We start from the raw sequence: 57,462 nt of genomic DNA on the forward strand, positions 1-57,462 counted from the left end.
CTTGCAAAAACGTTTTTGCAAGTGTTTAATTAAATATTTTTATCTAATAATCTGTATCGGTTATTCAGGACAAGACACAATAGCAATTAATTATTACAAAGAGTTAGTGATGTTTTTTTAAATAAAAGTCCAATGAATCGACTGTCATTGGACTTTTTGTATTTGTGTCATCTTACCGAATTTCTATTCGTTTATAAAAAAAACAACTAATTTTATTCGTAAGTAGCTCTTTCATTTTTGGTTTACGTCCACTGATGAGTAAAAGATACTAAATAATCGGCAGTACAACTCATAATGAAACAACGGAAAGTGATGCTTCTGGAAAACCAAAAAACCTCGGATTCGGGCTTTGTTTTTTTGTGGACGGTTTCTTAATTTACTATTTTCAAACTTCGTACCTTTGCACTTTAGAAATTGAAAGAAAATGATTGAAATAGGAAAATACAATACGCTTACCATATTACGCGATACCAAAGTGGGTTTGTTTCTGGGAAATCCAGAAAAAGATCCCGAAGGAATTCACGACATTCTGTTGCCTAACAAATATGTACCAAACGAATTTGAAATAGGCGAGGAGTTGATTGTTTTTGTGTATTTAGACCACGAAGAAAGACCCGTTGCCACCACATTAGAACCGTATATATTATTGAATGAATTTGCGCTTTTGCGTGTGAATTATACCAATCAGATTGGTGCTTTTATGGATTGGGGAATGGAAAAAGATATTTTGGTTCCGTTCAAAGAGCAGGCGCGTCCTATGGAAAAAGGCAAACGCTACTTGGTTTATCTTTATATGGACGAAAAAACCAATCGTTTAGTAGCCTCTAGTAAAACCAACCAATTTCTAAAAAATGAGGAGCTAACGGTTGAAAAAGGAGAAGAAGTGGATTTGATTGTTTCGCACATTACTGAAATAGGAATTAACGTAATTATCAACGAGAAACATAAAGGTTTGTTGTACAAAGATGAAGTGTATGATGATGCAATTCGAACAGGAGACCGCATGCGCGGCTACATTAAGACGATTCGCCCTGATAATAAAATTGATGTGGCATTGCAGGTTCAGGGGTACCAAAGTATCGAGCCCAATGCAGATAAAATTCTAGATGAGTTAAGAGCCAGCAGAGGTTTTTTGCGTTTGACGGACAATTCACACCCGGAAGACATTAAAACAGTTTTAAAAATGAGCAAGAAAACCTTTAAGAAAGCTATTGGTGCTTTATATCGAGAAAAATTAATCGAAATCAAGGAAGACGGAATTTACTTAATTAAGGAGTAAAATAATACCAACACTATTTTTATGTTTTATCGTTTGCAACCATTAAAAAATTTAGGAAGTTTAGTCAAGGAGCATATTCTTACTGTGGATTAGTTTCTAAATGATTTAGAAAAAATATAAAATGTTTAAACAATGTTCAATGTAAATTAAAAAAAGAAAGACTAATCGATATGGTTAGTCTTTCTCTTTTTAATATTGTTTTAGAATAATAAATTCTGACAACATTAAAATAAATTGGATGTTCAAAGTAACTTTATCCACCTCTAACACTATAGTATTCAGGATACTATTTTTAAAACAATAACGTAAGCATAAAGTACTTTAAAGAATAGTTTGTCTTTAAATGTCCAGTCAATTGCGTAGCATTTTTGAAAATAATTTCACAATAAAGCCACTGGTTTTATATATATTGGAAGATAATTTTCTAAACAATTGTTTATTAATGTCTCACTTATGCAAGAACAAGAAAAATAGCTCTTTAGTTAACCGTGGGTGTTACTTTTATTTTTACTGCTGAAGCAAATGATTTTCTCATAAACTCGTTAATCAGGGCTTTTGAAATAGTGTTATAAGTTATTACCGTAGAAAAACGAGTGACAACATTTTTAATGGTATTCAATACATTCTTTTTTTAGGTTAATAAATCAGTGAAAAATCAATAATTAAATGAGATAAATAATTCGTATTTATCTGATTAGCTGATTATAAAGCTAGAAATAATTTGGATTCCTAACTGTTAAAACGCTATTTTTCGGTCGTTTTTTAACATTACAAAGCCTTTAATGAGAGAAATATTACCATAAGCTTGTCTAAATAGAATAGATAAAATGTAAAAAATGATTTATTTTTACACTATAATAATTAAAATCAATTGTAATGAATTGGATTACTGCTAAAGAATACGAAGATATCACTTATAAGAAATGCAATGGCGTTGCCAGAATTGCTTTTAACAGGCCGGATGTGCGCAATGCATTTCGTCCAAAAACGACAGCTGAATTGTATAATGCCTTTTATGATGCGCAGGAAGATACTTCAATTGGAGTAGTTTTACTTTCTGCCGAAGGACCTTCTTCTAAGGATGGCGTATATTCTTTTTGTAGCGGAGGCGATCAAAACGCGCGCGGGCATCAAGGATATGTAGGCGATGACGGACAGCATCGCTTGAATATCTTAGAAGTACAACGCTTAATCCGATTCATGCCAAAAGTAGTTATCGCCGTAGTTCCTGGATGGGCTGTAGGCGGCGGACACAGTTTGCATGTGGTCTGCGATTTGACTTTGGCCAGTAAAGAACACGCTATTTTCAAACAAACTGATGCCGATGTAACCAGTTTTGATGGTGGATACGGTTCGGCTTATTTGGCTAAAATGGTGGGACAGAAAAAAGCACGTGAAATTTTCTTTTTGGGACGTAATTATTCGGCTCAGGATGCTATGGATATGGGAATGGTGAATGCTGTGATTCCTCACGCTGAATTAGAAGATACAGCTTACGAATGGGCGCAGGAAATCTTGCAGAAATCACCGATGGCTATTAAAATGCTGAAATTTGCGATGAATCTTACGGATGATGGAATGGTAGGGCAACAAGTTTTTGCAGGTGAAGCCACAAGACTTGCTTATATGACCGAAGAAGCTAAAGAAGGCAGGAATGCATTCTTGGAAAAAAGAAAGCCGAATTTTGAGAAAAAATGGTTGCCATAATTGAGTATTCAGTTATAAGTGTTCAGTAGTCGGTCGCCATCAAGAACGCAGCCGTAATTTGTCATTTCGACGAAGAAGAAATCTCATTAACAGTTTCAGTAATCAGACTCAAAAAACTCAAGTAAAAACGTCGCGCCTTAGTGGTCTTTGTGGCAAAAAAGAAAGCCTCTTTTTGGCAAAAAAATTAAAATTTACAAATGGAAAATTTCACAAACGAAACAATTGATACGGGCCAACTTCCAAAATTTGAGAAAGTCACTTTTATGAATTTACATCCTAAATATATTAGGGTAGTATTGATTAATTTGGCGTTATTTATTGGCATACTTATTCTTGTTCCAATATTGATTTCAACGTTTAAACCGGAACTGTTTTCAGGAAGAGTCTGGTTGATTATAGGAGCTGTTATTCCCGTATTCTCAGCTTTGTTGGTAGTGTTTTCTATTATTGGATTCCATAAAAAAGGATTTGCATTTAGGGAACACGATGTGCTTTTCAGACACGGAATAATTGCTACCAATACGGTTGTAATTCCTTATAACAGAGTGCAACATGTGGCATTGCATGAAGGACTGATTTCACGTTATTTTGGTTTGGCCAAAATTGAAATTTTTACTGCTGGCGGAAATTCCAGTGATATTGAAATTCCCGGAATTGAAAAAGAACAAGCCGAAAATATCAAACAGTTGTTGATGGGTAAAATACAAAAGCAATTGTAATGGCAGCCGATTTTAGTCAGCCACAGAGGCAATCTTCAATAGGGATTTTGGTAATGTTTTTTTATACGCTTCAGCAGGCCGCAAGAGCATTGTGGCCTATGATTGTGATTTGGATTTTCAAGTTTGATGAGGTTAATAAATTGTATTTTTTCTTTGGGATGCTTGCCCTCTTTGTGAGTGTTGGAGTTGTTTCTTATTTGAAATACCTGAATTTTACTTTCTTTTTGGATGCCGAAAATCAGGAATTTATCATTACCGACGGCGTTTTCAATAAAACCAAAACCGCGATTCAGCTGCGTAAAATCCAACAGGTAAATATCAATCAGTCTTTTATTCAAAAATTAATTGGCGTTTATGAATTGGATGTAGACACAGCCGGAAGCAATAAAAAAGAAGGTGCTATTCAAGCGATTTCGCAAGAACTGGCTTTGGAATTGAAATTTCGTTTGTTAGAAAATGAAGATATAAAGAATGAAATTGGCGCTGAAGAAATTGTATCGGAGGAAACCGAGCAAAAACTATTTGAAGCTGCGCATCCTTTTATTAAAATCAGTTTTTTGAGTTTGCTGAAAGTTGGAATTACATCTAATTATGGCAGAAGTATCGCTCTATTGGTAATTTTTTTTAGTACTATATTTGAGAATTTTCAAAATTTTGGTGATGAAAGCAATCTTTATAAGGAGAAAGTAGGGTCATATATTGATAAAAATTTAGTGTTGCAAACTATTTTAATTTCGATACTGTTGTTGTTTTTTGTGGTTCTGGTTGTAAATGTGATTCGTACCGTTTTCAAATATTATGATTATAGAATAGCAAGACAAAAAGGATCTTTGTTGTTATCTTTTGGCTTATTGAATACGAAAAGTACCATTATCAAGCCTGAAAAAGTTCAGATCACGTCCGTTACGAGAAATTATTTCCAAAAAAAAATGGGAATTTTAGAACTAAAAATCAAACAAGCTACCGGGGGTGAAAAGGAAGAACGGAAATCAATAATTGAAATTCCGGGATGCAGTGAAGCGGAGAGAGATTCCATATTGAAGTTATTATTTCATCAAATTCCTGAAAAGGGAGTAATGCTGCAACCTAATTTTCGTAAACTTGTTTTTTCTGTTATTCTTTCAATAGGATTACCTTTGTTTAGTTTTATGGCAGTTGGTCATTGGATTGAACCTATAATTTTTGAATATAATTATGTGGTGCCAATTTATGTGATTTTTATTGGAACAATCCAATATTTTAAATTCAAAAATGACCGATTGTTTATCCACGAGAATTTTATAATAAAGCAAAGTGGTGCTTGGGATGTGAGCAATGATATTATTGAACCCAGTAAAATACAAGCGATTACAACGTCGCAGCTTTTTTGGCATAAAAAGTTGGATATTGGTTCCATAACATTGCATACCGCAGGAGGTAATATCGCTTTTCAATTAGGGAATTATTCAGTATTACAACAACAGGTTAATTTTTGGTTGTACGAAATAGAAACTTCCGATAGCAATTGGATGTAGTTTAAATAGTTTATTTGGTTAATTATTTATTTGGTTAACCGAGTAAACAATTAACCAAATAAGCAATTACACTTTTAAATAAAAAAATATGAAACATTGGATTGAAGCCGCACGTTTACGAACCTTACCCTTATCGGTTTCTGGAATAATAGTTGGAAGCATGTACGCTTTGGCACACCCGACAGATAACATATTAACGCCTACGGAAGTTTTTAACTGGCGATTGTTTGGCTTTGCAATATTGACAACATTAGGATTGCAAATACTGTCCAATTTTGCCAATGATTACGGTGACGGCATGAAAGGAACGGATAATGAAGATCGGGTAGGACCAAAACGAGCCATACAAAGCGGTGTGATTACTCCGCAAGCCATGAAACGCGCCATGATCATTACATCAGCTTTGACGTTGCTTTCAGCGATGCTATTGATTTATTATGCGTTTAGAGATACAAATTTATGGTTTTCCTTGTTTTATTTGGTTTTGGGAATTTTGGCAATTGTATCAGCCATTCGATATACAGTTGGAAATACGGCGTACGGATACCGTGGATTTGGCGATGTGTTTGTCTTTGTATTTTTTGGGTTGGTGAGTACTTTAGGAGTGAATTTTTTATATTCTAAACAATTGGATGCGTTGTTGGTTTTACCTGCAATAGCCATCGGATTATTGAGTGTAGGTGTTTTAAATCTGAATAATATGCGAGACGAAGCATCAGATAAAAAATCAAATAAAAACACGATTGTCGTAAAAATTGGCGGTGCCAAAGCTAAAATATACCATTATATTCTGATTGTAACCGCGATGGTTTTAGTATTGATTTTTGCTATTACAGATGATTTTCACTTTGATCAATACTTGTTTTTATTGTCGTATATCCCTTTGGCCAAACATTTAATTACTGTCTATAAAAATCAAAATCCTAAGGAATTAGATCCTGAATTAAAAAAACTGGCATTGAGTACTTTTGCACTTTCAATTTTATTGTCATTAGGTATGATTTACTTCTTTTCGGATATAATAGTGAACACTTTTTTAGGAGGAAGATAAAATAATAATCAAATACGGAATCTTTTAACCATTCTATTTTTAAATTAAAAAAGATGAAAATAACATTTTACGGTCACGGGGCATTAGGTATAGAAGTTGGCGGCAAACACATTATTGTAGATCCGTACATTTCGGCAAATCCCAATGCAGCTCACATTGACATTGATACGTTAAAAGCCGATTATATTTTAGTGACACATGCTCACGGAGACCATATTCTGGATGTCGATGCGATAGCTAAAAGAACGAATGCGGTAATTGTTTCTAACGCTGAAATTGCCGGTTATTATGGTGCAAAAGGCTTTCAATCGCATCCTATGAATCACGGTGGAAGCTGGAATTTCGATTTTGGAAAACTGAAATATGTAAATGCCATTCATTCCAGTTCGTTTCCTGATGGCAGTTATGGAGGAAATCCTGGCGGTTTTGTCATCGAAGGGGAACATAAAAACATCTACATTGCTGGTGATACAGCGCTTACTATGGATATGAAACTCATTCCTATGCGGACCAAACTCGATTTAGCCATTCTGCCCATAGGTGATAATTTTACCATGGATGTTGAAGATGCGATTGTCGCTTCTGATTTCTTGGATTGCGATAAAATTCTGGGGTATCATTACGACACTTTCGGTTATATCGAAATTGATCATGAAGATGCTATTCGTAAATTCTTCAATAAAGGAAAAGATCTCATGTTGTTAGAGATAGGAAGTTCCATAGAGTTGTAATTTTTTTATTTGAAGCTAATCCAGCTATCCGTTGCAATCTTTTATCACCCTGTCAGGGTTTGAAACCCTGACAGGGTGATAAAAGGATTTTTACTTCTATCTGGGCTAGGGTTTGCCGGTACCAAACTTCGTAGTTAATTTTACTAAAACGTTGTTCGCTCTGGTGTTTAAATTTTATATCAATCATGCAAAAAAAGAATTTCATTTTTTTATTTCTGTTTCTAATTTCAACAAATACTATTTTTTCTCAGAAAGATGGCTATTGGGATAAAACCCGTGCTACAACCGAAGAAATTACAGTTTCCGCCAGAGATAGAATCGTTATAAAAACTCAAGATTTCCCTGAAGGAACTACCGAGGTCGTATACAGAATAACGCTTTTGGATAAAAATCAGCAAATGGTAGGCAGTTTAGTTTCGGTTTTAAAAGCTATTCCAGACCCAACAGGAATCAGTCAAGGTTCAGCAGGAGCAGTTTTTATCTTGTCGAAAATATCAGGTGACGATAAATGCAAGTATGCTGTTTTCTCTAGCGATCAATTAGCCACACAATATAAAGAAAGTGGCAAAACGGATGATGCTTGTTTGGTTCAAGACACGCCGGTGAGTAAAGATGCCAAACGACTTTCTACAGAGAAATCTACTTGTATGCGATCGAATTCGGGAAATTTATGGTTTGGTTTCGAAAGTAAAAACTGGATTATGAACCAAAAAATCATTCTCGAAGTCGTGCCGTGGGTCGATAATAAACTCAGTCGCGGATGGACTTTAGCAAACAGAAAAGCAATCATCGATCAATGCAAAACTTCTAATTTGGCTCAAAAAATGACCAATTCAGATGATTTTTGTGTTTGTATTCTCGATAAAATCCAAACCAAGTACAAGTTTAAGGAATTCCAGAAATTATTAGCTGTAGAGCGCACTAAGGCGTTCAGGGATTTTGGTAATAGTTGTTTTGGTGAAAGTAGTCTTTCAAAAAGCGTGTATGACGATTTGCGTAAGCAAGCCGCTATGTTGGCAAAACAAGGAATGCAAGGTGAGGCAATCACGAAATTGACAACGATTATCAATGATGGAAAAGCAACTGCTCTGGATTATAATGCGATAGGTAGCAGTTATGTTTTGACGAAGCAATACGGCAAAGCAATTAAATTCCTGAAAGAAGGCGAAAAACTTGATAATACCGAGTTATTGATACAATTGAATTTAGCACACGCGTATTTATTGAATGATAATTTTTCGTCTGCAAAAGTCATTTACAAAGAATATCAGTCTCAAAACGTTACGGATAGCTTGAGTTGGACTGAAAAAGTAAAACAAGATTTCGCAGCTTTTAAGAAAGTTGGGATTAAAAATGATGATTTTGAAAGAGTTTTGAAGTTAATGGATAAATAAATCGAACTTTAAAGCTTATATGCCTTATATGTTTTAAAGAAGCAACAATTCTTTTTACCATGTAAGGCATCTAAATTTTAATAAAATAATTCAGATATAAGTTTACTAGATTAAAATAACTCATAATTCATAATTTCTTGAAAGCAACCTACCACAAATACATTCTTAATTTCAAACGTCCATCTGGAACTTCTCGTGGCGTTATGACCGAAAAAGAAACTTGGTTTATTGTCTTGGAACAAGACGGTGAAAAAGGAATAGGAGAGTGCGGAATCCTTCGCGGATTAAGTATTGATGACCGACCGGATTATGAAGAAAAATTGCAGTGGACTTGCGATAATATTCACTTAGGAAAAGATCAGCTTTGGGAAGCGTTATTAGAGTTTCCTTCGATACAATTTGGAGTGGAAATGGCGTTCCGATCTTTGGAGAGTGAAAATCCTTTTTTCCTCTTTCCATCTGAATTCACAAACGGTACAAAATCCATCCTGATAAACGGTTTAGTTTGGATGGGTGAAAAGGCGTTTATGAAGCAGCAAATCGAGGAAAAATTAGCGCAAGGTTTTAGATGCATCAAACTCAAAATTGGAGCAATAGATTTTGATAAAGAACTACAGTTATTACGGTTTATTCGGGAACATTTTACTCCGGAACAAGTCGAAATTCGAGTAGATGCGAATGGTGCCTTTGATGTAACTTTAGCTTTAAATAAATTAATTCAACTATCTGAATTTAAATTACATAGTATAGAGCAACCGATACAAAAAAACCACACTGACAGGATGGCAGAGCTGTGTAAAAAAGCTCCTTTTCCTATTGCTTTGGATGAAGAGCTGATCGGTGTGTTTACTTTGGCAGAGAAAAAGCAATTACTGACGAAAATCAAGCCGCAATACATCATTTTGAAACCAAGTTTTGTAGGTGGTTTTCGAGGCACACAAGAATGGATTTCATTGGCTGAAAAGCATAAAATCGGGTGGTGGATTACCTCAGCTTTGGAGAGTAATATTGGACTAAATGCGATTGCGCAATGGACTTTTTTGCAATACAATGTAATGCCTCAGGGCTTAGGAACCGGAGCGCTTTATACGAATAATTTTGACTGTCCGCTGGAAGTTGCACAAGGACAATTGTGGTATAAAAAGGAGTTGGACTGGGCGTTTGATTTTGATTTTTTGAAATAGATTATCTCTTCTTTTTTTATTCGTCCTCTCTAACAAAACAGATAATGTCTTCAAACTAGGTGTGCGCTCCGCTATCAATTTGATAACTTCTTCTGAGAGGGTATTAAGTGCATTGACAAGGATAACTATCGTTTCTTCGATTTTTGATAATAATTCTGCTCTTGAAATATCTTTCAGTGAAAATTCTAATGGTCTGTTTCTTATATAACCCGTCTTTCCATATTGGGCCCCTATATATGTGTTGAGATTTCCTATAATATGCAAGCATAGATTTCCGGCTGAATTAGTGATTCCTTTTTGTGTTTTCCAAATATCACTTTCGTTTTCATACGATTCACTTTCAGATTTCAGAATGTTTAAATCTCTAATGAAAAGTATTTTCAAGATGTCAATCAACATGTTGAGTTTCTTTATATTTTTTTAATGATAAAAGCGCTTGCTCTTGAATTTTTTTATGAAAAAAACCAGTCCAGCCTAGTAGGTATCCGGTGATTCCAAAAGCTTGTTTGGACCATTTAAAAATATCAAAATCATCGGTATGTTTTATAATTAATCCGTCTTTAAACTGAAATTGTGCCTGAATACGATTTACTACTTTTCTATTAGTCTTACTGAAATTGTAGGTAGCTATACATTGTACGAAGCCAATATAGTCATCAGCTTTGACTGCAGAGAATTTAATTGTAATATTCCCTTTGCTTTTTTCGACGAGCATTTTCCACATTAGGCAAACATCATTTCCCTTTAATAGACCAAAAACTGGATCACGAAATTGAATACTGGAATCATAACAGTTACCCATTGTTGGTGAATCTGCATTTGCAAAAGCACTATAGAATTTGGTAAGGATTTTCTCGTTTTCGGTCATGTTTTTAAATAAAGTGAAAAGTAAAAATACTAAAATTTTTACGAAAAGTAAGTGTTTAAAATCAAAATTGGAAAGAGACTACGTCTAATTTACCTTTACTTTGTAAAATTATAAGATTCAGAACTAATAAATTAATTCAAAAAAATTGGTATTAATTTGGGACTAAAATAGTAATAAAGATCTTCATTTCTTTCCATAGATTTCACAGATTTGCATAGATTAATGCGTTTCATAGCTTTAAAATATTTTTAATCAGCCCAATCTGTTGCAAAAATTTTCTTTAATAATTGCGAGAATATATCTTTCTTGCGACTTAATTATGAAAATGAATTTCTATTCATGATATCTGAAATAAATTTCAGCACAAAAAAAGAGGATAGAACTTTGCGTTTCCATCCTCTTTGTCAATTTATAATATGTGCATTTTATTTATATAATAGCGGGTATTATATCAATTATGACGGTACGGTTGTAAAAACGTTCTTCAGGGGTTTTGTTTTCAAAAGGAGAATTATTTTCATTCTCGCCCTCTCCGGTTACTTCAAATTTTACGTCATTCCTACCGGCTTTAGATAACCCTTTTTCAAGGATCCCTTTCACATCGTTAGCACGGGCTAAAGACAAGTTTTGATTGTAGGTTTCTTCGCCAATACTATCAGTATGACCGTGAATTAGTACTGTTGCGCCAACAGGTATTTGCGGGCTTACTACTTCGATAAGGTAATTTTCATAGATACCAATTGCTTTAGATTTATTAAATTCATAAATAATACTATATCTGGTGCCTTCCTCCATTTTTGCAGGAGTCCAAAGTACCATGTGAACTGGCGTTTCTTTCTCTACAATTTTACCACTTTTAGTTTGACCAATCATTTTTACCGAAAAATCACCCTCTGGACGGCTTCCTAAAATTGCTTTTCCAGGAATTTTAACTTCGTCTTGAGTATATGGTCCAAAATTTTGAACCGTACCTTGCTCATCAGTAATTTGTAATGACCATGAAGATAAGGCTTCACCGGCTCCTTTATTGTTGAAGCTAACATAGCTTTCAATAGGAGCTTCTTGTAGTGCTATTATTTGTACAGGTTTTAATTGCGCATCAGGTCCACTTTGAAATTCCATTAGTAAATCCGGTGAATTACTTTCAATAGAAACTCTGCGATCGCCTTCACGAAGCAAGACCAATTCTTGAGTTCCGCCTGGTTGTTCAGAGGGTATAGTTGGTTTATCTTGACCTTTAGTCATTATTCTAGACGGATCAATAGCGAATATATCTACTAGATAGGTCTTGATTGATGCTGCCATGGCCAAACCTTCTTGGGAGCCTTTTTCTGACGAACCTACCAAGATAATTGTAGCTGTAGGATTTTTTTGCATTCGATCACCCAGAATGTTCTATACATTATAATACACAGTCATTTGACGTTTAGAACGATCAGACAATTTTTTTGGAACAAAAACTTCCAGTTGGTCTTCTTTGAAGTCTTTTACTTGGTCTTTCGTTAATACAACATAACGACTTGGAATTTTAGTAGATCCTTCATTAAAAAACACATAGTTTCTAAGTGGGAAAATTTCTGTCATTCTTCTTTCTCCCGGAAGATTACTAGGAGAATTTACGGAGAACTGTACTTCACGGTCCTTAGCCAGATCTGTTGCTTCCTGAATATTTTTTCCTTGTCCAAATTTAAGTGCGACGCCAGCTCTGATTGTAGTATTATTCCATGTTTCTGTAGCACGTGGATTTTGACCAAAATAGGGTTGGAAAGCGACAAAAGGAGACAATATAAATTGTGTTTTGTTGCTGTTTGAAGATAGCGGAATGTCATATCCAGCTCCAATTTGAAGTGATAAAATTGTTTTGTTAATGGCACTAAAATCACCTCTCACTTCAGGAGAAGGCTCTTGATCCGGAAATGCCGTATTAGTGCCCAATTGATAGGTAAATGATTTGTCTAAATTGAAAGCTAAACGCGGGCCTCCATACACATAGAAATTAGATTTGAACGGAGCAAAACGTACGCTGGGTTCCACGGTGATGTAACTAAGATCAATAGATAAATCTGCAGGACAGTCACATGCGGTCGTAACGGGGTCAAAAGAACCTTTACGGCTGTCATAACCTGCTTGAAACATGATGCCCCATCTGGAATCGGCAGGCCTGTATTCTACAAGCGGCGCAATGAAAAGTCCAATACCGTCTCCCTCAAGGAAAGTAGCGGGTGGTGTGAAATTACCATTCAACTGATTTGTTGAACCGCGATAAAAATTAAAATTGGCACCAGCTGCAGTTCCAAAAAGCCAAGTAGGTTTTGCATATTTTACTACTAGTGTTTCTTGTGCCTGAACTTGGGTTTGAATGCTCCACCATGTCAAAGCAACTATCGCAACACTTTTGAAATTCAGATTATTAGGGGACCATGCAGCACATGATCCCATTTTGAATTTATTTTTAGTTTTCATTTTTTACGGTTTAGAGATTATATTTGTGTGCGTCATTACTACTGCTCCATTTCGAGCAAGCATTCTGCCATTTGCAGTTGAATATGCTCCCATTGTTATAGATTGCAAGGCTAATATATTCCCTTCAAATTTTGTGTAGTCTCCAATAGTTGCAGAACTTCCCGTTTGCCAATACACATTCTTAGCAAGTGCACCACCACTAAGTTTTATATTTCCACCTGCACCACCAACAGTAGTAAAAGCAGATGCGACTTGGAAGATCCAAACGTCAGTTGCAGAACCGGTAAGAGTCAAATCTCCATTTTGTACTAAAAGTGTGGATGTTGATTTGTATATACCTGCAACAAGTGTTTTTCCGCCCTGATCACCGGATACAGTTATTGGCGCACTATAAGAAGCTCCTTCTGCAAAAAGATATGCATTAGTCAGGTCTAGTTTTGCTTGTGTTAGCAGGGCAGCAATCCCTACAGGGGCAGTATCATCAGAAGCATAAATAGCACCATTTATTATAACTGCGGGAGGAAAGCCTGTTATTGAAGAACGAACACCAGGACTGATACCCACATCCATATTATTAATTACACTGAAACCTGCATTATTACTTACACCAACACCGGATAAAATTCCAAATTTTTCTGCTGACCCAAGATTTACGGTGTTTCCAACCAAGTTTGAACTAGTACTAAAGTTCCAAACGTAATCGTTTGCCAGAGGAGTACCCGCTAAATTTTTAGCAGCTGTACTAATTGTTGCGGTATAAGTAGTCCCCGCTATAAGTGGGCTTGTAGGAATAAAGGAAAGTGTAGTCCCTGAATAGGAAATAGCTCCTGCTACCGCTGTAGTACCATTTTTTAAAGTAAAGGTGGAATTACTAATAGTAGTAGGATCCATTTCTACACTAAAACCAGCAGTAATAGTTTTATTCAGAGCAATACCAGAAGAATTATTTTCAGGATCTGTTGTGACTACTGAAGGTCCACTAGTGGTGCCTGTGGTAAATGTCCAAACAAAGTTATTTGCAAGTGATGTTCCTTGTATATTTTTGACTCCAGTTGTGATCGTACTTGTATAGACGGTATTGACAGTTAAAGCTATACTAGGTACAAAATAAGCTTTCGTTCCGTTATAAGTAACCGTACCAGCAACGGAATTAGTGCCTTGTTTTAAGGTGAAATTGGTAGCGTTTACAGTCGCTTGATTCATTGGCATATTGAACTCTGCCGCAACCACTTTATTCAGAAATACATTGGTGGCATTGTTCAACGGATCTGTTTCTATTACCATTGGAGTAACTGTAGATCCGGTACTAAATGTCCAAACATAGTCTACTTGTAATGCATTTCCCATTACATCTTTAACGGATGTTTTAATTTTACCGGTATAGGTTGTGTTTGCGGACAATGGGGATGTAGGATCAAGTGTAGCAGTTGTTCCACTGAATGAAACAGTTCCTGTAACTAAAGTGGAGCCTTGTAAAGTAAAAGAGGATTGGTTAAAAGTTGATGCGTTCATCTCCTCATTGAAAATAACGGTAATCGATTTGTCTAGTGCTACATTAATAGCTCCATTTTCAGGGCTTGTCGAGACAACTTCTGGACAAACACCATCAATTTCTTGAAAGTCATCCTTAGCGCAACCAGAAATTAATGCAATAAATAGTATTGCAAAAGTTACTAATAAATTTTTAATTTTCATTTTTTGTTTATTTAGGGGATTAAGTTATATGCAGACAAAGGTGGGTCTATTAAAGTAGGAATATGTTATGTAATTAGCGAAATTACTTGCAAGATTTACTCTTGTAAATTGTTATATTTACTTTTAGGTATTAAAAATCAATTAGTTATATTTTGTGTTTGCTTAACGCAATATTAAAAGAGAATAGTGGCCTTTTACAGGATCTCTTTACTGTTTAAAAGCTTTTTTGTAGTCTTATATTGGTATTCAATTTTAAGTTCAAAAAAATAAAAAGCGAAAAGTGAAAAAATTAATTTAAAAAAAAGATATAAAAAAAATCAAGAATGAAAATTCTTGATTTGTAAATAATACGAATATATCTTTTTATGTCTTTTTTTTCTTTTTACCTTTTTTTTCTAATGCAAAAATAAATGTTGTCAATTCGTTTGTAAAAATATCAAGCGCTATGGCAGATTGTTTTATGTACTCTGAAAATTCCTTTAACTCATTTGGGGAATTTATAGATTCCTCAAGTAAATTGGCTAATCCAATTATATTGGCAATAGGTTGCCTCACTCGATGCGAGGTCATGAACATCATTTTTTCAAGACCTTTTATATATTCTTTATGGTATTCTTCTGCTTTTTTAAGCGCTGTATTTACTATAATTAACTCGGAGGCTCTTTTTTCTTTTTCTTTGTTTTGAAAGGCAAGCTCCTGATTGGCAATTATTAATTCAGCGGCTCTTTTTTCTTTTTCTTTGTTTTGAAAAGCAAGTTCCTGATTGGCAATTATTAATTCAGCGGCTCTTTTTTCTTTTTCGATATTTTGGAAAGCTAGTTTATGGTTAGCAATAATTAATTCAGCTGCTTTTTTTTCATTTTGTCTATTTTGAAAAATAAGTTGTCGGTTATTTAGATATAACTCTTCTTTTTTTATTTTTTTGTTCATGCTTTCCAAATTAATTTTCAAGAATTATTATCATTTAAACAAATAACGTCTAAATAGTTTATTGGGTAAAAAAGGAATAAATCGTATTGCTTAGAAAGCATTTAAAACTTATTTTTAAACTGGAAATGCACTAATCAGTTAAAAATTTGAGATTTTTTTGGGAGACTATGATTTAGTGGTCTCTGAATATTTTGTACCTATACTCGTTATTGTAAATTGTAACAGTGTTCCTATTATTCTTTTGAAGGAATTGTTTGTAGCTCTCAGCATCACTTTTTTTAGTCAGAGAACCGGTCGCTATTCCAATAATAGGGTTAATTAAGTTTCCTTTTCATGCTGAAAAGGCAGTTATTTGTGAAAAAACATTATTTACTAAATTCAAAGGCTTCAAACTTTCGTAAATGTAGTAGCACAAATTCTTAAGTCATATGAACTCTAAATCTTGTTTTTTTGTACTAACCATATCATTTCTTGGAGTGTATCAGTCTTTTTTATTGGATCCATCTGTCTTTTTTTAGCATTTTGATAATAATGAAATTACTAATAGGCATTTTTAGACATTGCGTTTTATTGTAATATAAAACAATAGAAATTAAGACATAAGCGGATGATATTACAAAAAAATATAATAGTACCTACGAAATAATTCATCTAGCCACAGGCAAATACCAATGGTAATAAGAAAGATAAACAGTACAAATACAATAGAAACAGCTAGTCGAGATAGTAAAGAAGAGAGAACATCGGCAGTTTTATTTATTGCATGTAACTTTGCCAGTCCTATTGTTGTTCGGGTATAATTCGCTGCCTTTGCAAAAAGCATTTCTACTGTAGTTGCATTGTTTTACATGTTGAAATTTATTACAAATTGATATTGAGAATCATTTTGAAGCTATAATTTAAAAATTTTAAATTTTAAGTTCCTTTTTAGCTTCTACAAATTTAGCTTCTCCCTTGCCAATTAAATTTTCGCCTTCGTTCCAAATTTTCTCATACTTTTGAGTTATTGACCCTAATAAAGAGTCTAATTTGCCTTTTAATTCATCAGCATAATCATTGCTTTTGTCCATGATTTTTCTTCTTGTTTTGTCTCCTTTTTCAGGTGCAAACAAGACTCCTAATAATGCTCCCACGGCAACTCCGCCTAATACTCCTAATATAATTTTATCTGCTTTCATAATGTTTATTTTTTAATAATAATGAATTTAAATTCCTCGGCCTTTTATCAGTCTCAATATCACTGCTATTACAGCTATAACCAGAAGGATGTGAATAATTGATCCTGCGCTGTATGCGAAGAATCCAACCGCCCAAAAGACAATTAAAATTACGGCTATGGTGTATAATAGATTGCTCATGATTTCAATTTTTTATGATTAATATTTTAATTTCTAGTTAAGTCTAAGTCCCACATATACGCTCAATACGCTATTTTTTGCATCAGGATAAGTGTAATTAGTACCGGAATAATTTCTTTCTTTTCCTACTTTGGTTAAACCATAATTATATCGTACTCCAAAGTTTGCAACATCTAAATCGATACCGATACCTCCGGCGATACCTGCGTCAATCTTATTGAAATCATTGGTGTCTAATTCACTTTCGGAACTAAATAAGTTAGAATCATTTGTTGTTTTACCACTTACCATGTAAGCGGCATAGGGCCCAACATGAACATTAAAATTATCGGTAAGATTCATTACCAATAATACTGGTACTTCAATATAATTGACATTGAATTTAGCTGTTCCGTTAGCAAAAGAATTGTTGTACACTAGTTCTGCTCCTTTTGTGGTATAGTTGATCTCAGGCTGAATAGCAATAGCATTAGTAATTGGAAGCTTAGCATATAAACCGGCATTAAAACCTGTTAACACATTATTGTCATCTACATTATCCGTGTAAAGATTTGAGAAATTTAATCCCCCTTTGAAACCAAAAGAGGCTGTATTTTCTTGTGCTTCAACAGTTGTGAAGGCGATAAGGCTTACCAATAGTGAAGCTAAAAGTATTGATTTTGATTTTTTCATTTGTTTAATTTTTTAATTAAAAAATTGTTCTTTGCAAAGATGCAACTGTTTCAAAATAATTATGTTACAATACTTTTTGATAAGTTTATATTATTCACACTTTTTTCAATCTCCAAATTTTTTTTTTGATTTTTCTTTTTGTTCTTTCCAATTTCCTTTTAGATCTGATTCATTCCGCTTTATTGATAATTACCTGTGAAATAATTGTCACTATACAAAGTTCAGCTCTTTATCTACAGTTTAAACCATAATAGAGTGTTCAGTTTGCCCCGGAATATCCACTTTATAACTAAACGATTGCATAACTTCTACGATTAGTTATATTATTCACGGTTTACAGACTAATGCTCAGAGCCACATGTATTTTGCTCCATTCATTTTATATACCGGAATTGATTAATTGGCAGTTCTAGGTTGATTAATAGTGTATTCTATAAGGATATCTTCTAAAGACTTGTAGTAATTTTTAAATGTTTGGATATTTATTTCAGGATTTGAAATAATTGGAATAGTGATGAGAATCTCTGCTAGATGGCTCAGGACACTGGTGGTGTATTTTTATCGTAATTTCAAGAACAGATTCGCTAGGTTGTTTTTCTGTTATCGTACTAAAATAGTTTAGGATTACCTTAATTTTTTTTAAAAAAGCATGCAATCAAATTCGCGAATTTCATCTTTAATAATTAGAATAAGTACTTGATAAAAAAGTGACTATGAAGTAAATTCATTAAAAAAAAATGGTTGTTTGTTTCAGAGTAAGAATTGTTATTGTGGATTTCAAGTCCTAAGGTTTTTTGTACCGTTGCTATTCCAAAGATAGAAAAGGTAACTTTTTAAAAATAAAACCTACCAGGTATGGATTCATATCAGGTAGGTTTTATAAATTTAAAATTGGTTGGTAGATAAAATCATCTGCATCCCTGGATATTGAACATCCCCGTCATCTTCAGCAGTTATAAATACTTTTGATGGCTTGTAGGCTGTAACAGTTTCAAAAGTTGCTCTAAGTTTTGAGGACAAGAATCCGCTATCACTTTTTATTTGACCAATATTTCTTACATTATCGCCGTCTGTTTCCATCCAGACAACGTAAACATTTTTTGAAGGCTGTAATCTGTTTACTTCGGCTAAATCTGATATTTTTATTTTTATCAAATAATTTTTGTTACTGTCTTTGGTGACATTTACCGCGCCATTTGCTGCGGGGACCACAATAGAATTTTGAAAAGCAATGTTTTTACCACATGAAGAAATCGAAAGCAGCATCAGTATTGCTAAACCACGCACAAATTTTTTTTTTAAATCAACACTTATTTTCATTTTGGTTTTATTTTAGGAGTACATATAATACAAATTTAAGTTTATTTCTTTATTTAATTAGTTGTTCCTTAACTTTTATTTAAACTTGTAATATCACACATTAAAAAAGACATAAGTTCTTCCTCTTGTTCAATACAGGCTTGCAGACAAATTTTTTCTAGTTGTAATACTAAATCATATATTCCCTCTGATTGATCTTGCGTAATTGCAAAGTTCTGAATTTTTTTGCCATATTTTCAAAATCATTGTTAATACCCATTATGGCAAATGAAGGGATCATTTTATGAGCAGCAGCGCCTAATAATTTCCAGTTTTTGTCCTCTAAACTTTGCTTTATAGTATGCATTAAGGGCGGTGTTTGTACTAAATACAGGGATATCATTTCCATCATTAAGGTTGGATTTGATTTTGTTTTTTGATTCAAATAAATCACATCAATACATTTTATTTTTTTCTCTTTACTATTGTTTTCCTTTAAACCGTTATTAAGTTTTTCATTCCGTTTTTCCAGTTTTGGTTTTTTTAATATTCCAACAATTTTGCTGTACAGCAGTCTTTCGTCAAGTGGTTTTGCAAGGTGGTCATTCATTCCTACCGATTTGCATTTCGCTAAATCAACTTTGGCAACATCAGCAGTTAAAGCAATAATTGGGACTTTTGAATTTTTTTCTTACAGATATACTCTGTAGCTTCAAATCCGTTCATCTCTGGCATTTGTAAATCGATTAGAATAATGTCGTACTCTTTCTCTTTTAGTTTTTCGATAGCTACTATTCCATTTTTGGCAATATCGTACTCAAATCCAAAATCGTCTAACAATGTATTTATTAGCAATTGATTGAACGGAATATCTTCAACTACTAAGACTTTAACATACTTGATTTTGGTATCTAATTCGATCAACTCATTTTCTAATTCAACATCGGCATTAGTTTTCTGAAAACTTAAAGTAAAACTAAATGTAGAACCTTCATTTAAGATACTTCTTACCCTTATAGTTCCGCCTTGTGGCTCTATCAGCTGTTTGACAATGGCCAGACCTAGCCCTGTTCCTCCGTATAATTGTGAAGTTCTACTGGAAGCTTGCTGGAAATTTTCAAATATTTTGTTTATTTTTTCTTCTTGGATACCAATTCCGGTATCAGTAATTGCAGATGCAATAATGACTCGGTCTTCGTCTTTATGTATCAAATTCACGTTTACTGTAATGTTACCTTTTGATGTGAACTTTACGGCATTGCTTAGGAGGTTTAAAATAATCTGATGCAAACGCACCGCGTCTCCCACAAGTACATTTGGTATTTTACGATCGTATTGCTTTATTAATCGTAAGTTTTTTTCTTGAATTTTTGTTTCAAATAAATGTAGCATAGCTGATATGGATAATTTAATTTTGAAAGGGATTTTTTCAAATGTCATCTTTCCTGAGTCTACTTTTGCTAGATCGAGTATGTCGTTTATCAGCACAATTAGGGCATCAACGTTCATCTTAATCGCACTAATGTATTCATTTTGTTTGGGAGTCAATTCTGTTTTCAAAACCACTTTTGTAAATCCAATGATGGCATTCATTGGAGTACGTATTTCATGACTCATATTCGATAAAAATTGTTGTTTTGCTTTTACATTACGGCATTCTCTGCTATAATAGTGGCACTTTCAGCATTTTTTTGAGCTTTTTCAGCAATTTCTGTTGTCAACTCAGCAAAAACTCTAGCCTCAATCAACTCTGTCGCAATTCTTTTTTGCGCAGTAACATCTCTTGCAACAATTACGACACCAAGAATGTTTCCTTTATCATCTTTTTATACGGATCCGTTGAATAATACATGCGTTAGTTTTCCGTCTTTATTCCGTAGTGTAAGTGGTGAATCTGCAACAGAGCCTTTTTCAAATACCGTCTGATATACTTCTCTTGCGTTTTGTTGTTCCGTAAAATAATCAAAAAAATCAGAATCAGTAAGTTCCTATCGAGTGATTCCTGGGATATTTACTAAGGCTTCATTCATATCAGTAATTTTTCCTTTGGTATTAATTGTAACCAATGGATCACGACTCGCTTCAATTAAACTGAGTGAATACTGATACGTTCATTTTGCTTTGTACGTAAGTTCTGCTAGTTTTTTATTTACAATTTCTCGTTTTTCTTTTTCTATACTTTGAAATAAAAGCTCTTTATTGGTAATAACTAATTCATCCGCACGTTCTTCTTTTTCATTGTTCTGAAAAGCCAATTCTTCATTGGCAATAACTAATTCATCCGCTCGTGTTTCTTTAATTTTGTTTTGAAAAGCGAGTTCATTGTTTGCAATTTTTAAATCTAGCGCCCATTTTTGTTTTGCACTATCTCTGCCAACAATTAGCATACCTAATATTGTTCCTAAATTATCTTTGTACACAAAGGCATTAAACAATACATCCGTAAAACTGCCTTTCTTATTTTGAATTGTAAGCGGAAAATCAGATACAGCGCTTTTCTGGAGAACTTCTTGATAGATGTCTTGTGTTGTTTGTTTTTCTGTGAAATTCTTGATTTTTTATGATTTCTATTTTATTTATAAAGGTAAATAAATAGGGTATTGATTGTTCTAATTTAAATATCCGATTTCTTCAATTGGGCTTCGTCTTTTGTCTTTTAATTTTTTAAAGTGAGAAGGGGAAAGTCCAGTTACTTTTTTGAACTGACTTGATAAATGGGCAACACTGCTATAATTCATTTTCCAAGCAATCTCAGTTATGTTTAATTCGCCATAAATAATTAATTCTTTTATCCGTTCTGTCTTATGTGAAATTATAAATTGTTCAATTGTGGTTCCCTGCACTTCTGAAAACAAGTTAGATAAATAGGTATAGTCGTGATTTAAGAGTTGGCTCAAATAATCGGAAAAATTGATCTTAATATTTTCAGTTGAATGGTGCACCATTTCGATAATTATATTTTTGATTTTTTCGATAAGCATTGACTTTTTGTCATCCATCAGTTCAAGTCCATAATCTAAAAGTGCAATTTTTAATTGTTGTCGTTGCTCCAAAGTAATATTTTCCATAATTTCAACTTCTCCTAAATCGACAACCATAAAGTGAAGGTCTAGTTTTTTTAGCTCTTCTTTCACTGCGATTTTACATCGATTTCCTACCATGTATTTTATATATAGTTTCAAAAATATTTCTTTTACAGTTTAGACAAAATTAGCTTTTAGCACTATAGGTACTTTATATAATTTAACTTATAAGTTATATAATTAAAGTTATTCTATTTTAAATAGGATATTAATTAAAAATAATTAAAAAATATAATAATTTTTTGCAATTAGTAAATTTCGTTACATATTTTTTACCAGTAACATTCTGGCAATTTTAAAATAATGACCATTAAAAGGTTTTCTCTAAATATAAGTAATAACCATGGTATAATGTCGTATTTTAAAATCAGGATAAAATTATGTAACAATCTGATTTAAAGCTCTTTTACTTAAAGTTAATTCTTTTGACTTTACGACTTTTAAACTTTCGACTTACTTAGATCTGTTTTTAATTTTAATAGTTTTTAATTGTAGTTTTTAGCTTTTACTTTTCAAAAATGCTGAAATAAGCTCGTATGATATCGGGAATGATTCAATATTCAAAAAAGAGATTTGGTTATTTTAATTCGAAATAATTCTAAAACTATATATTGAATTTAGTATTTCTATCCTGTTTTGCCACAACTATTCCGGAAGCAAAAATGTACTGCTATTTATCAAAAAATTATTCCATCAAAAATGAGTTTACCCAATCTAAGGATTTAATAGAGGAAACTTTATTTTCTTCATTCATTGTAACTCGAAGTTCCTTATTGGCTACTTTTTTAGTATATGATGCCTTGTATCTGAAAAGAGTACTTCCGTCAAAATTGTTTTTATATACTTCAACTAAATGAAGATCAATAAAAGTTCCATAATATTGGCGAAAACGCGTACAGGTTTTTGTCAGTCGTTCTTCGGTGGTGTTTTTTATTACTGACGTTGTGGCTTCATTGAGGTTAAAAGGCTTGAATTTTGAAGTATTACAGGTCATCAAAACTCGCTTTCCTAATTCATATGCTTTAGCTTTTTGATCCGCATCGATTGCTGTTAAGTCCAGCTTCACAATTTTAGCGTTCTCAATTTCGGGTTCTGGGGCAATTATAACAGTTTTTGATTTGCATCCAATAAGTAAAAGAATGCTAAATACAATCATTATTTTTTTCATGATTTATTTTATTTTTAATAGGATATTGGGATCTGGACAATTTTTCAAATAGTAGCTCAAATCATTTTTGCTGCATACACCGGGATAATCACCAAGGATTTTAGCCATTTTTTTTATAATCTGAAAATGCAAATGTGGGGCATAATCACCATTGACAGCAGCGTCACCTAATGTAGCCAGCTGACTTCCTTTTTCGTATACATCACCAATATTAATGTTACCAATGCTTTCAAGCGACAAATGACCGTATAAAGTATAGAATTTTTGGTTTTCTATTTTATGTTCCAGAATAATAGTGGGGCCATAATCACCCACACCAGTATTATAATTGAAGCTGTGGATAAATCCGTCTAATGCTGCAAGAACCGGCGTTCCTGCCTTGACCCATAAGTCTATACCAATGTGAATGTTTCTTTCGTCGGTTTTCGTGTCATTAAAAATTTCACTCCGTTTGTATAAATTTCTAATTTCATTATATCCTCCAAAAGCAACTTTTGCATTATTTCGAGCTAAGTAATCCTCAATGTATTCTTCAAAGGCAATTGCGGTATGTATATTTCGTTTTGATAAGATTTCATTTGTATTGGATAAATCTAATGGCAGGTAGCTGTTGTAATCAATTGTTTTATCTATAACTTTAACATTTTGAATGTTGTATAGAATATTTTCTAGTTTTGTCATTTATTGGTTTTTAAAAAGCTTAAATTTAATTAAAAAAAGGCTGTATAAAAATTTTACCATGGTATTATAACTTTTAATTAGCAGATCGAACCTTTTAATTTGAGTGTATAAGTAACAGCCACTGTATAATGTCGTGTTTTAAAATTAGGCAAAATGACGCAACAGATTGATTTTAAACTACTGTTTGCAATAGTGTTCCTTTTGACTTTATGACGTTTAAACTTTCGACTTACTTAAGGATAGTCTTTAACTCCTAATTTTAAGATTTATTTATAAATAGGTACCGAGTTTAGCAGCTGAATTCTTACTTTAAAACGTCATCAACTTTTCATGCTCATCCGTTAAATGGGATAAACAATCTAATAAGGGATTTTCTAATGAATGTTTTGAAATGAGTAGGTGTATTTTTTCTATCAAAAAAAATCCCAATCGTTTCCAATTGGGATTCTAATTTATGAATTGGATTTTAGTATAAATTTGGATATTTTGATGGATTTACTTCATTCATTATACCATACACTTTTTCAAAAATATCTTCTATTGAAGGTTTAGAGAAATAATCACCATCTGTTCCGTACGCAGGTCGATGTGCTTTTGCGGTCAAGGTTTGCGGTTTACTGTCTAAATAATTATAGGCATCCTGTTGTTCAATAATTTGTTGTAAAACATAAGCAGAAGCTCCGCCCGGAACATCTTCATCGATTACTAAAAGACGATTTGTTTTAGCAATACTTTTTACAACATCTTGATTAATGTCAAACGGAAGCAAAGATTGTAGGTCGATAATCTCGCAATCTATACCTATTTCAAGGAGTTCCTTGGCAGCTTGCTGTACTAATCGCAAAGTGGAACCATAGGAAACGAGTGTAATGTCTGTTCCTTGTTTTAAGGTTTCAACTACTCCAATTGGGGTTTTAAATTCGCCATAGTTTAGTGGCATTTTTTCTTTCAATCGATAACCGTTCAGGCACTCAATGACTAAAGCAGGTTCGTCACATTCTAATAAACTATTATAAAAACCGGCTGCTTGGGTCATGTTTCTAGGAACTAAAACATGAATTCCTCGCACGGCGTTTATGATCATTCCCATAGGAGAGCCAGAATGCCAGATGCCTTCTAAACGATGACCGCGAGTACGTATAATTAGTGGTGCTTTTTGTTTTCCTACGGTTCTATATCGCAACGTAGCTAAATCATCACTCATGATTTGAATCGCATACAATAAATAATCTAAATATTGAATTTCGGCAATAGGGCGTAAGCCTCTTAATGCCATTCCAATGCCTTGACCTAAAATGGTTGCTTCTCGAATTCCTACATCGGCAACGCGGAGTTCTCCATATTTTTCCTGCATTCCTTCTAAACCTTGATTAACATCGCCAATGGTTCCTGCATCTTCGCCAAATATTAATGTTTCAGGATATTTAGTAAAAATAGCATCAAAATTATCGCGCAAAATCATACGTCCATCAGTATCTTCTTTTGCATTTTCTTGATATACCGGTACCACTTTTTTGACAGAGAACACATTTAAATCTGTTTCTGAAAATAAGTTGCTGCTAAAATTATTTTGTGTTTTAGCAGTGTACGTTTTTATCCAAAGCGATAGTTCAGCTTTGCCATTTTCATTTAGGATTAAACGCAATACTTTTCGTGCTGTCACCAAAATTTCCTTTTTCAAAGGAGACTTGATATTGCTTAAATCGGCGGTATATTTTAATATTACTTCTTTGTTTTTGCTACTTTCGGCTATTTTTTGCAATAGAGCAACTATTTCTTTTTGCTCTTCAATTACGGGTTCTAAAAATGCATTCCAAGCTGCTTTCTTGCCTTCTAAAACATCTTTTTTGGCTTGTGCATCAATGGCTTCAATTTCTTCAGGAGAAGCAATATTGATAGCAATCATCCATAATTTCATTTGACGGATGCAATCATAGTCTTTTTCCCAGGCCAATCGGTCGGAATTTTTGTAGCGCTCATGGGAACCAGAACTGGAATGTCCCTGCGGTTGTGTCAATTCATTTACGTGTATCAAAACAGGAGTATGATTTTGTCGGGCTATAGTGGCAGCTTTTTCATACGTGGCAATCAGGTCTGCATAATCCCACCCTTTTACTCTTAAAATTTCAAAGCCATTTGTGTTTTTGTCTTTTTGGTATCCTTTTAAAATTTCAGAAATATTTTCTTTTGTGGTTTGATGTCTTGCATGAACAGAAATCCCATATTCATCATCCCAAATACTCATTACCATTGGTACTTGTAAAACACCCGCTGCATTGATAGTTTCAAAAAATAAGCCTTCTGAAGTACTTGCGTTTCCTATGGTGCCCCAGGCAATCTCATTTCCTTGATTAGAAAAATTAGCTGCATTTGGTATTCCAGAGACTTGTCTGTAAATTTTTGATGCTTGAGCCAGTCCTAGTAAACGTGGCATTTGTCCGGCAGTTGGGGAAATGTCAGCGCTAGAGTTTTTTTGTTTTGTTAAGTTTTTCCAACTTCCATCTTCATTTAAGCTGTGGGTAGCAAAGTGACCGCCCATTTGCCTTCCTGCTGACATTGGTTCTTGTTCGATATCATTATGACCATATAATCCGGCAAAAAATTGTTGGATAGTAAGTTCACCAATAGCCATCATAAACGTTTGATCACGGTAGTATCCAGAACGGAAATCTCCATTTTGGAATGCTTTCGCCATTGCCAGTTGCGGCACTTCTTTTCCGTCACCAAAAATCCCAAATTTAGCTTTTCCAGTCAATACTTCTTTACGGCCTAAAAGGCTGCACTCTCTGCTTAATATGGCTATTTTATAGTCATTTAATACTTCGATTTTGAAATCTTCAAATGTCAATGTAGTATTGGTTTTTTCTTTTATCATAATTGAAAAGTATAACTTTGAGGTGCAAATTTACTTAAAAAGTAGCTAGATTCATAATTCATTGAAATAAATATAATTAAATTATTGTAATTTATTCTAATAAAAAGTATCTTATTTTTTTATTATATGTAATTATAAAATCAATTTGCTAAGAATAATTTAATAATTAATGAGAATCTTATTGAATTAGAACCATTTTCGATTAAAAAGATTGATTAATGTTTTAGGTGAAAAAGTAACTATAAACCGCACTTTTTCGTTATAATTCTTTTCACCTATTTCCCACCCATTGGTAGAATAAATAGGAAAATAAAGTTCAAAATAGTCTGTGACTAAATTCAGGCGAATACCACTATCATAAACAAAACGCTCTTTTATTCCTTTGTTTTTAATGATCCCTAAATCCCCATAGACTTCAATCCAGTTCCATATACTGTAACTGGCGTTCATGCTAGTTATCCATCTATTGGCAAAAGGGGTATTGATTTTGGATTTAAAACCTCCTTCGGCTACAAGGTATTGTTGACTGAAAAGACCACTGTTTTCTGATCTTCCTAAATAATTGTAATCAAAAAGGTAATCCGTTGGCCGGTCTAATGCGAAGCTGAAAAAATCGGATTGCGTTTTATTATACAAAAAACTTCCCGCATACAACCGTAAATTAATTTGCCGGTTGTTTTCAAAGAGTTTTCGGTATTCAATTTCACCTGTAATTTTTCCGAATTTACCAGAAATTTGTAGATCCGTAGTAAAATTAAAATGGTTGGTAACTTCTGTTTTGGTATTAATATATCTCGCATCAAAAACAGAATAATTTTCGGGGGAGTTGTCAAGTACCAGGATACTTTTTTCTTTATTGACAATTACTTGTCGGAATAAGAAAAGCTGTTTCCTATTGTCTCTGAAGTTGGGCTCTCGGATACGCAATTGCACCGTTGGATTTAGTCTAAGATATGCTGCATCCTGTGCATAATGAAAGTAGGAGCCACTGATTGAATATTTTGCGTTGTAAAGGGTACTGTTTCTGAAATTTTGGTTGGCTACAAAGTGAGCTGAGCCTGATAAATTATCTGATTTAGTTGAGTATGATGGGTTGATGTCAAAAATAAACGGCTTGTCTAAAATGGTTTTATTATGCAATCGTATGCCCGGTGTGATGCCGTCATAAAGATTGTACCCGATCGAGGGAACATACAACACCTGATTGTAATACGGATCTTCTAGGTCTTTCATAAATACAAATTTTACAGGGCGATTGTTGGGAAAAAAACCACTTAGTTTCTTCCAGTTATTTCTTAAATTGTATTCTGGAACTTCATTTTTTAGATTTAAAATAATTTTATCCGCATTGTTTTTAGCAATTGTAAAACTATTGTCACATTCCTTAATATCTAACCACTGTTTAAAAACGATTTCTCCTTTTTTTGTTCCATACACCGGAATAGGAATAACGGCTGCAGTTTTATTGCGCACCGAAAAAGTAATACTGTCTCTGGTTTTTGTTACGCTTGAAAATTTATAGTCAATGATGTCTCTGGAATTAATAATTGTATTAAAAAACCAACTGATATCTTTTTTGGTGTTTGCTTTCAATACACTCTCAAAATCATTCCTTGTTACCTGTTTGGTATGATTTTGATGATAGAATTGTCGAATACTAGTTATAACGGCGTTATTTTGTAAATAATTATCCAAAAAGCGAATGCTTAAACCCGCACGATATTTACTGGCAATTTGCTCGTTAAATTTAATTAAGCTGTTTTTTGAATCTCCAAGCGGTTGGTCCAGATTTTTTCGGGCCATCAACATATAAAAATAACTGTATTGGTCATTGAAACCAACATTAGTTAAATTAAAGCTTTTTAACAACCTTATATTTGAAGCACTACCCAACATTTTAGTATCGGGGTAATTCTCATCTATATATTTCATCATTGCATATACTTGAATCCCGTCATAAATCCAATTGTCTTTTCTTGGATCCAGATGCAGGCTGGTTTTCAAGTACTCATTTAAGTACGTTTTCAAAAATTTAATCTCATAAATAAAGTCATCCGGAAACGGACTAATGAAGGAAGGTAGCTGGTTCAGTCCATAAAAAGGATTTCTTTCATAATCTGTTTTTGAAATAATAATTCTATCATGAGGATATTTTCCAATTAAATTAGTAGTAAAATTTATAATTTTATCAATTACAATTGCTTTTTGGATGGGCTCTAATTTGCTGTTTTTCAAATCGGTAAGCACTTCAATAGCATTATTTTTATAACTTTCAAAACTAGATTTTGGCTCGATGATTAAGCTGAAAACAGTTCTGTTATTGCCGGATAATTGGTACTGCGTAAAATCATCTTTTGATATTGTTTTGGTACTTTTTAAATCTGACGTAAGCTCAAAATGTATGGGTATTTTAAAATCAATAGTCACATTTGATATCGCATTAGCAATATCGTCTAAATTCATATTACTATATTTTGTAAAGGCATGATTTTCATAACGGGCAGGAGTAAGGTACCAGTCTTTCAGGTTAAATGTCCCATTGCTATTGTATCCATATTTGGTAAATTTATCGCTCGGTATTTTAGAAACATAGGTGAGTTGTAGCTTAATTTTCTGATTTGGAAGCAATTTATTGCGTAACTGAACCACTATATAATCAGGGTTTTTCTCTGTTCTTTCCCAAGACAGGAAAAGTTGATTTTCATCCAGTATGGTCAAATTTAGTGTACTTCCTCGTTCTTCCTCTTTGGCTAAGTGAAAACCCCTGTAAAATTCATCCGAAAATCGTTTGGCTAAAGGCGTATTTTTGTTAGAATAAGCAGTGTTCCAATCATTCAAAACAATAGTAGTCAAAGAATCCTCAGACTGATTTATAAAAGTAATTTCTTGTTTAACATTTAAAATTTTACTTTCAGGATTCAGTTCTACGGATAAGTTATTATGATGTTGTGCATATTGTTTGACCGAAGCCAATAAAACAAAAAGATAAAATACTATTTTAAGGTTTGATCTCAATTTCCTCGTATTAATTTATTAAAAAATGAATATATCTCTTTATTAGATATGGTTGTTAATTAAAATTAAACAAAAAAAGAAGCTGTTTGGGGGGCAGCTTCTTTTTTTTAAAAATTTGGTGATAAATCATATTTCTTATAAAAAGCATTCAGAATATGAACCACTTCATCTTCAGTATCTACAATTTTGAATAAATCTAGATCTTCAGCGTTTACCGTATGTTCCCTTTCAACTAAAACCGCTTTGATCCAATCGATTAATCCCGACCAAAAACTGGTGCCAACTAATATTATTGGGAATCTTGCAATCTTTTTCGTCTGTATTAAGGTTATAGCTTCAAATAACTCGTCCATTGTTCCAAAACCACCCGGCATCACGACAAAACCCTGAGAATATTTGACAAACATCACTTTTCGAACAAAGAAATAATCAAAATTAAGATTTTTATCGCTGTCAATATACGGGTTGAAATGTTGCTCAAAGGGCAATACAATATTCAATCCTACTGATGCGCCGCCGCCCAGATGAGCTCCTTTATTTCCTGCTTCCATAATTCCCGGGCCACCACCAGTAATCACGCCATAACCCGCCTTACTGATTTTATAGGCAATTTTTTCGGCAAGCAAATAATATGCATCTTCCGGTTTCATTCGTGCCGAACCAAAAATAGTTACACACGGTCCTATGCGCCCCATGCTCTCATACCCGTTTACAAATTCAGCCATAATTTTAAAAATCGCCCAACTGTCATTGGTTCTGATTTCGTTCCAAGTCTTTCTTTTTAGGCGGTCTTGGATTACTCTATCTTCGTCGTTATCAAAATCTTCTAATCTCATTTTCAAAAATATATTTTACTTTTTCTTTATTTGGAGCTATTTCCTGCTATCCATTTCAATCTTTATTGTTTTAAAGAAAAACAATAAAGGATTTCCATTGCTATCAGGGCTAAGCAAATTTAATACGTTTGCTCTTCAATGGATTTTGTTATTTTAGATATAACTTTACCAGTATGTTCAGTAGTTTTTGATTCTATCAGCATTATTAAACAGTCGTCAGTTGACGAAACTCTGTGGTTTATACCTTTTTTAACCACAAATAAATCTCCTTTTTTCATAGTGAATTTAGGTTCGTTTTCAATTTCCATTAAAAGTTCTCCTTCAACAATGTAAAATAATTCATCTTCCTTTTCATGATTATGCCATGGTAAATCTTGGCCTTTGATTTTTGCCACTTTGATAAATTGATCATTAACTTCACCAATTATTTTCGGTGAAAAATAGTTTTCGACACTACTGAACGCTTCTTTTAAATTCATAATTTCCAAAAATTATTTTTTTATTTTTTATGTATACTAAAGTAATTCTTTTTTCAAGAATTGCGCCGTATAGCTTTTCTTATTTTTAATAATTTCTTCCGGAGTTCCTTTGGCAATGAGTTGTCCGCCGCCTTTTCCGCCTTCAGGGCCAATGTCGATGATGTAATCCGCAAGTTTAATCACGTCCATATTGTGTTCGATAATCAAAATCGTATTTCCTTTGTCAACCAGTTTATTGATCACTTCCATCAACACTCGAATGTCTTCAAAATGCAAACCAGTTGTGGGTTCGTCCAGTATATAAAACGTGTTCCCAGTATCTTTTTTAGATAATTCTCCCGCCAGCTTAATGCGTTGTGCCTCCCCGCCAGAAAGCGTCGTGCTTTGTTGTCCAAGAGTAATATATCCTAATCCAACATCCTGAATAGTTTTTACTTTTCTATAAATCTTCGGAATCATTTCAAAGAACGGAACCGCTTCATCTACCGTCATATTCAACACATCCGAAATGGATTTCCCTTTGTATCGAATCTCTAAAGTTTCTCTGTTAAAACGCTTTCCTTGGCAGGTTTCACATTCTACATATACATCAGGTAAAAAATTCATTTCAATCGTTCGCACTCCAGAACCTTGGCAGGTTTCACAACGTCCGCCTTTGACATTAAAACTAAAACGTCCGGCTTTATATCCCCGAATCAGACTTTCAGAAGTCATCGTAAACAGATTTCTGATTTCGGTAAAAACTTCGGTATAAGTTGCAGGATTAGAGCGTGGCGTTCTGCCAATCGGACTTTGGTCAATATCAATCACTTTATCAATATGTTCCAGTCCTTCAATTTTTTTATACGGTTTTGGTTTTTTGACACCATTAAAATAATACGCGTTCAAAATAGGGTAGAGCGTTTCATTAATTAACGTAGATTTACCACTTCCGGAAACTCCAGTCACGCAAATCATTTTGCCCAAAGGCAATTCTATCGAAACATTTTTCAAGTTATTTCCGGTTGCTCCGGTCAGTTTTAGGAATTTCCCATTTCCCTCCCGACGTTTTGCTGGAACCTCAATTTTCATCTTCCCATTGAGATATTGTGCCGTAATGGTATTTGAGGCCATTGTTTCTGCAGGAGTTCCAATGCTAATGATTTCTCCGCCAAATTTCCCTGCCTTTGGACCAATATCAATTACATAATCCGCACGTTCAATCATGTCTTTATCGTGTTCCACTACAATTACGGAGTTTCCAATATCTCGTAATTGTTCCAGAGAATGAATCAATTTGTCATTGTCTCTTTGATGTAAACCAATACTCGGCTCATCCAGAATATATAAAACACCCACTAATTGTGAACCAATTTGCGTGGCTAATCGTATGCGTTGTGCTTCACCACCCGAAAGTGATTTAGAGCTTCGGCTTAAAGCCAAATAATCCAAGCCTACATTCATCAAAAAGTTCAGTCGATCCTTAATCTCTTTGATTACTTCAGTTGCGATACGCTTTTGTTTATCAGACAAGTGATTATCTAAATCAAGAAACCAAGCGGTCAAATCCGAAATGTCCATATCGCACAATTCGGTACTATTCTTTTCATTGATTTTAAAGAACATCGCTTCTTTTTTCAAACGGGAACCGTCACAAACCGGACATTTTATTTCGTCCATAAATTCCTTTGCCCAGCGCTTGATTGATGTAGAGCCGCTTTCATCATGTTGGTTTTTTATGAAATGTGAAATTCCTTCAAAATCAATTTTGTATTCTCGGGCAACACCTAAATCTTTTGAGTTGATGGTGAATTTTTCCTTCCCACCATTCAAAATCATTTCCATCGCTTCCTGCGGAATGGTTTCTATGGCATCCGTCAATTTGAAATCGTATTTTTCTCCGATAATTTCCAGTTGCTTAAAAATCCAAGATGACTTGTATTCGCCTAAAGGCGCAAAACCGCCATTTTTTATGGATAATTTTGGATTTGGAATAATCTTTTTTGGGTTAATTTCATTGACTGTTCCTAAGCCATTGCAATGATCACAAGCACCTTTAGGGGAATTGAAAGAAAATAAATTGGGTTCAGGATTTTGATAGGAAATTCCAGTAGTAGGACACATCAAATTTCTGCTAAAAAATCGTACTTCATTGGAATCTTGATCTAAAACCATCAAGACGTTTTCGCCGTGATGCATGGCTGTATTAATACTTTCGGACAATCGCTTTTCGTTATCAGGAGTATCTTCAATTACCATTCGATCCACAACAATTTCGATGTCGTGTGTTTTATAACGGTCTAATTTCATTCCCAAAGTAATATCCAATACATCGCTGTTTACGCGTACTTTAAGAAAACCTTGCTTGGCAATTTGTTGAAAAAGCTCCGCATAATGTCCTTTACGAGACCGAATAACAGGCGCTAAAATATTGATTCGCTTTCCGGTAAAATCTTGAATAATCAAATCTTTGATTTGCTCATCAGAATAGGAAACCATTTTCTCGCCGGTGTTGTAACTGTATGCATCAGCTGCACGAGCATAAAGCAAACGCAGGAAATCATAAATTTCAGTGATAGTTCCCACGGTGGAACGCGGACTTTTACTGGTCGTTTTTTGTTCAATAGCAATTACTGGAGAAAGTCCGTCAATTTTATCCACATCGGGACGTTCCAAGCCACCAAGAAACTGGCGCGCATAAGCCGAAAAAGTTTCTACATAACGGCGTTGCCCTTCGGCATAAATAGTATCAAAAGCTAAGGAAGATTTTCCGGATCCCGAAAGACCGGTAATCACGACCAGTTTTTCGCGAGGAATGGAAACGTCTATATTTTTTAAGTTGTGCACGCGAGCGCCTTGAACTTCAATGGTATTGTCTTTATCTAGCATAATTTTTTGCAAATTCCGAATAGTCGAAAGCAAAGTTACTGTTTTGATTTGTTCTTTTGATGTAACAGTTTAGAAGTTTGTGTTAAAAATAATTAGGAAATTATTCTATCGTCATCGATTTTAGTTTAGTTCTGTAGGCCTCAAGCGCAATAGATTTAGAAATAAAACCATAATATTTGTCGTTTTTGAGTACTGGCAAAAAGGCTACTTTAGATTTTTCAAATTTATTCATGACGGTTTCCATACTGTCATCCGGAGTGACTGTTTCCAAAGGTTTTATCATAATATCTTTGACCAAAGTATATTTAACTCTATAGGTATTGAATATTATTTCCCGAATAGTATTAAAATGAACCATTCCTAGAAGTTGATTTTCTGGATCTACTACAGCAAAAATTACTTGATTGGAATGTGATATCAAATCTACTAATTTTTCTAAATTTTCATTTGGCGTGACCGTTAAAAAATCCGTTTGAATAATAGAATTTGTTTCTAATGTGGAAAGAACATTAGTGTCTTTATTGCTGGTAAATGCATGTCCTTTTTGAATAAGATTTTTTACATCCATAGAATGTTTTTCAAAACGCTTTGAAATAGCAAAACTGATAGAAGAAACAATCATAAGTGGAATCATTAAATTATAACCTCCTGTAATTTCAGCAATTAAGAAAATCGCAGTCAATGGTGCATGAAACAAGCCACTTAAAATTCCGGCCATGCCAACCAAAGTGAAATTGCTGATAGGAAGTTTCGTTAATCCGGTTAAATTTAAAAATTTAGCAAAGAAAAAACCAACATAAGACCCCAGAAATAGGGAAGGTGCAAAATTACCTCCATTACCACCACTACTCAAGGTTATTCCTGTAGCAAAAACCTTTATCATCATGGTGCAACCTACAAACAATAAAAGCGCCCAACTATTATTTCTAAAACTACTGAATAAAGTGTTCTCCAATAATTTTCCGGGATCATTTTCGGATAATGTTTTGATACTTTCATATCCTTCTCCAAAAAGTGTTGGAAAAATAAAAATAAGAATGGCCAAAATAGAAGAACCAAATAAGGCTTTTTTATAAGGCGATAATTTAAGTCTGGCAAAAAAATGTTCTACCCTTTGAAAGTTACGGGAATAATAAACGGAAACAAACCCGGTAAACAAGCCTAAAAGGACGTAAAAAAAAAGGTTGTGATAATCAAAACTTTGCTGTTGCTTAAAGGACAGTAAGATGGCTTCGTCCAAGGCAATAACGGATACTAATGCGCCTGTTGCCGCTGCAATCATAATGGGTGTAAATGCCGCAATACTCACATCAACTAATAACACTTCAATAGCAAATAATACACCCGCAATTGGCGCATTAAAAGCAGCGGCAATACCTGCGGCAACACCACAACCGATTAGAAGCGTTCGGTCTTTATAACTCAGTTTATATTTTTGGGCATAATTAGACCCAAAAGCAGCTCCTGTAATAACAATAGGGCTCTCCAGACCTGCAGACCCTCCTAATCCAACTGTTAGTGAGCTGGTAACAATTTGGGAATACATTTGTTTTTTTGGAATAATACTTGCTTTTTTGGCAACAGCATATAAAATTTGCGAAGTTCCTTTTTGTATGGTTCCTCCCAAAACTCTTTTGACTACAAAAACAGTAAGCAGAATACCAATTATAGGCAAGATACTATTAAGAAAACCTAATTTTAATATTCCACTGACATACGTGGCAAAAGAAAAAACCCAATGGGCAAAAGTTTTTAAAACGATTACGGCAAATGCAGAAGAGATACCAACTAAAACAGCAGATAAAAATATAAACTGTTTTGGAGTCAATAAAGACTGTGCTATGGCAATTATTACTTCTAATTTGGTGATCAACTTTTTGAACATTATATTTTTTTTAAAGGGGATGCAAAACTACTATTATTTTAATCCTAACAAATATTTTTTAAAGCTTCTTTTGTGCTTAAGGGGTTTAAATTACAATTTGCGACAAACTGCTGCACAGCTTTTGGATCTATTTTGTGTAAAAGCGTTTTCTAAGGCGTGTGTAAATTTCATAAAAAAGTAAATTTGTCATCATTCCGAGCACAATCGACGGACTAAAAACCAACCGCTGTATCGTCACCTCTAAAATCAGCACCACCCTCTAATTTTTTAGTTGGTAAAACCAAAATCGCATCTACTTTTCCTATTACAGGTGTTGTTTTTTCATTGATGATGTATCCTCGGGACTTTAAGGTTTCAAAAGTTTTAGCATCGAAAGTATTAGGCTCAAAAGTGATTAAATCCGGTAACCATTGATGATGAAAACGAGGTGCGTTTACTGCTTGTTGCATGCTGAAATTATACTCAGAAACATTTAAAATCGTTTGCAATACGGATGTAATTATTGTCGAGCCTCCGGGAGAACCCACAACCATGAATAATTTGCCGTTTCTCTCCACAATTGTTGGTGTCATGGAACTTAACATTCGTTTTTGTGGAGCAATACTATTGGCTTCATTTCCCACTAATCCAAACATATTAGGCACACCTGGTTTGGCACTGAAATCATCCATTTCGTTGTTGAGGAAAAATCCCAATTCATCACAATAGTATTTAGACCCGTAACCGTCGTTTAATGTTGTTGTTGCCGAAACAGCATTCCCAAACTGATCTACAATAGAATAATGAGTAGTTTCTGTACTCTCATTATAATTTACTTTTCCTTCTTTTATATCCGATGATAAGGTGGCTTTTTCAAAACTAAAATTCGACATTCTTTGTTTCAAATACGCATCTGCCATTAAGGCTTTTAAAGGAATTTTTACAAAATCAGGATCGCCCAGATAATAACTTCTGTCTGCGTAAGCCCTTCTTTCGGCTTCAACAATAACTTGAATGGCTTCGGTTGAGTTATGTCCCATTTTAGCCAGGTCGAAAGGCGCTATCATTTTGAATATTTCAGCGAGACATATTCCGCCACTGCTTGGTGGAGGCATCGAGATTATCTTTAAATCCTTGTAATCAAAAGTGAGTGGCGTCCTCCATTTGGCTTCGTATTGAGCCAGATCTTCTAAGGTGATGATAGCGCCTTTTTCTTGAAGGTATTTCACTAATATTTCAGCAGTTTTTCCTTTGTAAAATTCAGCTCTGCCATTTTTTGAAATCCTTTTCAACGTAGCTGCCAGCGCAGGATATTGTATTACATCATTTTCTTTGAAAGCAGTTGCAAATAACGTTTTGTTCCCATTTACTTTTATAATTCTATCTCGATAAGCAGCTAGTCGGTCTTCTTGTTTTTTGGTAACAATAACCCCTTTTTCGGCTAATGCAATTACAGGTTTCAGGATGTCTTCAATCGGTAATGAACCTAGTTTTTCATGAACTGCAAAAACACCGGCAATTGTTCCGGGAACTCCAATAGCCAGAGGAGACTCAGTACTTTTTCCTTCTATGACATTTCCTTTTTCGTCCAGAAACATATCTTTCGTGGCTGCTATCGGCGCTTTTTCACGGTAATCTAACGAACCAATTTCACCGTTCGCTTTTCGGTACACCATAAAACCGCCACCACCAAGATTTCCAGCAAACGGATAAGCCACTGCAAGAGCTAATTCGGTTGCCACCATCGCATCAAAAGCATTGCCCCCTTTTCGCATGATTTCAACTCCAATTTTGGACGCTTCTACCCGTGCCGAAACGACCATTGCTTTATCAGCAACCAATCCTGTGGGCTGAACCATTACATTTTGGGTTTTACACCCAATAGAAAGCATACATAATAGAATACTAATTTTTTTCATTTGAATGTATAAATTTAAAAACCAACGGCTTTATTATCACCTCTTTTGTCTGCGCCACCTTCTAATTTTCCATTTGGCAAAACCAAAATTGCATCAACTTCACCAATGATTTCTTTGTTTTTTTCATTGATTAAATAGCTTTTTTTCTTCAGATTATTCAATAATTCTGTATCGAATGAATTGGGTTCAAAAGTAATTTCATCGGGTAACCATTGATGGTGAAAACGTGGGGCGTTTACCGCTTCTTGCATGCTCATATCAAATTCATACACATTTAATATCGTTTGTAACACCGATGTGATAATGGTGGAGCCTCCCGGTGTACCTACAACCATAAAAAGCGTACCGTTTTTTTCGACAATCGTGGGTGTCATGGAACTTAACATTCTTTTTCCGGGAGCAATACTGTTGGCTTCACTTCCAGTGAGTCCATATAAGTTGGGAACACCCGGTTTGGCACTGAAATCATCCATTTGATTATTCAAAAAGAAACCCAATTCGTCACAATATATTTTAGAACCATAGTTATCATTTAAAGTAGTTGTTGCTGAAACTGCATTCCCAGCGGCATCAACAATAGAGTAATGTGTGGTTTGGTTGCTTTCATATCCCTTGATTGCTCCGTGGGCAATATCCGAAGATTTAGAAGCTTTATCAAATGAAAAATCAGCCATTCTTTTTTCTAAATAGGATGGACTTACTAATTCTTTTACCGGAAGTTTTACAAAATCAGGATCACCCAAGAAATAATTCCTGTCCGCGTAGGCTCTTCGTTCTGCTTCAGTAATGACTTGAATCGTTTTTAGGCTGTTGTGTCCCATTTGCGAGAGGTTGAAGGGCTCAATCATTTTCATGATTTGATTCAAACAAATTCCACCACTGCTGGGAGGCGACATCGAGGTGATTTTTAAATTTTTATATTGAAAAGTAATTGGAGTTCGCCACTTGGCTTTATAACTATTAAAATCTTCAATGGTGGTATTTCCGCCTTTTTTAGCAAGAAAAGCAACTAACTTTTGAGCAGTTTCCCCTTTGTAAAATTCATCTCGTCCGTTTTTAGCAATTCGTTTTAATGTTGCTGCCAAAGCGATGTATTTTATAGTATCATTTTCTTTATATACTTTAGAAAATAAACTGTTCTTACCATTACTTTTTATAAAGGAGGCTCTGTGATACGCCAAACTTTCGGCTTGAAATTTAGTGACAATAACACCTCTTTCTGCCAAAGCAATTACAGGTTTGAGAATTTCACTGATTGGTAAAGAGCCATATTTTTTGTGCACTTCAAATATTCCTGCAATGGTACCCGGAATTCCGGATGCCAAAGCAGTCGCAGTACTTTTTCCTTCTATTACATTTCCTTTTTTGTCTAGAAACATATCTTTAGATGCAGCCAAAGATGCTTTTTCCCTGTAATCGATAGCGCCTGTTTCACCATTGGCTTTTCTGAAAACCATGAAACCGCCACCACCAATATTTCCTGCCTGAGGATGTGAAACCGCCAAAGCCAGTTCCATGGCAACCATAGCATCAAAAGCATTACCGCCTTTTTTCATAATTTCAACTCCAATTTGCGACGCTTCTTCACGAGCAGAAACGACCATCGCTTTAGAAGTCACTAAACCTGTTGGTTGAATAGTCTTTTCGTTCAATTTGCAACCAAAAACGGCAAAGGCAAGTAGGAACATTATTTTTTTCATTGTAAAATATATTTTGGTTTTAGGTGTATTGTTTTGGTTGTTTTATATTGTAATACTTTAAATGGTTTGACCACATAGAGACATAGAATTTTAGTTTGTGTGTAAAAAAACTTCGCTTAAAAATAGATTTCATAGACGGATTTAGTTATTCTGTTGGTAAAATTTTATAAAATTCATTAACGAAAGTCTTTTGCCCCTCTTTGAAAATATTATAACAATTAAAATTTATCAAAACACCTTTCGGTGATTTTAATAATTTCATATGATTCAAAAGTTTTGCTTCAAAAGCAGGATGTATTTCTGAGACGGCTTTAAACTCAATAACAATTAAGTTTTCAACTAGCAAATCACATCTAAAATCAGATTCCATGATTTTGCCTTTGTAAATGACAGGTATTTTAAGCTCTGAAATAAAATTAATATTCCGCACCCGTAATTCCTCTTTCATACATTGGTGATAGACGCTTTCTAATAAACCTCTACCCATGATTTTATGAACTTCTATTGCTGCCCCAATAATTTGAAAGCTTAATTCATTTAGATATTTTTGTGTAATCATCCTTTTAGTCCTTTCGAATTATTAATCTTCTTAAAGCGTTGTTGATTTAAATATAATATTGTCTTTGTAATACTACTAAGTAAGTCGAAAGTTTAAAAGTCGTAAAGTCAAAAGAATTAACTTTAAGTAAAATAACTTTAAATCAGATTGTTACATGATTTTATCCTGATTTTAAAATACGACATTATACCATGGTTATTACTTATGTTTGAAAATTATTTTCTAATCTGTCTCTACAAAAAACAAACTTATGTTTCTATGTGGTAAAAAAAATCATTAATCAATTCTTTTTTGTTTTGCAAAAGCGTTCAATTCTTCAAAGAATTGGGTGAACTCCTTTTCAAATTCCGAATAAAATTCTGAAAGCTCATTGGTAGCAAACCGCATTTTAGATTCATTTTTGGTGCGATGGTCCATTTGAGTCAAAATATGCTCAATTCCTTCAACTGTTTGATAACTCACCAGCCAATTTTCTTCCATCATGATAGGCATTAGTCCTTTGGTTCGTTCTGACAAGATTTCATAATTATAATGCAAGGATTGGTAAAATCGTATCACAAAGTCCTCTAGTTTTTCATCGGAATACTTTGTCCAGTTTTTCGCCAAAAAATGATCGTAAAAAACATCAACAATTACACCTGCATAATGATGGTATTTTTCGTGCAATTTTTTGGTACTTTGTCTGAAAAGGGGATGCGCATCGGTGAAAGTGTCTATGGCACGATGCAGAATAATTCCTTTTTGAATTTCTAAAGGAAAACTTTCAAAATGTTTTCCACGAATTCCATCGGCCATGAAATTGCCAATTTTGATTAAATCATTATCACCGGAAAGATAGATGTGTGCTAAAAAATTCATTCGCCTAATTTAGGAATTTAAAAGATGAATTTTGAATTCTAAATGACTTTTATAAACTGTCAATTATTATATTTGTGAACAATCTATAATTTAAAATTCAAAATTTAAAATAATAATCAATGACTTTAATAAAATCAATATCGGGAATACGTGGGACAATAGGCGGTAAAGTAGGGGATAACCTGACACCTGTTGATGCAGTTAAATTTGCCGCGGCGTACGGAACTTGGTTAAAAAAATATATCGGAAAAGAAAAAATTACTGTTGTTGTAGGTCGTGACGCCCGTATTTCGGGACCAATGATTCACAATTTGGTGGTAAATACTTTAATTGGTTTAGGAATCGACGTGATTGATTTAGGTCTATCAACAACGCCAACGGTTGAAGTTGCTGTTCCGTTAGAAAAAGCTGAAGGTGGCATTATCCTTACCGCTTCTCACAATCCAAAACAATGGAATGCCTTGAAATTATTGAATGAAAAAGGAGAATTCCTGAATGGAGAAGAAGGCTTGAAAATTCTTGAAATTGCTGAAGAGGAAGCTTTCGATTTCTCAGATGTGGATAATTTGGGAGAAATTATGATTAACGACGCCTACATGGATATTCATATTGATGAAGTGTTGAATTTACCTTTGGTAGATGTTGATGCAGTAAAAGCAGCTAAATTTAAAGTGGTTGTGGATGGTGTAAATTCTTCTGGAGGAATTATTATTCCAAGATTATTGGAATTAATGGGCGTTGAAGTAGTCGAATTATACTGTGAACCAAATGGTCATTTTCCTCATAATCCCGAACCGTTGAAAGAGCATTTGACTGATATATCAGAATTGGTTGTCAAAGAAAAAGCAGATTTAGGAATCGTGGTAGATCCTGATGTGGATCGTTTGGCTTTCATTTGTGAAGACGGAGAGATGTTTGGTGAAGAATATACTTTGGTGGCTTGCGCCGATTATGTATTGAGTAAAACACCAGGAAATACGGTTTCGAATATGTCGTCTTCTCGTGCGTTGCGTGATGTAACTAATTTGCATAATGGAAGCTATGAAGCCAGTGCGGTGGGTGAGGTAAATGTAGTCGAGTTGATGAAAAAGAACAATGCTGTAATAGGTGGTGAAGGAAATGGCGGAATCATTTATCCGGAACTGCATTACGGTCGTGATAGTTTAGTGGGAGTAGCGCTGTTTTTAACGCATTTGGCTAACAAAAAAATGACAGTTTCGGCTTTGCGTGCTTCGTATCCGGAATATTATATGAGCAAAAACAAAATCGAATTGACGCCACAAATTGATGTAGATGCGATTCTTGTTGCCATGACGGAAAAATATAAAAATGAAGATATTACAACCATTGACGGTGTAAAAATTGACTTTGCTGACAATTGGGTTCACCTTAGAAAATCGAATACGGAGCCAATCATTCGCATTTATACTGAAGCAGCTTCACAAGAGAAAGCAGATGCTTTGGCACTTCGAATTATTGATGAAATAAAAGCAGTGGCTGGAATATCTTAGAAATCTAAAATAAATACGGACAAAAGGCCTGGTTGAATTATTAAACAGGCTTTTTTGATCTGTCCTTGGAACTAAATTAAAGCGTAACCTTTTATTTTAGTCTTCTTTGCAGATGACATTGCAGAGGAATAATTATGATTATTTATGCAATAATAGAGAAAATAATAAAGTATTATTTACTTGAATTATCACTTAATGATTTTCGTTTCATCCTCTTAGGCCCATACCAGAGCCAGAATCCTGTGATTGTAAACAGTAAAAGTGCAAATCCCATGACGGTTGTATAAAATAATTTGAAGAAACCACTACCCGTTTTGAAGTAATCGTCAACAATTGATCCATCGTGTATTTTTTCAATAATATCAGATCTTCGTCTTTCAATATGCAATAATTTTCCTGTTGCTCCGTCTAGTTGAATTCCCCAATAATTCTCAGCAAAAATAAATTTTACCATTCCTTTATCTTTTTTTATTTCAATGCGCTCTAGTTCTAAAGTACTATCTGCTGAAATAGAATCGTGTACAATTTTGCAAGCATTTTTATGCAAACTATCAATAGGAAGCCAGTCTTTAAATTGCACCGAAGTACCTTGATAAGATTTTGATTGCAGTAGTCCGCCACTATTTTTTTTCCAACCTAATAATAGTCCTGTCACGGAAACAATAAAGAAAAATAGGAATAAAAAAGCGCCAGTTGTTTTGTGTAATTTTCTAAAAATCCGGAGTAATTTAGCTTGTCGTTTTCTTGAATTATTTTCGGTCATTTTAATGCACTGTTTTTTATGGTAATTTGGATTAAATTTTTTTATCAGCACATTATAAATAAAGCTATAAAATCTACCTTAGGTGGTAATAAAATAATCCTTAAAAATTTACTCTGAAACTTATATTTGGCGTTAAGCCAAGTGACTTATTGTCTACTTGAATGGCATCATTAGTATCATTTGGATTGACTTTGTAATAGCGATTGATGACATTGTCCTGATTGGAAGCATTGATTACACCGGCTGTAAACGAAGCTTTAATTGATTCAGACAGGTTGAAATTATACTGTAAGGAAGCGTCTAAACGCATGAAATTATCTAAATTTTCATTGTTGGGGTAATCGTAGTTGACCATTGTGGCATTTCCGTCTTGTATGGTTTCATTTCCTGGAATGGGTTTTGTGTACGGTTGCCCGTTTCGCCATACTCCACCAACAGATACTTTTAGATTTTTGATTATATCATAATAAAACCCAATAGAAAAAGAATGTCTTATATCCGCATTATTAGGAAAAATAGAAGGCGTAAAAACAGCAAATTCATAATCATTGATGCTATAGGTGTAACTGAACCAAGCACTATATTTACGAGCTGTTTTATTGGCTAAAAACTCAATTCCTTTTGCTGTATAGCTGCCGTTGGCATTAATAAACTGAAAACTATTATAGAAACCCTGATTAGAAGCCGTTATACCCTTTACCAATTTATAAAATCCAGTAAGCTCAATATTTAATTTTTTTTGATTGAATTCGATTCCAAAAGAGCCTTGTTTACTTGTTGCAATTGGGATATCTTGATTGTTTACTAAAACCCAACGTCTTTTTTCAACACCAAGAAAATCATCTTCAAAATCAATTATTTGTGCTGTAGTTTGATTTTTAAATTCTCCTTCTAGTTTCAGAGCAAAAGTAGTTGATAATTTTTGTCGGATATTTATTCTTGGTTCAATCAAAAATTTATTAAATTTTTGAAAATAATTTACACGCATACCAACTCTAAAATAGGTGTTAGCGTTGTTGTATTCCGCTTCAGAAAACAGGGAGTGATTTAACAGCACATCCTTTTTGGTCCGTTCATATGACGGAGCACTAACGGTAGTTTCGTTTAACATTCCTGTTTCATTAAACTGGTACCCGGATAAAATGATTAGGTGCTTATTTACTTTATAATGGGTATTTAGTTTCACGCCGGTTTCCAGAACTTCATTGGTTTCTGTGAGTCGTTGGTCAGTTTCTACCCTATAATCAGTGGCGTCGATATTGTATTTTGAAAAATAAGTAATCAGGTTGGTACTCCATTTTGAGGTCCATTGTGCTTTCCAGTTTCCTCCGTAACCAATATTATTTTGAGAAAGGGTACTTGCTTTTGTTTCGGTATTGTTCGTAATAGCGTTGCTCTCAGAGTAGGCTAAAGCATTATTGATCCCAATAATATTGGCTCTAAACTGGTGTTTATCATTTAAATCAAAAAGTAATTTAGCGGTAAAATCGTAAAAGTAAAAATCAGAATTAGTATTCTTGTCCGAGCTATCGGCATTGATTTCGCTGTCCTGAAAACTTCTTTCAAAATAATTAGTATAAGTTGGTGTATCGAAAAGATCTGTGATAGAACGGCGTCCTGAGAGGTGAAGTTCTAGATCCTTAGCTAACGGAATGGCAAGAAATGCATCGGCACTGATGAGATTGACGCCGGCACCACCGGAAAATTTGTTCGTCACTACGTCTTTGGTTTGCATGTTAATGGTGCTGGAAACTCCATCACTGTACTCCGCACTAGTTCCGTTTTTGCTGACAGTCACTTTTTCGGTTAGATTTGGATTATAGGCAGAAATCAATCCGAAGAAATGACCGGAATGGTACATTTTGATATTATCCCAAATGACTAGGTTCTGATCGTTAGTCCCACCACGAACATTGATGTTTGCAATGCTTTCATTGGTACTTTCAATTCCGGGGAGTATTTGTATAGATTGTAAAATATCAGGTTCAATAAGTCCAGGAAGAATCCCAAATTTTTTTGTGTTTAAAACGGTACTACCATCTAAAAACTTTTGCAAACCAGGGGTCAAATACACATTAATTAACACTTGGTTCAGCGTTTCGCTTTTTGCTGTAAGAGTAATTTCCAGACAATTAGTACCGGATAAAAACAGTTCTTTAGCAGGGACCTCTTTTATTTCATACCCTAAATAGGATAGCATAATTGTTGAATTCAGAGGTATATTTTGTAATTTAAAGGTGCCGTTTTCAGTCGTAACGGTGCTTCTGGAAGTATTCTTTACCAGTACAGAAGCACCGGAAAGTGGCCTCTTATTCTCTTGGTCAAAGACAGTCCCGCAAACAGCTATTGTTTTATTGATGACTGAAACGGTTATGTACCGCTTGTCTAAAACTTTAAAATTCAGTACTGTTTTAGCATTAAGATAATCTATAACCTGAGGTAATGTGAGTGTAGTTTCAGGTTTTTCAATTGAAACAGCCGCTACATCTTCTACAGCATACGAAAATTTAATATTAAATTGTTTCTCTACAGAAAGGATAAGAGCCGTTAGTGGAATTTTTTTTGATGAATTTTGTCCATAGCATAAGCTCCCGAAACAAAGTAATAACAAAATCAGTCCTTTATTTTTCATCATAATTATAAAATATAACGGTTTTCCCTTCCATTTTATAACTTAATTTAAGTGGAATTGTAATTGCCTGAAGGGCTATATTTTGATCTTTATGTGTAAAACTGCCTGTAAATAACTTAGTTGTATCCAGATTTTGTGTTTTAATTTTTAGATCATATTGACGCTCCAGTTCTGCAATAACCTGATTAAAAGGAACACGGTCAAAACTAGATTCTTCTTGAATCCACGAAGGGTTTTTTGTATTTAAGTCTTGAACTCCTTCTCTGGCATCATTTATAATTCGGAATGTTTTGCCAGGAGGCAATTTAACGATTTGATTTTTGTAGGACACGCTAACTAAGCCTTCATAGCAATTTACTTCAAAATATTTGTTCCGTTTTTTTACATTAAATTGTGTTCCTAAGACAGTAATAATTCCCGAATCTGTTCGCACACTAAAAGTTTGTCCTTTTTTGACTTTAAAAAAGGCTTCTCCGTCTAAAGTTAAATCTCTTTGATCAGCCCATTTTTTGTCGTTAAAAGTTATTTTTGAATCAGAATTTAAGATTACTTCAGAATCATCAGGAAGGTTAAAGGTTTTTGTTTGTGCTATTTGGGTCTCAAATGTCTGAATGTTATTAAAAAACAAAAAATAAGACGACGTCAATAAAACCACTAAAACTGCAGCTACTTTAAACCCTGTTTTAAAATTTAGGGTTCTGACTTTTGTTTCCTTTTTAGACTGATTTCTAGCAGTAAATGCAGCAAAAGCTTCCTGAGCATCTACTTGTGGAGCTTCCATTTTAGAGGCATAATAAGCAATTTTCTCAAGTGTTTGCAAGTCATCAGATTGTTTTAAATCCTCAATTTCTGTACTTGAAAGTGCATCGTCCAACCATTTTAATATTTCTTTTTCGTTTTTCATTTTAATATCGCTATATGTATAAGACAACTAACTTTTAAATTACCCTACGGTAAAAGGGCCACTTATAGGTTTTCTATCTGGGATTTTAATAGTTGCAGTGCAGCCGACATTCTTTTTTCTACAGTTTTTTGAGAAATATCGAGTATTTCAGCAATTTCACGGTACTTTTTGCCATCGATTCGATTCATCAAAAACACTTCTCGTTGCGCTTCACTTAAGGATGCAATTGCTTTAGTAAGTTTTTGTTTGAACTCTTCTTCTTGAAATAAATATTCTGGATTTTGATTATTGGTGTCTAAATTTGGTGTTTCTTTCGCATACTGCAATACTACTTTGTGGTGTTTTATGGTATTCAGAAATAAATTTGATATCGTTGTAAATAAATAAGTCTTTACTTTACTGAAATCAATTTTGGCACAATTCTCCCAAATTTTAGTAAAAGCATCTTGAACTAAATCTAAAGCAGTATCAGTATTACCACATTTATAATAGGCAAAATTAGTTGCTGATTGTACTTGCTTTAAGTAAAAGTCTCTAAAGTGTTTTTCTTCGCAAAGTGTACTTTTTTGGTCGTCCATTTAAAAGGGATTCATTTATTGTAGATTGTAAATGTAATTTTTTTTTCAAAAAGCAGTCAGGTTAATTCGAATTGATTTTTACTTAAAAAAAATATAAAATCGTATAATGCTGTTGTATAGTTATTTATGAATTTTTTTGATAAAAATTTATATTTTTTTTTAAAAATAGAATAGGGTAAAACGGAATGTAGTTGTCTTACTAAAAGAAAGGTGTCAAAAACAGCGCCTCTACAAACAAAAATATATTAAATTTGAACGTTATGAAAAAATTAAAAACGATTACTGGAATAGCATTAATGACTCTATTCGGATTTGCATCTTGTCAAAGTGAAGTGGATAACGAGCAAGGACAAAACCCAAATACAAATGCGGCAAACTCAACTACAGCAAACAATCTGAAACGTACCTCTATGTATGACGGATCATCGGATGATTTTTTAGACGGCACCTCTTGTTCTTCTATTATTCTGCCAGCTTCAGCTAGAGTAAATGGAACGCAAGTTACTCTTTTTAGCCAAGTCAATTATCAACAAGTCATTTCTATCCTTGGACAGTATAATAATGATCAGGATTCTGTAGTATTACAATTTCCTTTAAAAGTTAAATTAAGTAATTATACAGAGGTTAATGTAAGTAACCAAACAGAGTATAATGCTATAATTAATGCTTGTTCCTCCGCACAATCATCTGGTCAGAATGCTATTTCGTCAGTAAATATTAGTTTTCCAATTACTATTTTGACCTATAATTTAAGTGTACAACAAACGGGAAGCGTTGTTATCACATCCGAACAGCAATTATATACGTATATGACTAATATTAGTAGTACGGAATTGTTTTCAGTAAATTATCCAATGTCAGTTACAACCAGTGATGGTTCAAAAACTACAATTTCTAGTGATGCAGAATTGCAAGCTACTATTGTGGCGTCTCTTAAAACAGAAGCAACTAAAGACGAAGCAGCTCAAAATTCAAAAAAATTAGAAACCATTATGGTAAACGGCAAATTCAAAGTAGAATCATTTGTAAGTTCTGGAGTAAATTCAGCAACTAATTACAAAGATTTTACAATAGATTTTGCAAATGATTGGAGTGTAAAAGCGGTAAATAATTTAAATTCAACTGTAAATGGTACGTACGCTGTAAGCTCACAAATAGAAGTCTTTCTTAAATTAAATTTTACAAGTAACGCTTCTTTTAGCTTATTGAATAATGATTGGAAAGTAACTTCTTTTAATGCAACAACGATATCATTACAAAGTTCAACTAATGCAGCGGCGACATTAGTTTTGAAACAAATATAAATTAGACTTTTAAGTTGGGTTTAATTTTTTTAATTTCTCAAAAAACAGTTGTCTTTTTAGGCAGCTGTTTTTTAATAATAAACTTTAATATAAATAGATAATAATGAAAAAAGTACTTGTAATCCTGTGCGTAGGTTTTGCCTTATTGGTATCCTGTTCAAAAGAAAATGATGGAACAGAAGAAATTGAGACTGTTGATCCCATTACTAATAAACAGTCCACAGGTAGTTCTGCAAACGATTTATTATCAGATAAAAAGTTTAAAAGTATGGTTATTGAAGTGGTTTATGTTGCTGGTTTTCAGCCAACCAGTATAGCAATAAATAATTTTGTAGCTTTTCTGGAAGCACGAACGCATAAGCCCAATGGGATTAATATTGTATTGAGATCGATCCCGTCACCAGGGACTTCTCCGTATACCAATGAGGAAATTGTAGCAATTGAAGAAACAAACCGAACAAAATACAATACCTCAAATGAAATTGCCGTTTGGGCCTTTTTTGCAGATGGAGAATCAGCTAGAAATACAAGCAGCGGAGTTGTTTTAGGAACGGCGTATAGAAATACTTCATTTGTTATTTATGAACAAACAATTCATGGGTTAAGCAACAGCACTTTTAAACCCAGCAGAAGCGTATTAGAAACAACTGTCATAACACATGAATTTGGACATATTTTTGGCTTAACAAACTTAGGAACTGCACTGCAAAGCAACCATGAAGATGGGGAACACCCAAAGCATTGTAATATAAAAACGTGTTTAATGTTTTGGTCTGCAGAAACAGGTAGTGGTATTGGAGAGATGGTCTCAGGGGGTACAGCACCACAATTGGATGCACAATGTATTGCAGATCTAAGAGCTAACGGGGGAAAATAATAGGATACATTAAAAACACTATCGATGAAAAAACAAAAATTAATACTCGTGATGCTTTTTGGTATGACACTCGCTGTGAATGCCCAAAATAACTCGAATAATAAATCTTTTGGAGGAATAAAAGGAGGGTATAGTTTATCCTCAGTACAATTTGACGGAAATGCTGAAACAGCTCAACGTCATAGCTTTCATGTGGGGGTTTATGGAGAGTCATTTATAAGCAATAGTTTTTCTGTTCAGCCAGAATTGTTGTATTCCCAACAAGGGTATGTAATTACGAATAGTAGCGGGACATTTACACAAAAGCTAAATTATATCAACCTGCCATTGATGCTTAAAGCCTATCCTTCTAGAAATTTCTTTTTAGAAGTGGGGCCTCAAATTGGATTGGCTGTTTCGCACAGAGAGGAGTTTAACAGTGGGTTTAGTTTATTTGATACTAATCAAGAATTTGAACCTAATAATTTTGACTGGGGAATCAATTTTGGAGCAGGTTTTAAAACGGATTCCGGAATAAGTTTAGGAGTACGCTATCACTTAGGCAAGGGCGATATCTATGAGGAAGGAAAAGCACAAAATCGAGTACTGCAGTTTTCGTTAGGATTTGATTTATAGAAAAAAAAGACAAAAAATGCCCAATATCTATTGGGCATTTTTTGTTTTTTACTCTGAATAAATTTTACGAAAAGGGCTTTATGACAACCGTTTTTAGAACAAAACTTTGTAGATGAGTCCGGCAGTAAAACCTCTTGTAAGTCCATCGGGTCTTACTTCCCGAATTACAAAAGGGGTAGCCAATGATAATTCGATACTATTTTTAGCATTAATAGCATAGGAACCAATCAAATTTCCATTGATGGTGAGTCCATCAGAATTTTGTATGGTTTCTCTTTTTCCAAAAGCATTTTCGAAACTATCCTCGCCTAAATGATAAAGAAATAATACATTAGGTTTGAATGTAAATTTAGTATTAGCGGGCTGAATGGTGTAGGTAGTTCTAAATAGAGCATCTGATTTTCTTTCAAATAAATTAGTAGACGGGAAATCATCCGTATCTGAAAACTCCTTAAAATAAGAGTTTCTGTTATTATTAAAAACAGGAATCTGTATCCCGGTATTGAAATCCCATTTTTTATAAGTAAGATTCAAACCCAAAATAAGGTCAAAAGTTCCCAGACTGGATTGGTAGTCTAACGGAAGCGAAAATTCATTTATTTTTAGATTGGAACTCGTAAAAGGTATTTTAAAACCCATAAGAGTGCTCCATTTTGCGGTAGTTTTAGTTTTCCAGTTATAGTTGCCTATGAAATAGCCATCACCAAAAGCACCACGTTGTCCAAAACTGCCGTTTGCTACAGAATAAGTGATTTTAGAACTGAGTGAAAAGCGTTCGTTTATTGCTCTGGTGTAGGTAAGATAGGATGAAAAATAAGTTACATCTGCTTCTCCGGTGCCAAAAATATTTCCTATTTCGATACCGTTTTTGAAATCAGTTTTTGAGTTTTGAAAGCTGTTTCCTATCGAACAAATTCCTGCATCACTGCATCCTTGAGAATAAGAACTAAAGCCTGAAAACAACCCAACGAGTGCAATTATTATTGTTTTTTTCATAGATAGAAATTTAATTTTGAGACAATTGCGCTACTGCAAAAAGATGACTGTATTGCTGACAATGAATCAGCACATATTTATAATCACTAATTTTTACTTGAGGAGGAATTACATATACTGTTGAAGAGGTTAAATTTCCTAAATTCACAAAATCTGAAGGAGACGCGGTTTTAGATAGATATACTTTTAAATCCGGACCATTGGAAATACTAAAATTGTCCAAGCGCACTTCATTTTGATTCGTATTCAAATACACTTTGGCCGAACCAGAAACCTTAATACCCGATGTAGGCATAAAATCTCCATTAAAAGCCGAGATACTATTTTCAGGAAGTGAGGCTTGTATAGCTGGATCACGCGTCAAATCTCCTTCCACTTCGCAGGAGAGCAGTAAAATAAATACGGGGAGTATAAAAATTTTTTTCATAATCAGGATTTGTTATTGATTATTCAAATGTACAAGGAATGAAAATTAAACTTTGTCGGCTACTTTACATTTAATAGAAGATTAAAAAAATAGAATTCAGTTTCCATAAACTGAAAATCTATTTTTCTATAAAAAAATAATATCTTTGAGCTTAAATCAGGAATTCTATGATAACTAAAGAAGTATCCACCCAATTAGAACAATATTTTCAACAGTTTCGTAAGAATATAATTGGAATTGATCAAGAATTTGAGTCACCTTACGGACCAAAAAAAATTATATACACGGATTGGACCGCCAGTGGTCGTTTGTATCGTCCTATTGAAGAAAAATTAATGAATGAGTTTGGCCCTTTTGTGGCCAATACGCATACTGAAACTACCGTTTCAGGAACTGCCATGACGAAAGCATACCATCAAGCACGCCATATTATCAAACACCATGTGCATGCGAGTAGTGATGATATTTTGATTACTGATGGAACAGGAATGACGGGTGTAGTCAATAAATTTCAACGAATTCTAGGTTTAAAAGTACCCGAAAACCTGAAAGATTTTATTACCATCCCACCCGAAAAAAGACCAGTTGTTTTTATTTCTCACATGGAACACCATAGTAATCAAACGTCTTGGCTAGAAACTATTGCTGATGTTGTAGTAATTCCTTCTACCGAAGACGGATTGTTCAGTATGGAGAATTTAGAATTAGCATTGAAAAAGTACAAAGAGCGACCTTTCAAAATAGCGTCAATAACTTCTTGCTCAAACGTAACGGGAATTAAAACACCGTATCATGAAGTGGCAAAAAGAATGCATCAAAACAACGGACTTTGTTTTGTTGATTTTGCTTGTTCTGGACCATATGTAAAAATTGATATGCATCCGGAAGACATTGAAAATCAGTTGGATGCTATTTTTTTTTCGCCTCATAAATTTTTAGGAGGACCAGGAACCTCCGGAGTGTTAATTTTTAATAAAAAGCTATATCAAAATTTAATACCTGATAATCCTGGCGGAGGAACAGTAAGCTGGACCAATCCTTGGGGAGAGCACAAGTATATTGATAATATTGAAGATCGAGAAGATGGAGGAACTCCTGGCTTTCTTCAGGTTATAAAAATTGCACTGGCGGTTCAATTGAAAGAGCAAATGGGAATTGAGAATATCTTGAAGAGAGAGCATGAAATTGTAGATTATATTTTCTCAGAGATAGGAGCGGTTTCTAATATTAAAATCCTTGCAGGGCAGCATCACGACAGGTTAGGGGTTATTTCTTTTTTTATAGAAGAATTACATTTTAATTTAGGGGTAAAGTTATTGAATGATAAATTTGGAATACAAACTCGTGGCGGGTGTAGTTGTGCCGGAACATACGGACATTTTTTATTGCATGTGGATCAGGAAACCTCACACAAATTAATTGACGAAATTACTCTGGGGGATTTAATCAGAAAACCAGGTTGGATCAGAATGTCTATTCATCCTACATCTACAAATGCCGAAATTGAATTTGTGTGTAACGCAATAAAAGCATTGGCTGAAAAGCATAAAATCTGGGCTTTGGATTATGATTATAATTCGGCCACAAATGAGTTTGTAAATAAAAACACACCTTATTTAGAAGATGAATTGGTAAAAAAATGGTTTTCTATATAAAAGTTGCTGTTTTAAGAAACTAAAAAAATCACATATAATAAACGCTATTGTTTCTAATGTGTGATTTTTTTCTGAATACGGATTACTACCGTTTGTGTTTCCATCGTTTATGAGTCCAGAAATAATATTGAGGAGCTTCCTGAATTTGTTTTTCTACTTCCCGTAAAAAAGTACTAGTGATTTCAAAATCGGGAATGGATTTTGGATCATCTGTTATAGGGACAAAAGTAGCCTCATAAAATCCTCTTTTTACTTTCTTTACTTTTACAAAAAGGACATTGAGATCGTACCGTTTGGCCAGCATTTCAGCACCGGTATGCACTGGTACTTCAATACCCATAAATGTATCCCAGTGAAAGGCTCTATCTAGTTTTGGAGATTGGTCACTGGCTAAGCCATACATGCATAATATTTCTTTTTGTTGATTTTCTGCCATTAACGGGATCGCTCTTTTCGTTTCGACTAATTCTGCATTGTATTTGGATCGAATATCTCGTAGTAATTTATCAAAGTATTTATTGGCAATTTTTTTATAAACGCCTATTCCTCTAAATATTGTTTTTTCATTCACAGATAATAACCATTCCCAACTTGCGTAATGGGAGGCTAATAATACAGTGCTTTTCCCTTTATCCTCATATTCTTTGACTAGTTCAATATTTGTAATTATAAATCTTCGGTTCATTTCAGTAGCTGAAATAGTCATGGTTTTTATCATTTCTAGGAACATATCACACAAATGATGATAGGATTTTTTTTCGACAATAAGACGCTCTCTGTAACTCAGATTAGGAAAAGTAAGGGCTAAATTTTCTCTAACTGTTTTTTTTCGATATCCTATAATATAATAAACAATCAAATAGATACAATCTGAAAACCAGTATAAAATCCGAAAAGGAAGAATAGAAATGACCCACAAAAAGGGAAAGATGAAGATAAAAATAAGAAATTGCATGCCGTGATTTTTTTGACAAATATAAGGCAAAAATATAGATTGATATAAATTTGGACCGCATACAAAATGGTATTTGAGAAAGACTATCTTTACAATTCACAATAAACATATTTTATGAATACCATTTTAATAGCAATAATTGTTGTAAATGTTTTGATTAGTTACAAAGGTTTTAATGACCTTTCTTTTTTTAGAAAATATGAATTCCATATTGGAAGTATTCGTACAGGCGAACAAATACGGCTGTTATCGTCTGGTTTTCTTCACGCAGATATGACTCATTTGATTTTTAATATGTTGACACTATGGTTTTTTGCCCCGGTAGTCATCAGTTATTTAGGGAGTTTTTCATTTATACTAGTGTATTTTGGAAGTTTAATTTTTGGAAGTTTATTGACGGTATTGTTTCATAAAAATGATTATGGGTATAGAGCTGTAGGTGCTTCTGGAGCCGTAACTGGAGTTTTATATTCGGCCATATTGTTACAGCCAGACATGATGTTGGGAATCTTTTTTATCATCCCAATGCCTGCTTATATCTTTGGAATCCTATATTTATTATATTCAATCTACGGAATGAAAGCTAAGAATGATAACATAGGTCATACCGCCCATTTTGGAGGCGCTGTTGGCGGTTATTTGATTACACTTGTCAACGAGCCACAGTTATTAGTGGATCATGCTTTTATGGCAGTTTTATTAGCCATTCCTATAATTATTCTGTTCGTAATGGCAAAAATGGGGAAATTATAATGGCACAACTTTTGAAAAGAAGATAACACAAACGATTAAATAATAAAAAAATGAAAAAAGCACTATTAATCTTGTCTATTTTATTTATTTCAGTGTCCTACGGGCAAGAAATCAAACAAGTTTCTCAAATAAGCGTAAGTGGCGAAGGAAAAGTAAAGGTTATTCCGGATCAAGCAAGTATAACGGTGACTGTTGAAACAAAAGGAAATAATGCCAAAGACGTCAAAAAGCAAAATGATCAAAAGATTGAAGCTGTGCTTAAGTTCATCAAAAAAATGAACTTGGCTCCTGCCGATTATAAAACGCAACGTGTTTCGTTGAACCCACAATACGATTACGAAAAAAAGAAACACAGCTATAATGCAACACAAACAATCGAAATTGTATTAAAGGATTTATCAAAATATGATGAATTGATGGAAGGTTTAGTTGACGAAGGGATTAATAGAATTGATACTGTTGTGTTTGAATCTTCTAAGTTGGCCCAATATCAATCTGAGGCTAGAAAATTAGCTATGAAAGAGGCTAAATTAAAAGCAGAAGATTATGTTTCAGTATTAGGGCAAAAAGTAGGACGTGCCATGATCATATCAGATAATTCACAAAATTATAGCCCACAACCAATGTATGCTGCCATGAAAATGGAAATGAGCGATACTAGCGATTCAAGACAAACGATGGCGATTGGCGAAATCAATATTACGGCTAATGTAATGGTAAGTTTTATTTTAGAATAAAAGAAGTTACAAGTATTAAAAAATTCCGTTCAAAACATCAATTTACTTGAGATTTTTTTGGATTAATTCTCAAAGTAGTATACAAAAAAAACTCTTCAATCGCTTGAAGAGTTTTGTGGGGAGAGCAGGATTCGAACCTGCGAAGTTTACACAGCAGATTTACAGTCTGCCCTCGTTGGCCGCTTGAGTATCTCCCCAAGACTCAATAAGAAGTGCTTATTGTGCTAACTGGATGCAAATATAAAAACTGTTTTCAAGTTTCCAAACTATATTAGTACTTAATTTTACTATTATTTTTAAAGCATTGGTATTGAATAAAATAAAAAAATCTCCACTAGGGAGATTTTTTTTATTTGTACGATATAAAATGTTTATTGTTCTAAAAGCTCAATTATTTTGGCTCTAAGTGCATCTCCTCTTAAATCTTTAGCCACAACATTTCCGGATGCATCCAGGATAAAAGTGGCAGGTATAGATTCTACTTTATACAAAGCAGCAATTGGTTCGTCCCAAAATTTCAAATTTGAAACCTGATTCCAGGTCAACTTGTCTTTAGCAATGGCTTCTTTCCAGGCTTTGGCATCTTTATCTAAAGAAACACCAATAATATTAAGACCCTTACTGTGTAACTCTTTATAAATTGCTACAACATTTGGATTTTCTTGACGACACGGCGCACACCATGAAGCCCAAAAATCAACTATTGTTACTTTTCCTAAACTTTCTTTCAGAGAAATTATTTTCCCTTGAGGATTAGGACCTGAAAAATCTGCTCTTCATTTACCATCAGTAGTTGGAGCAGTAGCTGGAGCGGTAGCGCCTACAGCAGCCGGTGCTTTCATTTCAGCTAGTCTGGTTTTGATAGCAATTCCAGGCTTTGTTTTTTTCAATGCTTCTTCTAAACTGTTGTATAACTTTTCAGATTTTGCAACATCAGCACTAGGATCGTTTAACATTCCTTGGATGATTAGCGCTGAAATAAAAGATTTAGGATGTGTTTCAGCATACGCTAAATACTTTGCTTTTGAAGCAATACCAACTTCTTCTTGAAGTTTAGAAAATTCCTGCATCAAATTATTGATCACAATGGTGTCCTTACTTTGTTGAGCAGCTTCCATTGCTTGCATGTTTTTGTTTTGGAAATCCATTAGTTTCTTTTGAACTTTAGTGATTTCCTCGTTGAAGGTTGCGTATTCGTCATTGTTATACGTTCCTGAAACTTTAGATTTTTGAATACTGTCTTTATTTATGGCAATCGTTACTTCTCCATTTTCTAATATGAAAGGTATTTTAGCCTGAGCCCCTTCTAATTGGATTGTATAAAACGATGGCTCTGTAATAATTCCTTTCATCTCAAATTTACCGTTTTCAACTTTTACGGTATCCTTAGCAATCAGTCCCATGCCATTTGCATCTTGTGTCTCTAAGATAATTGTTTTACCATTTTCAATTCCTGTTGCAGTCCCCGAAATGATGTATTCATCTTTGCCAACTTTGCTACAAGATAGTAAAACAACAGCAGCCGAAAGTAATAAAATTATTTTTTTCATTATTAATTAGTTAAGTTAAGAGTGCAAAAGTATTTAAATTTTTAATTGATATATAATTTTACAACCTAAATTTTTGTTATTATTTTTCATTATTAATTAGGATTTAGCATTTATTTTACAAGTAGTTGTTTTACTTCAGGCTTTGTATATAAAACCTTTTAATAATAATGTATTTTGGGACAATCAATTTTTTTACAACTAAGAATTATAAAAAAAGCGAATAAATAAGATTTAAAACACTTTCTAGACGAGGTGTTTAGGTTTTGTAAGCAGGCGTTTGTGTATCGTTATTTCAGAACTAGACAAGATGAAAATAAAAAAGCATCCTTTTTTTTGAAGGATGCTTTTTTATTTTGGACTTGTCCCGTCCTGAAATAGCGATACACAAAAAGTATCCTAATGGAAAAACATGAAGAAACACGCTATGTGAAGCGGA

General features: G+C 33.9%; 50 protein-coding genes, 1 tRNA gene and 1 pseudogene. 15 read left to right on the forward strand and 37 right to left on the reverse strand.

Translation table 11 applies throughout. The annotated features are described in order from the left end of the window. Nucleotides 1-424: 424 nt before the first annotated feature. Nucleotides 425-1,279 carry a S1 RNA-binding domain-containing protein gene (locus tag EKM02_RS10270; protein ID WP_126454843.1) on the forward strand — a complete coding sequence of 285 codons (855 nt, stop codon included), beginning with the start codon at nt 425-427 and terminating at the stop codon, nt 1,277-1,279. 478 nt (nt 1,280-1,757) lie between these two features. Here the strand turns inward: EKM02_RS10270 and EKM02_RS14805 are convergent, their stop codons facing one another. Continuing rightward, nucleotides 1,758-1,898 carry a hypothetical protein gene (locus tag EKM02_RS14805; protein WP_158614741.1) on the reverse strand — a complete coding sequence of 47 codons (141 nt, stop codon included), beginning with the start codon at nt 1,896-1,898 and terminating at the stop codon, nt 1,758-1,760. 257 nt (nt 1,899-2,155) lie between these two features. Between EKM02_RS14805 and EKM02_RS10275 the strand changes: the two genes are divergently transcribed. The 7 genes from EKM02_RS10275 (at nt 2,156) to EKM02_RS10305 (ending at nt 9,579) form a co-directional block, all read left to right on the forward strand. Further along, on the forward strand, nt 2,156-2,986 hold the full coding sequence (locus tag EKM02_RS10275) for a 1,4-dihydroxy-2-naphthoyl-CoA synthase (RefSeq protein ID WP_121365212.1): 831 nt from the start codon (nt 2,156-2,158) through the stop codon (nt 2,984-2,986). A 197-nt stretch (nt 2,987-3,183) separates the two neighbouring features. Continuing rightward, nucleotides 3,184-3,705: a PH domain-containing protein gene (locus EKM02_RS10280; protein ID WP_126454845.1), complete on the forward strand. Its 522-nt coding sequence runs from the start codon at nt 3,184-3,186 to the stop codon at nt 3,703-3,705. Then, entirely contained in the window at nt 3,705-5,219 is a 1,515-nt protein-coding gene (locus EKM02_RS10285; RefSeq protein WP_126454847.1) for a PH domain-containing protein, read from the forward strand. The genes EKM02_RS10280 and EKM02_RS10285 overlap by 1 nt, the downstream gene beginning before the upstream one ends. Before the next feature lie 88 nt (nt 5,220-5,307). Continuing rightward, complete coding sequence (menA, locus tag EKM02_RS10290; protein WP_126454849.1) at nt 5,308-6,270, forward strand: 1,4-dihydroxy-2-naphthoate octaprenyltransferase; 963 nt, start codon at nt 5,308-5,310, stop codon at nt 6,268-6,270. Between the two features lie 53 nt (nt 6,271-6,323). After that, nucleotides 6,324-7,001, forward strand: coding sequence for a metal-dependent hydrolase (locus tag EKM02_RS10295; RefSeq protein WP_126454851.1), 678 nt, complete (start codon nt 6,324-6,326; stop codon nt 6,999-7,001). Nucleotides 7,002-7,186: 185 nt separating this feature from the next. Continuing rightward, nucleotides 7,187-8,395 (forward strand): tetratricopeptide repeat protein, encoded by a 1,209-nt coding sequence (locus tag EKM02_RS10300; protein ID WP_126454853.1) that lies wholly within the window; start codon nt 7,187-7,189, stop codon nt 8,393-8,395. Nucleotides 8,396-8,532: 137 nt separating this feature from the next. Next, nucleotides 8,533-9,579 (forward strand): o-succinylbenzoate synthase, encoded by a 1,047-nt coding sequence (locus EKM02_RS10305; protein ID WP_126454855.1) that lies wholly within the window; start codon nt 8,533-8,535, stop codon nt 9,577-9,579. On the opposite strand, the gene EKM02_RS10310 is transcribed toward EKM02_RS10305, so the two are convergent. The 26 genes from EKM02_RS10310 to EKM02_RS10420 form a co-directional block, all read right to left on the reverse strand. Next, nucleotides 9,463-9,978, reverse strand: a complete 516-nt coding sequence (locus EKM02_RS10310) for a DUF1572 family protein (RefSeq protein ID WP_126454857.1) — start codon at nt 9,976-9,978, stop codon at nt 9,463-9,465. The two genes, EKM02_RS10305 and EKM02_RS10310, sit on opposite strands and share 117 nt — an antisense overlap. Next, entirely contained in the window at nt 9,968-10,447 is a 480-nt protein-coding gene (locus tag EKM02_RS10315) for a nuclear transport factor 2 family protein (RefSeq protein WP_126454859.1), read from the reverse strand. Before EKM02_RS10315 ends, EKM02_RS10310 begins: the two co-directional genes overlap by 11 nt. A gap of 429 nt (nt 10,448-10,876) precedes the next feature. Next, nucleotides 10,877-11,824 (reverse strand): OmpA family protein, encoded by a 948-nt coding sequence (locus EKM02_RS15030; protein ID WP_234423177.1) that lies wholly within the window; start codon nt 11,822-11,824, stop codon nt 10,877-10,879. Between the two features lie 18 nt (nt 11,825-11,842). Next, nucleotides 11,843-12,910 carry an outer membrane beta-barrel protein gene (locus EKM02_RS15035; protein WP_234423178.1) on the reverse strand — a complete coding sequence of 356 codons (1,068 nt, stop codon included), beginning with the start codon at nt 12,908-12,910 and terminating at the stop codon, nt 11,843-11,845. Between the two features lie 3 nt (nt 12,911-12,913). Continuing rightward, nucleotides 12,914-14,605 (reverse strand): Ig-like domain-containing protein, encoded by a 1,692-nt coding sequence (locus EKM02_RS10325; RefSeq protein WP_126454861.1) that lies wholly within the window; start codon nt 14,603-14,605, stop codon nt 12,914-12,916. A 363-nt stretch (nt 14,606-14,968) separates the two neighbouring features. Further along, nucleotides 14,969-15,535, reverse strand: coding sequence for a histidine kinase dimerization/phospho-acceptor domain-containing protein (locus tag EKM02_RS14925; protein ID WP_199734610.1), 567 nt, complete (start codon nt 15,533-15,535; stop codon nt 14,969-14,971). Nucleotides 15,536-16,443: 908 nt separating this feature from the next. After that, entirely contained in the window at nt 16,444-16,713 is a 270-nt protein-coding gene (locus EKM02_RS10335) for a YtxH domain-containing protein (RefSeq protein WP_126454863.1), read from the reverse strand. 27 nt (nt 16,714-16,740) lie between these two features. Beyond that, nucleotides 16,741-16,893 (reverse strand): lmo0937 family membrane protein, encoded by a 153-nt coding sequence (locus tag EKM02_RS10340; protein WP_126454865.1) that lies wholly within the window; start codon nt 16,891-16,893, stop codon nt 16,741-16,743. Between the two features lie 33 nt (nt 16,894-16,926). Further along, nucleotides 16,927-17,565 carry a porin family protein gene (locus tag EKM02_RS10345; protein WP_126454867.1) on the reverse strand — a complete coding sequence of 213 codons (639 nt, stop codon included), beginning with the start codon at nt 17,563-17,565 and terminating at the stop codon, nt 16,927-16,929. 885 nt (nt 17,566-18,450) lie between these two features. Further along, complete coding sequence (locus EKM02_RS10350; protein WP_126454869.1) at nt 18,451-18,885, reverse strand: hypothetical protein; 435 nt, start codon at nt 18,883-18,885, stop codon at nt 18,451-18,453. Between the two features lie 169 nt (nt 18,886-19,054). After that, nucleotides 19,055-19,474 carry an Hpt domain-containing protein gene (locus EKM02_RS15040; protein ID WP_233592248.1) on the reverse strand — a complete coding sequence of 140 codons (420 nt, stop codon included), beginning with the start codon at nt 19,472-19,474 and terminating at the stop codon, nt 19,055-19,057. Nucleotides 19,475-19,521: 47 nt separating this feature from the next. Next, on the reverse strand, nt 19,522-20,481 hold the full coding sequence (locus tag EKM02_RS15045) for an ATP-binding protein (protein WP_234423179.1): 960 nt from the start codon (nt 20,479-20,481) through the stop codon (nt 19,522-19,524). A 494-nt stretch (nt 20,482-20,975) separates the two neighbouring features. Further along, nucleotides 20,976-21,284, reverse strand: coding sequence for a hypothetical protein (locus tag EKM02_RS14930; RefSeq protein ID WP_199878484.1), 309 nt, complete (start codon nt 21,282-21,284; stop codon nt 20,976-20,978). Nucleotides 21,285-21,473: 189 nt separating this feature from the next. Next, a complete protein-coding gene (locus tag EKM02_RS10360) occupies nt 21,474-22,025 on the reverse strand; it encodes a helix-turn-helix domain-containing protein (protein WP_126454925.1) in 552 nt (183 codons plus the stop codon). Nucleotides 22,026-22,632: 607 nt separating this feature from the next. Then, nucleotides 22,633-23,115, reverse strand: coding sequence for a hypothetical protein (locus EKM02_RS10365; protein ID WP_126454871.1), 483 nt, complete (start codon nt 23,113-23,115; stop codon nt 22,633-22,635). A 3-nt stretch (nt 23,116-23,118) separates the two neighbouring features. After that, nucleotides 23,119-23,796: a peptidoglycan DD-metalloendopeptidase family protein gene (locus EKM02_RS10370; RefSeq protein WP_126454873.1), complete on the reverse strand. Its 678-nt coding sequence runs from the start codon at nt 23,794-23,796 to the stop codon at nt 23,119-23,121. Nucleotides 23,797-24,262: 466 nt separating this feature from the next. Continuing rightward, complete coding sequence (locus EKM02_RS10375) at nt 24,263-26,671, reverse strand: thiamine pyrophosphate-dependent enzyme (protein ID WP_126454875.1); 2,409 nt, start codon at nt 26,669-26,671, stop codon at nt 24,263-24,265. A 186-nt stretch (nt 26,672-26,857) separates the two neighbouring features. Next, nucleotides 26,858-29,686 carry an aminopeptidase gene (locus EKM02_RS10380; protein WP_234423180.1) on the reverse strand — a complete coding sequence of 943 codons (2,829 nt, stop codon included), beginning with the start codon at nt 29,684-29,686 and terminating at the stop codon, nt 26,858-26,860. A gap of 107 nt (nt 29,687-29,793) precedes the next feature. Continuing rightward, nucleotides 29,794-30,522, reverse strand: a complete 729-nt coding sequence (locus EKM02_RS10385) for a TIGR00730 family Rossman fold protein (protein ID WP_126454877.1) — start codon at nt 30,520-30,522, stop codon at nt 29,794-29,796. Nucleotides 30,523-30,641: 119 nt separating this feature from the next. Next, nucleotides 30,642-31,001 carry a cupin domain-containing protein gene (locus EKM02_RS10390; RefSeq protein WP_126454879.1) on the reverse strand — a complete coding sequence of 120 codons (360 nt, stop codon included), beginning with the start codon at nt 30,999-31,001 and terminating at the stop codon, nt 30,642-30,644. 36 nt (nt 31,002-31,037) lie between these two features. Continuing rightward, nucleotides 31,038-33,869: an excinuclease ABC subunit UvrA gene (gene uvrA, locus EKM02_RS10395; RefSeq protein WP_126454881.1), complete on the reverse strand. Its 2,832-nt coding sequence runs from the start codon at nt 33,867-33,869 to the stop codon at nt 31,038-31,040. 100 nt (nt 33,870-33,969) lie between these two features. Further along, on the reverse strand, nt 33,970-35,754 hold the full coding sequence (locus tag EKM02_RS10400) for a chloride channel protein (RefSeq protein ID WP_126454883.1): 1,785 nt from the start codon (nt 35,752-35,754) through the stop codon (nt 33,970-33,972). A 212-nt stretch (nt 35,755-35,966) separates the two neighbouring features. Continuing rightward, nucleotides 35,967-37,652, reverse strand: coding sequence for a gamma-glutamyltransferase (gene ggt / locus EKM02_RS10405; RefSeq protein WP_126454885.1), 1,686 nt, complete (start codon nt 37,650-37,652; stop codon nt 35,967-35,969). A gap of 14 nt (nt 37,653-37,666) precedes the next feature. Next, nucleotides 37,667-39,352, reverse strand: a complete 1,686-nt coding sequence (gene ggt / locus EKM02_RS10410) for a gamma-glutamyltransferase (RefSeq protein ID WP_126454887.1) — start codon at nt 39,350-39,352, stop codon at nt 37,667-37,669. 145 nt (nt 39,353-39,497) lie between these two features. Then, complete coding sequence (locus EKM02_RS10415) at nt 39,498-39,911, reverse strand: GxxExxY protein (RefSeq protein WP_126454889.1); 414 nt, start codon at nt 39,909-39,911, stop codon at nt 39,498-39,500. 276 nt (nt 39,912-40,187) lie between these two features. Continuing rightward, nucleotides 40,188-40,769, reverse strand: coding sequence for an ACP phosphodiesterase (locus EKM02_RS10420; RefSeq protein WP_126454891.1), 582 nt, complete (start codon nt 40,767-40,769; stop codon nt 40,188-40,190). 119 nt (nt 40,770-40,888) lie between these two features. Here EKM02_RS10420 and glmM point away from each other — a divergent pair, with 119 nt between their 5' ends. After that, complete coding sequence (glmM, locus tag EKM02_RS10425; RefSeq protein ID WP_126454893.1) at nt 40,889-42,280, forward strand: phosphoglucosamine mutase; 1,392 nt, start codon at nt 40,889-40,891, stop codon at nt 42,278-42,280. A gap of 172 nt (nt 42,281-42,452) precedes the next feature. On the opposite strand, the gene EKM02_RS10430 is transcribed toward glmM, so the two are convergent. From EKM02_RS10430 to EKM02_RS10445, 4 genes are all read right to left on the reverse strand, one after another. Continuing rightward, nucleotides 42,453-43,043 (reverse strand): PepSY-associated TM helix domain-containing protein, encoded by a 591-nt coding sequence (locus EKM02_RS10430; protein ID WP_126454895.1) that lies wholly within the window; start codon nt 43,041-43,043, stop codon nt 42,453-42,455. Between the two features lie 100 nt (nt 43,044-43,143). Continuing rightward, entirely contained in the window at nt 43,144-45,678 is a 2,535-nt protein-coding gene (locus tag EKM02_RS10435) for a TonB-dependent receptor (protein WP_126454897.1), read from the reverse strand. Next, nucleotides 45,665-46,579, reverse strand: coding sequence for a FecR family protein (locus tag EKM02_RS10440; protein WP_126454899.1), 915 nt, complete (start codon nt 46,577-46,579; stop codon nt 45,665-45,667). The genes EKM02_RS10435 and EKM02_RS10440 overlap by 14 nt, the downstream gene beginning before the upstream one ends. A 62-nt stretch (nt 46,580-46,641) precedes the next feature. After that, nucleotides 46,642-47,157 carry an RNA polymerase sigma factor gene (locus EKM02_RS10445; protein ID WP_126454901.1) on the reverse strand — a complete coding sequence of 172 codons (516 nt, stop codon included), beginning with the start codon at nt 47,155-47,157 and terminating at the stop codon, nt 46,642-46,644. A gap of 260 nt (nt 47,158-47,417) precedes the next feature. Here EKM02_RS10445 and EKM02_RS10450 point away from each other — a divergent pair, with 260 nt between their 5' ends. The 3 genes from EKM02_RS10450 to EKM02_RS10460 all read left to right on the forward strand — a co-directional run bounded on the left by EKM02_RS10450 (nt 47,418) and on the right by EKM02_RS10460 (nt 49,953). Further along, nucleotides 47,418-48,461 (forward strand): hypothetical protein, encoded by a 1,044-nt coding sequence (locus tag EKM02_RS10450; protein ID WP_126454903.1) that lies wholly within the window; start codon nt 47,418-47,420, stop codon nt 48,459-48,461. A 103-nt stretch (nt 48,462-48,564) separates the two neighbouring features. Then, nucleotides 48,565-49,338, forward strand: a complete 774-nt coding sequence (locus EKM02_RS10455) for a membrane metalloprotease (RefSeq protein WP_126454905.1) — start codon at nt 48,565-48,567, stop codon at nt 49,336-49,338. A gap of 24 nt (nt 49,339-49,362) precedes the next feature. After that, nucleotides 49,363-49,953 carry a porin family protein gene (locus tag EKM02_RS10460; protein WP_126454907.1) on the forward strand — a complete coding sequence of 197 codons (591 nt, stop codon included), beginning with the start codon at nt 49,363-49,365 and terminating at the stop codon, nt 49,951-49,953. A 93-nt stretch (nt 49,954-50,046) separates the two neighbouring features. Here the strand turns inward: EKM02_RS10460 and EKM02_RS10465 are convergent, their stop codons facing one another. Together EKM02_RS10465 and EKM02_RS10470 are read right to left on the reverse strand one after the other, a co-directional pair. Then, nucleotides 50,047-50,949, reverse strand: coding sequence for a hypothetical protein (locus EKM02_RS10465; RefSeq protein ID WP_126454909.1), 903 nt, complete (start codon nt 50,947-50,949; stop codon nt 50,047-50,049). A gap of 10 nt (nt 50,950-50,959) precedes the next feature. Next, on the reverse strand, nt 50,960-51,376 hold the full coding sequence (locus EKM02_RS10470; protein WP_126454911.1) for a DM13 domain-containing protein: 417 nt from the start codon (nt 51,374-51,376) through the stop codon (nt 50,960-50,962). Nucleotides 51,377-51,543: 167 nt separating this feature from the next. Here EKM02_RS10470 and EKM02_RS10475 point away from each other — a divergent pair, with 167 nt between their 5' ends. Next, nucleotides 51,544-53,031, forward strand: a complete 1,488-nt coding sequence (locus EKM02_RS10475) for an aminotransferase class V-fold PLP-dependent enzyme (RefSeq protein WP_126454913.1) — start codon at nt 51,544-51,546, stop codon at nt 53,029-53,031. Nucleotides 53,032-53,116: 85 nt separating this feature from the next. Here EKM02_RS10475 and EKM02_RS10480 read toward each other — a convergent pair whose 3' ends face one another. Beyond that, nucleotides 53,117-53,986: a lysophospholipid acyltransferase family protein gene (locus tag EKM02_RS10480; RefSeq protein ID WP_126454915.1), complete on the reverse strand. Its 870-nt coding sequence runs from the start codon at nt 53,984-53,986 to the stop codon at nt 53,117-53,119. Nucleotides 53,987-54,100: 114 nt separating this feature from the next. Between EKM02_RS10480 and EKM02_RS10485 the strand changes: the two genes are divergently transcribed. Next, nucleotides 54,101-54,739: a rhomboid family intramembrane serine protease gene (locus EKM02_RS10485; RefSeq protein ID WP_126454917.1), complete on the forward strand. Its 639-nt coding sequence runs from the start codon at nt 54,101-54,103 to the stop codon at nt 54,737-54,739. A 50-nt stretch (nt 54,740-54,789) separates the two neighbouring features. Then, nucleotides 54,790-55,476, forward strand: coding sequence for an SIMPL domain-containing protein (locus EKM02_RS10490; RefSeq protein WP_126454919.1), 687 nt, complete (start codon nt 54,790-54,792; stop codon nt 55,474-55,476). A 116-nt stretch (nt 55,477-55,592) separates the two neighbouring features. On the opposite strand, the gene EKM02_RS10495 is transcribed toward EKM02_RS10490, so the two are convergent. The 3 genes and pseudogenes from EKM02_RS10495 to EKM02_RS10505 all read right to left on the reverse strand — a co-directional run bounded on the left by EKM02_RS10495 (nt 55,593) and on the right by EKM02_RS10505 (nt 57,026). Continuing rightward, nucleotides 55,593-55,673: transfer RNA gene (locus tag EKM02_RS10495), tRNA-Tyr, on the reverse strand. A 174-nt stretch (nt 55,674-55,847) separates the two neighbouring features. Continuing rightward, a pseudogene (locus EKM02_RS10500) lies at nt 55,848-56,234 on the reverse strand (TlpA family protein disulfide reductase); the annotation flags it as partial. Nucleotides 56,235-56,252: 18 nt separating this feature from the next. After that, nucleotides 56,253-57,026 (reverse strand): DUF4369 domain-containing protein, encoded by a 774-nt coding sequence (locus EKM02_RS10505; RefSeq protein ID WP_126454923.1) that lies wholly within the window; start codon nt 57,024-57,026, stop codon nt 56,253-56,255. Between the last annotated feature and the right edge of the window lie 436 nt (nt 57,027-57,462).

Source organism: Flavobacterium sp. RSP49, assembly GCF_003968735.1.
In the GTDB taxonomy this organism is placed as follows: Bacteria; Bacteroidota; Bacteroidia; order Flavobacteriales; family Flavobacteriaceae; genus Flavobacterium.

Bases quoted from the DNA above. Each gene is read 5' to 3' on its own strand.
- glmM (WP_126454893.1), top strand. From the start codon at position 40,889: ATGACTTTAATAAAATCAATATCGGGAATACGTGGGACAATAGGCGGT.
- EKM02_RS10295 (WP_126454851.1), top strand. From the start codon at position 6,324: ATGAAAATAACATTTTACGGTCACGGGGCATTAGGTATAGAAGTTGGC.
- EKM02_RS10340 (WP_126454865.1), bottom strand. From the start codon at position 16,893: ATGAGCAATCTATTATACACCATAGCCGTAATTTTAATTGTCTTTTGG.
- EKM02_RS15040 (WP_233592248.1), bottom strand. From the start codon at position 19,474: ATGAATGACCACCTTGCAAAACCACTTGACGAAAGACTGCTGTACAGC.
- EKM02_RS15045 (WP_234423179.1), bottom strand. From the start codon at position 20,481: ATGAGTCATGAAATACGTACTCCAATGAATGCCATCATTGGATTTACA.
- ggt (WP_126454887.1), bottom strand. From the start codon at position 39,352: ATGAAAAAAATAATGTTCCTACTTGCCTTTGCCGTTTTTGGTTGCAAA.
- EKM02_RS10390 (WP_126454879.1), bottom strand. From the start codon at position 31,001: ATGAATTTAAAAGAAGCGTTCAGTAGTGTCGAAAACTATTTTTCACCG.
- EKM02_RS10285 (WP_126454847.1), top strand. From the start codon at position 3,705: ATGGCAGCCGATTTTAGTCAGCCACAGAGGCAATCTTCAATAGGGATT.
- EKM02_RS10505 (WP_126454923.1), bottom strand. From the start codon at position 57,026: ATGAAAAAAATAATTTTATTACTTTCGGCTGCTGTTGTTTTACTATCT.
- EKM02_RS15035 (WP_234423178.1), bottom strand. From the start codon at position 12,910: ATGAAAACTAAAAATAAATTCAAAATGGGATCATGTGCTGCATGGTCC.
- EKM02_RS10470 (WP_126454911.1), bottom strand. From the start codon at position 51,376: ATGAAAAAAATTTTTATACTCCCCGTATTTATTTTACTGCTCTCCTGC.
- EKM02_RS10455 (WP_126454905.1), top strand. From the start codon at position 48,565: ATGAAAAAAGTACTTGTAATCCTGTGCGTAGGTTTTGCCTTATTGGTA.
- EKM02_RS10360 (WP_126454925.1), bottom strand. From the start codon at position 22,025: ATGGTAGGAAATCGATGTAAAATCGCAGTGAAAGAAGAGCTAAAAAAA.
- EKM02_RS10420 (WP_126454891.1), bottom strand. From the start codon at position 40,769: ATGAATTTTTTAGCACACATCTATCTTTCCGGTGATAATGATTTAATC.
- EKM02_RS10280 (WP_126454845.1), top strand. From the start codon at position 3,184: ATGGAAAATTTCACAAACGAAACAATTGATACGGGCCAACTTCCAAAA.
- EKM02_RS10460 (WP_126454907.1), top strand. From the start codon at position 49,363: ATGAAAAAACAAAAATTAATACTCGTGATGCTTTTTGGTATGACACTC.
- EKM02_RS10310 (WP_126454857.1), bottom strand. From the start codon at position 9,978: ATGTTGATTGACATCTTGAAAATACTTTTCATTAGAGATTTAAACATT.
- EKM02_RS10485 (WP_126454917.1), top strand. From the start codon at position 54,101: ATGAATACCATTTTAATAGCAATAATTGTTGTAAATGTTTTGATTAGT.
- EKM02_RS10435 (WP_126454897.1), bottom strand. From the start codon at position 45,678: ATGATGAAAAATAAAGGACTGATTTTGTTATTACTTTGTTTCGGGAGC.
- EKM02_RS10350 (WP_126454869.1), bottom strand. From the start codon at position 18,885: ATGAAAATAAGTGTTGATTTAAAAAAAAAATTTGTGCGTGGTTTAGCA.
- ggt (WP_126454885.1), bottom strand. From the start codon at position 37,652: ATGAAAAAAATTAGTATTCTATTATGTATGCTTTCTATTGGGTGTAAA.
- EKM02_RS10415 (WP_126454889.1), bottom strand. From the start codon at position 39,911: ATGATTACACAAAAATATCTAAATGAATTAAGCTTTCAAATTATTGGG.
- EKM02_RS10270 (WP_126454843.1), top strand. From the start codon at position 425: ATGATTGAAATAGGAAAATACAATACGCTTACCATATTACGCGATACC.
- EKM02_RS10375 (WP_126454875.1), bottom strand. From the start codon at position 26,671: ATGATAAAAGAAAAAACCAATACTACATTGACATTTGAAGATTTCAAA.
- EKM02_RS10275 (WP_121365212.1), top strand. From the start codon at position 2,156: ATGAATTGGATTACTGCTAAAGAATACGAAGATATCACTTATAAGAAA.
- EKM02_RS10370 (WP_126454873.1), bottom strand. From the start codon at position 23,796: ATGACAAAACTAGAAAATATTCTATACAACATTCAAAATGTTAAAGTT.
- EKM02_RS10315 (WP_126454859.1), bottom strand. From the start codon at position 10,447: ATGACCGAAAACGAGAAAATCCTTACCAAATTCTATAGTGCTTTTGCA.
- EKM02_RS10365 (WP_126454871.1), bottom strand. From the start codon at position 23,115: ATGAAAAAAATAATGATTGTATTTAGCATTCTTTTACTTATTGGATGC.
- EKM02_RS10430 (WP_126454895.1), bottom strand. From the start codon at position 43,043: ATGACCGAAAATAATTCAAGAAAACGACAAGCTAAATTACTCCGGATT.
- uvrA (WP_126454881.1), bottom strand. From the start codon at position 33,869: ATGCTAGATAAAGACAATACCATTGAAGTTCAAGGCGCTCGCGTGCAC.
- EKM02_RS10450 (WP_126454903.1), top strand. From the start codon at position 47,418: ATGAAAAAATTAAAAACGATTACTGGAATAGCATTAATGACTCTATTC.
- EKM02_RS15030 (WP_234423177.1), bottom strand. From the start codon at position 11,824: ATGCAAAAAAATCCTACAGCTACAATTATCTTGGTAGGTTCGTCAGAA.
- menA (WP_126454849.1), top strand. From the start codon at position 5,308: ATGAAACATTGGATTGAAGCCGCACGTTTACGAACCTTACCCTTATCG.
- EKM02_RS10400 (WP_126454883.1), bottom strand. From the start codon at position 35,754: ATGTTCAAAAAGTTGATCACCAAATTAGAAGTAATAATTGCCATAGCA.
- EKM02_RS10480 (WP_126454915.1), bottom strand. From the start codon at position 53,986: ATGCAATTTCTTATTTTTATCTTCATCTTTCCCTTTTTGTGGGTCATT.
- EKM02_RS10475 (WP_126454913.1), top strand. From the start codon at position 51,544: ATGATAACTAAAGAAGTATCCACCCAATTAGAACAATATTTTCAACAG.
- EKM02_RS10385 (WP_126454877.1), bottom strand. From the start codon at position 30,522: ATGAGATTAGAAGATTTTGATAACGACGAAGATAGAGTAATCCAAGAC.
- EKM02_RS10445 (WP_126454901.1), bottom strand. From the start codon at position 47,157: ATGGACGACCAAAAAAGTACACTTTGCGAAGAAAAACACTTTAGAGAC.
- EKM02_RS10345 (WP_126454867.1), bottom strand. From the start codon at position 17,565: ATGAAAAAATCAAAATCAATACTTTTAGCTTCACTATTGGTAAGCCTT.
- EKM02_RS10440 (WP_126454899.1), bottom strand. From the start codon at position 46,579: ATGAAAAACGAAAAAGAAATATTAAAATGGTTGGACGATGCACTTTCA.
- EKM02_RS10490 (WP_126454919.1), top strand. From the start codon at position 54,790: ATGAAAAAAGCACTATTAATCTTGTCTATTTTATTTATTTCAGTGTCC.
- EKM02_RS14925 (WP_199734610.1), bottom strand. From the start codon at position 15,535: ATGAACAAAAAAATAAAAAAAGAAGAGTTATATCTAAATAACCGACAA.
- EKM02_RS10465 (WP_126454909.1), bottom strand. From the start codon at position 50,949: ATGAAAAAAACAATAATAATTGCACTCGTTGGGTTGTTTTCAGGCTTT.
- EKM02_RS10335 (WP_126454863.1), bottom strand. From the start codon at position 16,713: ATGAAAGCAGATAAAATTATATTAGGAGTATTAGGCGGAGTTGCCGTG.
- EKM02_RS10325 (WP_126454861.1), bottom strand. From the start codon at position 14,605: ATGAAAATTAAAAATTTATTAGTAACTTTTGCAATACTATTTATTGCA.
- EKM02_RS10300 (WP_126454853.1), top strand. From the start codon at position 7,187: ATGCAAAAAAAGAATTTCATTTTTTTATTTCTGTTTCTAATTTCAACA.